The sequence below is a fragment of the Phyllobacterium sp. P30BS-XVII genome (genome assembly GCF_014138335.1).
GTDB classification, from domain to species: Bacteria; Pseudomonadota; Alphaproteobacteria; order Rhizobiales; family Rhizobiaceae; genus Phyllobacterium; species Phyllobacterium meliloti.
Genome location: NZ_JACGXO010000002.1, coordinates 284,281 through 341,834 on the forward strand (window position 1 = coordinate 284,281; position 57,554 = coordinate 341,834).

49 protein-coding genes and 1 riboswitch (2 of these 50 only partly in view) are annotated in these 57,554 nt (G+C 55.9%); of the genes, 22 read left to right on the forward strand and 27 right to left on the reverse strand.

What is annotated here, in order from left to right:
* A protein-coding gene (locus tag FHW17_RS07325) for an ATP-binding protein (RefSeq protein WP_091877986.1) crosses the window boundary here: on the reverse strand, positions 1 to 396 show its beginning. The gene continues 1,122 nt to the left of window position 1, outside the view; the window shows 396 of its 1,518 coding nt (coding positions 1–396); it begins with the start codon at positions 394 to 396; its stop codon lies off the left edge, out of view.
* A gap of 344 nt (positions 397 to 740) precedes the next feature.
* Entirely contained in the window at positions 741 to 1,628 is an 888-nt protein-coding gene (locus FHW17_RS07330; RefSeq protein WP_113097327.1) for an alpha/beta hydrolase, read from the reverse strand.
* A 122-nt stretch (positions 1,629 to 1,750) separates the two neighbouring features.
* On the opposite strand from FHW17_RS07330, the gene FHW17_RS07335 reads away from it, so the two are divergent.
* Positions 1,751 to 2,308, forward strand: a complete 558-nt coding sequence (locus FHW17_RS07335) for a CGNR zinc finger domain-containing protein (protein WP_182509509.1) — start codon at positions 1,751 to 1,753, stop codon at positions 2,306 to 2,308.
* A 4-nt stretch (positions 2,309 to 2,312) separates the two neighbouring features.
* Here FHW17_RS07335 and metE read toward each other — a convergent pair whose 3' ends face one another.
* The gene (gene metE / locus FHW17_RS07340) at positions 2,313 to 4,622 is read right to left on the reverse strand and encodes a 5-methyltetrahydropteroyltriglutamate--homocysteine S-methyltransferase (protein ID WP_182509510.1); all 2,310 of its coding nucleotides are present in this window, start codon (positions 4,620 to 4,622) and stop codon (positions 2,313 to 2,315) included.
* A gap of 104 nt (positions 4,623 to 4,726) precedes the next feature.
* Positions 4,727 to 4,946: riboswitch (cobalamin riboswitch) on the reverse strand.
* 60 nt (positions 4,947 to 5,006) lie between these two features.
* On the reverse strand, positions 5,007 to 6,311 hold the full coding sequence (locus tag FHW17_RS07345; protein WP_112525764.1) for an MFS transporter: 1,305 nt from the start codon (positions 6,309 to 6,311) through the stop codon (positions 5,007 to 5,009).
* A gap of 117 nt (positions 6,312 to 6,428) precedes the next feature.
* Here FHW17_RS07345 and FHW17_RS07350 point away from each other — a divergent pair, with 117 nt between their 5' ends.
* The gene (locus tag FHW17_RS07350) at positions 6,429 to 7,007 is read left to right on the forward strand and encodes a TetR/AcrR family transcriptional regulator (protein WP_182509511.1); all 579 of its coding nucleotides are present in this window, start codon (positions 6,429 to 6,431) and stop codon (positions 7,005 to 7,007) included.
* A 251-nt stretch (positions 7,008 to 7,258) separates the two neighbouring features.
* Here the strand turns inward: FHW17_RS07350 and uvrB are convergent, their stop codons facing one another.
* The 4 genes from uvrB to FHW17_RS07370 form a co-directional block, all read right to left on the reverse strand.
* Entirely contained in the window at positions 7,259 to 10,081 is a 2,823-nt protein-coding gene (gene uvrB / locus FHW17_RS07355; RefSeq protein WP_182509512.1) for an excinuclease ABC subunit UvrB, read from the reverse strand.
* 146 nt (positions 10,082 to 10,227) lie between these two features.
* Positions 10,228 to 10,485: a SemiSWEET transporter gene (locus FHW17_RS07360; RefSeq protein WP_091877980.1), complete on the reverse strand. Its 258-nt coding sequence runs from the start codon at positions 10,483 to 10,485 to the stop codon at positions 10,228 to 10,230.
* A 140-nt stretch (positions 10,486 to 10,625) separates the two neighbouring features.
* Complete coding sequence (locus tag FHW17_RS07365) at positions 10,626 to 11,795, reverse strand: alpha/beta fold hydrolase (RefSeq protein WP_091877979.1); 1,170 nt, start codon at positions 11,793 to 11,795, stop codon at positions 10,626 to 10,628.
* 140 nt (positions 11,796 to 11,935) lie between these two features.
* Positions 11,936 to 13,132, reverse strand: a complete 1,197-nt coding sequence (locus FHW17_RS07370; protein WP_182509513.1) for a mandelate racemase/muconate lactonizing enzyme family protein — start codon at positions 13,130 to 13,132, stop codon at positions 11,936 to 11,938.
* Positions 13,133 to 13,356: 224 nt separating this feature from the next.
* Between FHW17_RS07370 and FHW17_RS07375 the strand changes: the two genes are divergently transcribed.
* A complete protein-coding gene (locus FHW17_RS07375; RefSeq protein ID WP_112526017.1) occupies positions 13,357 to 13,701 on the forward strand; it encodes an acyl-CoA thioesterase in 345 nt (114 codons plus the stop codon).
* Here FHW17_RS07375 and FHW17_RS07380 read toward each other — a convergent pair.
* Positions 13,698 to 14,114: a VOC family protein gene (locus FHW17_RS07380; RefSeq protein WP_113097332.1), complete on the reverse strand. Its 417-nt coding sequence runs from the start codon at positions 14,112 to 14,114 to the stop codon at positions 13,698 to 13,700. The genes FHW17_RS07375 and FHW17_RS07380 overlap by 4 nt on opposite strands.
* 211 nt (positions 14,115 to 14,325) lie before the next feature.
* Here FHW17_RS07380 and FHW17_RS07385 point away from each other — a divergent pair, with 211 nt between their 5' ends.
* Positions 14,326 to 15,510 carry a low temperature requirement protein A gene (locus tag FHW17_RS07385; RefSeq protein WP_112525752.1) on the forward strand — a complete coding sequence of 395 codons (1,185 nt, stop codon included), beginning with the start codon at positions 14,326 to 14,328 and terminating at the stop codon, positions 15,508 to 15,510.
* A 6-nt stretch (positions 15,511 to 15,516) separates the two neighbouring features.
* On the opposite strand, the gene FHW17_RS07390 is transcribed toward FHW17_RS07385, so the two are convergent.
* From FHW17_RS07390 to FHW17_RS07400, 3 genes are all read right to left on the reverse strand, one after another.
* Positions 15,517 to 16,497, reverse strand: a complete 981-nt coding sequence (locus FHW17_RS07390; RefSeq protein ID WP_182509514.1) for an extensin family protein — start codon at positions 16,495 to 16,497, stop codon at positions 15,517 to 15,519.
* A gap of 113 nt (positions 16,498 to 16,610) precedes the next feature.
* Entirely contained in the window at positions 16,611 to 17,498 is an 888-nt protein-coding gene (locus FHW17_RS07395) for a DMT family transporter (protein ID WP_112525748.1), read from the reverse strand.
* Between the two features lie 93 nt (positions 17,499 to 17,591).
* Entirely contained in the window at positions 17,592 to 18,725 is a 1,134-nt protein-coding gene (locus FHW17_RS07400; protein ID WP_227987970.1) for a PQQ-dependent sugar dehydrogenase, read from the reverse strand.
* Positions 18,726 to 19,024: 299 nt separating this feature from the next.
* Between FHW17_RS07400 and greA the strand changes: the two genes are divergently transcribed.
* The 3 genes from greA to FHW17_RS07415 are packed head-to-tail and all read left to right on the forward strand — an operon-like array spanning position 19,025 to position 21,295.
* On the forward strand, positions 19,025 to 19,498 hold the full coding sequence (greA, locus tag FHW17_RS07405; protein ID WP_112526015.1) for a transcription elongation factor GreA: 474 nt from the start codon (positions 19,025 to 19,027) through the stop codon (positions 19,496 to 19,498).
* The gene (locus FHW17_RS07410) at positions 19,470 to 20,567 is read left to right on the forward strand and encodes a glycosyltransferase family 4 protein (protein ID WP_182509515.1); all 1,098 of its coding nucleotides are present in this window, start codon (positions 19,470 to 19,472) and stop codon (positions 20,565 to 20,567) included. Before greA ends, FHW17_RS07410 begins: the two co-directional genes overlap by 29 nt.
* Positions 20,567 to 21,295, forward strand: a complete 729-nt coding sequence (locus tag FHW17_RS07415; RefSeq protein ID WP_182509516.1) for a glycosyltransferase family 25 protein — start codon at positions 20,567 to 20,569, stop codon at positions 21,293 to 21,295. Before FHW17_RS07410 ends, FHW17_RS07415 begins: the two co-directional genes overlap by 1 nt.
* Before the next feature lie 9 nt (positions 21,296 to 21,304).
* Here the strand turns inward: FHW17_RS07415 and FHW17_RS07420 are convergent, their stop codons facing one another.
* The gene (locus tag FHW17_RS07420; protein WP_091877970.1) at positions 21,305 to 21,775 is read right to left on the reverse strand and encodes an Lrp/AsnC family transcriptional regulator; all 471 of its coding nucleotides are present in this window, start codon (positions 21,773 to 21,775) and stop codon (positions 21,305 to 21,307) included.
* Between the two features lie 110 nt (positions 21,776 to 21,885).
* The gene (locus FHW17_RS07425; RefSeq protein WP_113097338.1) at positions 21,886 to 23,286 is read right to left on the reverse strand and encodes a TrkH family potassium uptake protein; all 1,401 of its coding nucleotides are present in this window, start codon (positions 23,284 to 23,286) and stop codon (positions 21,886 to 21,888) included.
* A 279-nt stretch (positions 23,287 to 23,565) separates the two neighbouring features.
* Between FHW17_RS07425 and trxB the strand changes: the two genes are divergently transcribed.
* Both trxB and FHW17_RS07435 read left to right on the forward strand, forming a co-directional pair.
* Entirely contained in the window at positions 23,566 to 24,540 is a 975-nt protein-coding gene (trxB, locus tag FHW17_RS07430; protein ID WP_112525738.1) for a thioredoxin-disulfide reductase, read from the forward strand.
* A 60-nt stretch (positions 24,541 to 24,600) separates the two neighbouring features.
* A complete protein-coding gene (locus FHW17_RS07435; protein ID WP_091877967.1) occupies positions 24,601 to 25,497 on the forward strand; it encodes a LysR family transcriptional regulator in 897 nt (298 codons plus the stop codon).
* Positions 25,498 to 25,527: 30 nt separating this feature from the next.
* On the opposite strand, the gene FHW17_RS07440 is transcribed toward FHW17_RS07435, so the two are convergent.
* From FHW17_RS07440 to FHW17_RS07450, 3 genes are all read right to left on the reverse strand, one after another.
* Positions 25,528 to 25,647: a hypothetical protein gene (locus FHW17_RS07440; RefSeq protein WP_246706755.1), complete on the reverse strand. Its 120-nt coding sequence runs from the start codon at positions 25,645 to 25,647 to the stop codon at positions 25,528 to 25,530.
* A gap of 592 nt (positions 25,648 to 26,239) precedes the next feature.
* Complete coding sequence (gene msrP / locus FHW17_RS07445) at positions 26,240 to 27,220, reverse strand: protein-methionine-sulfoxide reductase catalytic subunit MsrP (RefSeq protein WP_112525736.1); 981 nt, start codon at positions 27,218 to 27,220, stop codon at positions 26,240 to 26,242.
* 143 nt (positions 27,221 to 27,363) lie between these two features.
* Positions 27,364 to 28,566 carry a pyridoxal phosphate-dependent aminotransferase gene (locus tag FHW17_RS07450; protein WP_091877964.1) on the reverse strand — a complete coding sequence of 401 codons (1,203 nt, stop codon included), beginning with the start codon at positions 28,564 to 28,566 and terminating at the stop codon, positions 27,364 to 27,366.
* A gap of 233 nt (positions 28,567 to 28,799) precedes the next feature.
* On the opposite strand from FHW17_RS07450, the gene FHW17_RS07455 reads away from it, so the two are divergent.
* Both FHW17_RS07455 and FHW17_RS07460 read left to right on the forward strand, forming a co-directional pair.
* Positions 28,800 to 29,426, forward strand: a complete 627-nt coding sequence (locus FHW17_RS07455; protein ID WP_182509518.1) for a glutathione S-transferase family protein — start codon at positions 28,800 to 28,802, stop codon at positions 29,424 to 29,426.
* Between the two features lie 422 nt (positions 29,427 to 29,848).
* Positions 29,849 to 31,045, forward strand: a complete 1,197-nt coding sequence (locus FHW17_RS07460; RefSeq protein WP_182509519.1) for an amidohydrolase — start codon at positions 29,849 to 29,851, stop codon at positions 31,043 to 31,045.
* Between the two features lie 110 nt (positions 31,046 to 31,155).
* On the opposite strand, the gene FHW17_RS07465 is transcribed toward FHW17_RS07460, so the two are convergent.
* Entirely contained in the window at positions 31,156 to 31,368 is a 213-nt protein-coding gene (locus tag FHW17_RS07465) for a cold-shock protein (RefSeq protein WP_091877960.1), read from the reverse strand.
* A 345-nt stretch (positions 31,369 to 31,713) separates the two neighbouring features.
* Between FHW17_RS07465 and FHW17_RS07470 the strand changes: the two genes are divergently transcribed.
* A complete protein-coding gene (locus FHW17_RS07470) occupies positions 31,714 to 33,498 on the forward strand; it encodes an ABC transporter ATP-binding protein/permease (protein ID WP_112525727.1) in 1,785 nt (594 codons plus the stop codon).
* A gap of 239 nt (positions 33,499 to 33,737) precedes the next feature.
* On the opposite strand, the gene FHW17_RS07475 is transcribed toward FHW17_RS07470, so the two are convergent.
* Positions 33,738 to 34,613, reverse strand: a complete 876-nt coding sequence (locus FHW17_RS07475; protein ID WP_182509520.1) for an NAD(P)H-binding protein — start codon at positions 34,611 to 34,613, stop codon at positions 33,738 to 33,740.
* A 221-nt stretch (positions 34,614 to 34,834) separates the two neighbouring features.
* Here FHW17_RS07475 and FHW17_RS07480 point away from each other — a divergent pair, with 221 nt between their 5' ends.
* Positions 34,835 to 35,182 carry a metalloregulator ArsR/SmtB family transcription factor gene (locus FHW17_RS07480; RefSeq protein ID WP_112525723.1) on the forward strand — a complete coding sequence of 116 codons (348 nt, stop codon included), beginning with the start codon at positions 34,835 to 34,837 and terminating at the stop codon, positions 35,180 to 35,182.
* Positions 35,183 to 35,212: 30 nt separating this feature from the next.
* Positions 35,213 to 35,590, forward strand: coding sequence for a DUF1801 domain-containing protein (locus FHW17_RS07485; protein ID WP_162700249.1), 378 nt, complete (start codon positions 35,213 to 35,215; stop codon positions 35,588 to 35,590).
* Positions 35,591 to 35,633: 43 nt separating this feature from the next.
* Here FHW17_RS07485 and carB read toward each other — a convergent pair whose 3' ends face one another.
* Positions 35,634 to 39,116 (reverse strand): carbamoyl-phosphate synthase large subunit, encoded by a 3,483-nt coding sequence (gene carB / locus FHW17_RS07490; protein WP_112525719.1) that lies wholly within the window; start codon positions 39,114 to 39,116, stop codon positions 35,634 to 35,636.
* 370 nt (positions 39,117 to 39,486) lie between these two features.
* Between carB and FHW17_RS07495 the strand changes: the two genes are divergently transcribed.
* On the forward strand, positions 39,487 to 40,428 hold the full coding sequence (locus FHW17_RS07495; protein ID WP_182509521.1) for a neutral zinc metallopeptidase: 942 nt from the start codon (positions 39,487 to 39,489) through the stop codon (positions 40,426 to 40,428).
* A gap of 317 nt (positions 40,429 to 40,745) precedes the next feature.
* On the opposite strand, the gene FHW17_RS07500 is transcribed toward FHW17_RS07495, so the two are convergent.
* Entirely contained in the window at positions 40,746 to 41,468 is a 723-nt protein-coding gene (locus tag FHW17_RS07500) for an aspartate/glutamate racemase family protein (protein ID WP_112525715.1), read from the reverse strand.
* Positions 41,469 to 41,614: 146 nt separating this feature from the next.
* On the opposite strand from FHW17_RS07500, the gene FHW17_RS07505 reads away from it, so the two are divergent.
* Entirely contained in the window at positions 41,615 to 42,079 is a 465-nt protein-coding gene (locus tag FHW17_RS07505) for an Lrp/AsnC family transcriptional regulator (protein ID WP_112525713.1), read from the forward strand.
* Between the two features lie 528 nt (positions 42,080 to 42,607).
* Positions 42,608 to 43,876: a TCR/Tet family MFS transporter gene (locus FHW17_RS07510; protein ID WP_182509522.1), complete on the forward strand. Its 1,269-nt coding sequence runs from the start codon at positions 42,608 to 42,610 to the stop codon at positions 43,874 to 43,876.
* On the opposite strand, the gene FHW17_RS07515 is transcribed toward FHW17_RS07510, so the two are convergent.
* Positions 43,871 to 44,425, reverse strand: a complete 555-nt coding sequence (locus FHW17_RS07515) for a TetR/AcrR family transcriptional regulator (RefSeq protein WP_182509523.1) — start codon at positions 44,423 to 44,425, stop codon at positions 43,871 to 43,873. The two genes, FHW17_RS07510 and FHW17_RS07515, sit on opposite strands and share 6 nt — an antisense overlap.
* A 3-nt stretch (positions 44,426 to 44,428) precedes the next feature.
* Complete coding sequence (locus tag FHW17_RS07520; RefSeq protein WP_113097349.1) at positions 44,429 to 44,902, reverse strand: nuclear transport factor 2 family protein; 474 nt, start codon at positions 44,900 to 44,902, stop codon at positions 44,429 to 44,431.
* A gap of 167 nt (positions 44,903 to 45,069) precedes the next feature.
* On the opposite strand from FHW17_RS07520, the gene FHW17_RS07525 reads away from it, so the two are divergent.
* Positions 45,070 to 45,990, forward strand: coding sequence for an aldo/keto reductase (locus FHW17_RS07525; RefSeq protein ID WP_182509524.1), 921 nt, complete (start codon positions 45,070 to 45,072; stop codon positions 45,988 to 45,990).
* Between the two features lie 331 nt (positions 45,991 to 46,321).
* Here FHW17_RS07525 and carA read toward each other — a convergent pair whose 3' ends face one another.
* Positions 46,322 to 47,551, reverse strand: coding sequence for a glutamine-hydrolyzing carbamoyl-phosphate synthase small subunit (gene carA, locus FHW17_RS07530; protein WP_112525701.1), 1,230 nt, complete (start codon positions 47,549 to 47,551; stop codon positions 46,322 to 46,324).
* A 295-nt stretch (positions 47,552 to 47,846) separates the two neighbouring features.
* On the opposite strand from carA, the gene FHW17_RS07535 reads away from it, so the two are divergent.
* Positions 47,847 to 48,299, forward strand: a complete 453-nt coding sequence (locus FHW17_RS07535; protein WP_112525699.1) for a GatB/YqeY domain-containing protein — start codon at positions 47,847 to 47,849, stop codon at positions 48,297 to 48,299.
* Positions 48,300 to 48,302: 3 nt separating this feature from the next.
* Here the strand turns inward: FHW17_RS07535 and FHW17_RS07540 are convergent, their stop codons facing one another.
* Entirely contained in the window at positions 48,303 to 49,487 is a 1,185-nt protein-coding gene (locus FHW17_RS07540) for an adenylate/guanylate cyclase domain-containing protein (protein ID WP_182509525.1), read from the reverse strand.
* A 198-nt stretch (positions 49,488 to 49,685) separates the two neighbouring features.
* The gene (locus tag FHW17_RS07545) at positions 49,686 to 50,903 is read right to left on the reverse strand and encodes an MFS transporter (protein ID WP_112525695.1); all 1,218 of its coding nucleotides are present in this window, start codon (positions 50,901 to 50,903) and stop codon (positions 49,686 to 49,688) included.
* A gap of 117 nt (positions 50,904 to 51,020) precedes the next feature.
* On the opposite strand from FHW17_RS07545, the gene FHW17_RS07550 reads away from it, so the two are divergent.
* Positions 51,021 to 51,638: a TetR/AcrR family transcriptional regulator gene (locus tag FHW17_RS07550; protein ID WP_182509526.1), complete on the forward strand. Its 618-nt coding sequence runs from the start codon at positions 51,021 to 51,023 to the stop codon at positions 51,636 to 51,638.
* Positions 51,639 to 52,380: 742 nt separating this feature from the next.
* On the opposite strand, the gene FHW17_RS07555 is transcribed toward FHW17_RS07550, so the two are convergent.
* On the reverse strand, positions 52,381 to 54,051 hold the full coding sequence (locus tag FHW17_RS07555) for a Na/Pi cotransporter family protein (protein WP_182509527.1): 1,671 nt from the start codon (positions 54,049 to 54,051) through the stop codon (positions 52,381 to 52,383).
* 391 nt (positions 54,052 to 54,442) lie between these two features.
* Between FHW17_RS07555 and dnaG the strand changes: the two genes are divergently transcribed.
* Positions 54,443 to 56,395, forward strand: a complete 1,953-nt coding sequence (dnaG, locus tag FHW17_RS07560) for a DNA primase (RefSeq protein ID WP_182509528.1) — start codon at positions 54,443 to 54,445, stop codon at positions 56,393 to 56,395.
* Positions 56,396 to 56,700: 305 nt separating this feature from the next.
* Positions 56,701 to 57,554, forward strand: partial view of an RNA polymerase sigma factor RpoD gene (gene rpoD / locus FHW17_RS07565; protein ID WP_112529473.1) — the beginning only. Its footprint extends 1,171 nt past the window's final position; only the first 854 of its 2,025 coding nucleotides appear in the window; it begins with the start codon at positions 56,701 to 56,703; the stop codon falls past the right edge of the window.

Consider the following 57,554-nt stretch of genomic DNA (forward strand, 5'->3'; position numbering starts at 1 on the left):
CGGATACCAATAGTCGCGTTCCGCATCGAACAGGCCGCCGAGGAAGGCGGCTGCGCAACGCATCTGCTGTTCGACATCTAGGCCTTCAAGATCGAGCACCACGGAAACCCGATGCTGGCGGATACGGGCGGCAATACGGGTGAGTTCGTTCTCGGTGCGCGCACCATCAACAACGACGTGACCATATTTATCAGCGAGCGTGACGAAATCGCCTTCCGGATCAATCACGCATTGCTGCACCCATTGGGCGCTCTGTTCGAGTAGGCGGCGCAGAAGATGGGATTTACCCGAGCCGGAGTTACCCTGCACCAAAAGGCGCGTGGCCAGAAGCTCTTCCAGATCGAGCATGGCTTTTGCGCCTGCGGGCGCCGCTCCCATGTCGATATCGACCTTCATTGCTTCTCCAGACCGGTGGTGATTCCGCGCGTGATAAACCGCGCGGAACTCCTTAGCATTCCTTTTCGCTCCTGCGCGAGCGATATGTCGCTTCCCGCTGGAAACCCACAGATGGTTTTGTGTCGCGTGGTAAGAAATGGGCTTTGCATTTGCATATAGCCCGTGGTTCGACAGGCTCACCATGAGGGAGAGGGGTGGGTTGCAGGGAGTTAAATACTGCAACCTTTGTACCGTTACATTCGCGATTAGCGTTGCATCACCCCTCTCCCTCATGGTGAGCTTGTCGAACCACGAACCACGAACCACGAACCACGAACCACGAACCACGAACTATAGCTTTGTAATCAGGCTAACGTGCGCTCAAGAAATTCCCGCATCAGAGCGGAAACTTCCTCTGCATGATCTTCCAGCAAAAAATGCCCGCCATCGAAAATATGCAGTTCAGCCTTGGGCAATTGTTCGGCAAAAGCCTTGGCCCCCGCGACGGCAAAGAATGGATCATGCTTGCCCCAGGTGATCAGCATGGGTGGCTGATGCTCACGGAAATAGGCCTGAAAATGTGGATACTGCTTGAGATTTGATTGGTAATCATAGAGCAGATCGATCTGCGCATCTGCAATGCCCGGACGATCAAGGCCATCTTGCGCATGCATCCAGGCATCGGGGTTGATTCTTGCCGGGTCTTTTGCACCGAAGAGATATTGGCCCTTTGTGTCACCTATCGTCAGGTGGCTGCGCATGGCGGCTTCAGTTTCCGTGTTGCGATTGGCCCAGAGGCGCCGGGCGGTGTTGAAGCCTTCAGACAGACCTTCCTCATGCGCCACGGCGTTCTGGACGAAAATCGCGGTTACGCGTTCCGGATGGCGTGTAGCCAAACGGAAGCCGACGGGGCCTCCAAAGTCCTGCGAGTAGATTGCATAGCGCTTCAGGCCAAGCTTCTGCGTGAACGCGTCGATGATGTCGGCCAGATGATCGAATGTATAGGCGAATTCCTTGTTTGACGGCGCATCGCTGTGGCCGGAACCCGGATAATCAGGCGCAACCACATGATAGCGGTCGGCAAGCAATGGAATGAGGTCACGGAACATATGGGACGATGTAGGGAATCCATGCAGCAGCAGCAGCGTTGGCGCATCCTTTGGCCCTGCCTCCCGGTAGAAAATATTGAGACCATCGACCTCCTGTGTGCGGTAGCTGATCACCGGGCGTGCGTGTTCGTTCGACTGTGACATCGTTCTTGCTCCTGTTGGGTGGTGCGTTGCACCGTCTAAATTATGTTTTGATGGTTACTCACATCAAGGTAACTTGTCAAATTGAATTTTGATGGTTACTTTGAGAAGCGAAAGGAAATGCGATGTCGTTCATTTTTCTGGGCAATGCCCTCTGGCTGGATTTCGTCAATACACAGATCATTGACGGTGAGCTTGTTGATCTCATCGGCGGCGGCGATGCCTTTTTGCAATGGGCAAGGGCGGCGGATATTCCGGCTGATGAACGTGCGACGCATGGCTTTGACAGGGCATTGACCGAAACACGATTGTTTCGGGAACAGCTGCGCGCGGCGGCAAACGATCTTGCGGCGGGCACCGCGCTTAATCCTGCTTTCATCGCCGATATCAACCGGCGTATGGCGGATCATCCTGTTGCGACAGTTCTGGAAAATTCAGGCAGCGGATGGGCGACCCGCGCCAGGCCAGTCACCGAAGGGCCCGAGCGCGTTCTGGCTGATATCGCCAGTGATTTTGCCCGGTTCGTTGCCACCGAAGGCACAAATGTCCGCAAATGCAGCAATGAGCGCTGCTGCATCATGTTCTATGACACCAGCAAGAACCACACCCGCCGCTGGTGCAGTATGGAGGCATGCGGCAACCGGGCAAAAGCTGCCGGTCGCCGCGCGCGTGTCGCTCAATAGCGGCTTACTGCTCTAGCCGCAAAAGCTTTGCTGCCTCGACCATGTTGACGAGGGCTGGCTTCACGTCTTCCCATTTGCGGGTTTTGAGGCCGCAATCCGGGTTGACCCAGATCTGGTCCGGGGCAAGATTTCTTTTGGCCTTACGCAGAAGACCAGCCATTTCATCGACAGGTGGAATGCGCGGTGAATGGATGTCGTAAACACCGGGTCCGATTTCGTTCGGGTAATGGTAGGTCACGAAAGCATCGAGCAATTCCATTTTCGATCGCGATGTCTCGATGGAGATCACATCCGCATCCATGGCCGCGATGGAGTCGATAATATCGTTAAACTCCGAGTAGCACATATGGGTGTGAATCTGGGTCTCGTCGCGCACGCCCGAAGCGGAGAGGCGGAAGCACTCGATGGCCCAGTCGAGATAGGCAGCCCAATCAGCTCGGCGGATCGGCAGACCTTCGCGAATGGCTGGCTCATCGATCTGGATGATCTTGATTCCAGCTTTTTCCAGATCGCTCACCTCGTCACGCAGTGCCAGCCCGATCTGGCGGCAGACCTGATCACGCGAAAGATCATCGCGCACGAAAGACCATTGCATCATGGTTACGGGACCGGTCAGCATGCCCTTCATAGGCTTGTTTGTGAGGGACTGGGCAAAGGATGACCATTCAACGGTCATGGCTTTCGGGCGGCTGACATCGCCGAAAATGATCGGCGGGCGAACGTAACGCGAGCCATAGCTTTGCACCCAGCCATGTTTGGTGAAGGCAAAGCCCGAGAGCTGTTCGCCGAAATACTGCACCATGTCGTTGCGCTCAAACTCACCATGGACAAGCACATCAATGCCGATTTCCTCCTGCCAGCGAATGGAGGTTTCGGTTTCCTTGCGCAGCAGTGCGGCATAAGCATTGGCGGTCAGCGCACCCTTGCCATGTTCCGCCCGCGCTTTGCGTACTCCATCCGTCTGGGGAAAGGAGCCGATAGTGGTTGTCGGAAAGTCGGGCAAGCCAAGCGATTTCTGCTTTTCACGCCGGGCAGGATAGGGGCTCTGACGTTGTGCCTGCTCCGTTGTCACCGCTCGCAGACGCTGTTTTACCGCTTCGTCATGAATTTTGGTCGAGGTGTGGCGTGTTTCGATAGCACGGCTGGCGGCCGCCAGTTCGTCTCGCACGCTGTCTTTGCCCGTGTTGATTGCTTTGCCAAGGATCGACAATTCTTCAAGTTTCTGGGTGGCAAAGGCCAGCCAGCTTTTGAAATCAGGGTCGATATCCGTTTCGAGTTCGAGATCGACAGGGGTGTGCAGCAGCGAACAGGATGGTGCCAGAATGAGGTGATCTGTTCCGCGCTGGGTGATCACGGGTTCGATGCGCCGGAGGATGGCTTCAAGATCCGCACGCCAGACATTGCGGCCATCGATAACACCAAGCGACAGGACAAGACCAGCCGGAGCCTGAGCCACCACCCTGTTGAGTTGCTCGGGCGCACGGCAAAGATCAAGATGCAGGCCAGCAACAGGCAGCCCCAAAGCCAGATCGAGATTGTCACCGAGGGCGCCAAAATAGGGCGTCAGCAGCAGTTTCAGCCGGGGCAGGGCGCGGGCAAAGAACGCATAGGCCACGCGGAATGCGGTCTGTGTGCTTTCATCAAGATCAAGCACCAGCGCAGGTTCATCGATCTGCACCCATTGCGCCCCATTGGCGGAAAGGCGGCGCAGAATTTCCGTGTAAACGGGCAGGAGGCCCGGCAATAGTGACAGTGGATCGAGGCGGTCATCCTTGCTCTTGGCGAGTTTGAGGAAGGTGACAGGTCCAAGAATAACCGGACGTGTATCAAAGCCCTGCTCGCTGGCTTCGCGGTACTCATCAACGGGCTTGTTGGAACCAAGGGTGAATTCCTGACCGCGCGTCAGTTCAGGCACCATGAAATGATAATTGGTATCAAACCACTTGGTCATCTCCTGCGCCGCTACGCCGTGATGGGCGCAACCTTCGTGATCTTGCGAGCCCTGACTGCCCCGCGCCATGGCGAAGTAGGTTTCAGGGGCTGCAGGACCGCCCTTCCATTCATAGTTTTGCGGGATCGCGCCAACCATGACGCTGGTATCCAGCACATGGTCATAGAGTGAGAAATCATTGCTCGGTATGTGGTTGAGGCCATGGGCCTTCTGCAAAGCCCAGTTTTCCTGACGCAGGCCCACAGCGATATCCTGCAGAGTGACGATATGGGATTTGCCTGACCAGAAATTTTCCAGCGCGAATTTCAGCTCGCGCCGTTTGCCGATCCGAGGGAAACCCAGATTGCTTATGGTGATAGACATAGTTCTTTACCCCGATTGGTTGAGGGCAAAGGCCAGGCGCACGCATGCAGGAAATACGGGCATCGCAATGCCCGCTTGCAAGCGACACACCGGACACCCCGCCCGTGGACGTTATCTATCGAGGCAGGTCTCCTGGCTCACGGGTCAGTGCTCTTGTCAGGCCTTCCCGATCCATGTGCGGATCAGTGACACGAAATTGACAACAGCTCGCCGCTTACAGTTGCGGGGGCAGCTCCGGATTAGATCTCGGGAAGAGATCGCACCGTATTCCCTCTTAGCTCTGCGCCCCGGAAGGCGCAGAGAACCACGATGAAGGCATGGTAGGCGTGTGTCCGCAGACTGTCAATAACACATAAAGGTATCTTTATATGGTTACGTCATCATTTAATGGGCGACGGCTGGTTCACCGACAACGTCGCTCTTGCTGCTTTTCTTGATGGTCAGGGCGAGCAAGGCTGCGATGAAGCAGAGAATACCGGCGGTGAAGAATGCAGGCAGGTAGCTTGCATATTCCGTCCGGGCGAAACCGCCACCATAGGCAGCCGATGCGGCTCCAAGCTGATGGCCGGCAAAGACCCAGCCGAATACCATACCGGCCTTTTCGCGGCCAAAACGATCCGTTGCCAGTTTGACGGTTGGCGGTACGGTGGCGATCCAGTCCAATCCATAGAACATGGCGAACAGCGTGAGGCCGTAGATGGAGAAGTTGCTGTAGGGCAAAAAGAGCAGCGAGGCACCGCGCAGGCCGTAGTACCAGAACAGCAACCAGCGATTATCGACCCGGTCGGACAGCCAGCCGGAACCGATTGTGCCGAAGAAATCGAAGAAGCCCATCATGGCAAGCACGCTGGCCGCTGTCACTGCGGCGAGGCCGTAATCACCGCAAAGCGCGACGAAATGTGTCTGGATCAGGCCGTTGGTGCTCGCACCGCAGATATAGAACGTGGCGAACAGGACCCAGAACGTGCTGCTGCGGGAGATTTCTTTCAGTGTGACAAGCGGCATGATGATGAGTGAGAGAAGTCCGCCCGTTATCGGAGCAGTCTTCGTGACTTCTTTTTCGCCATAGGCTGGCAAGCCCACATCGGCTGGACGGTCGCGCATCAGCAGAAATACCGCAACAGCGGCAACGGCGAGCAGGGCGCAGACCATCATGGTGGCGGCACGCCAGCCGTAATTTTCACTGATGGACGCCATGAGTGGCATGAAGGCCAACTGGCCGGTCGCCGAGCTTGCGGTCAGCATGCCAAGCACCAATCCGCGCCGTTCCGTAAACCAGCGCGTGGCGACAGTTGCGCCGAGCACCATGGCGGTCAAGCCAGTACCGAAGCCGATCACAACGCCCCATAACAGGATAAGCTGCCAAATCTGCGTCATGCCCAGCGATAGAAACGAGCCACCGGCAATAAGCGCGAGCGCCACGCAGACAACCTTGCGCACACCGAAATAGTTCATGAAAGCGGCAGCGAACGGACCCATCAGGCCGAACAGCAGCAGACGAATGGAAAAGGCCGTCGCGATCTGTTCCGTGGTCCAGCCGAACTCTTTTTCCAGCGGTACGATGAGTACGCCGGGCGCGCCAACAGCTGCCGCGGTAACGAGCATGGTGAGAAAGGTGACGGCGACAACAACCCAACCATAATGGACATTGCGTCGGGCGAGGGTCGCGGCAAGTGGTGAAGAAATCATGTTCGTTTCCCCGATGGGCGATTATAGACAATTGATTTAAATGACGGTCATCATTATTGACTATTGATGACGACCATCATATAAATTGTCAATGCAGTTTTTTTGAAGGAATGTTTCATGCGTGTCAGCAGGGATCAGGCAGCTCAGAATCGCGCCCGTATTGTACAGATCGCCGGGCAGCAGTTTCGGGAGAAGGGCTTTGATGGAATCGGCGTTGCCGATGTCATGAAAAGCGCCGGGCTTACGCATGGTGGCTTCTATGGCCATTTTGATTCAAAGGATGATCTGATTGCGGAGGCCTGCGAAGCGGCCATGGCGCTGTCAGTCCGCAAATGGATGAGCCTTTCCGAGGGCGCTCCGGATAATGCGCTTGCTGCAATCGCCAAGTCCTATTTGACCGGAGATGCGCATGGCGAGGGCAAAATGAGCAGTTGCATGATGGCGGCTCTCGCGCCGGATATTGCCCGCCGTGGTGGCCCTGTGCGCTCGCGCTTTACCGAGGGAACAAAGGCGCTGCTCGATATTCTGATCAACGCCGTGACCGGGAATACAAAAGCCAAGCAACGGGAGAAAGCCATTGCTGTTATGGCCGGACTGGTGGGAACAGTCGTTCTGTCCCACGCGGTGGACGATCCGGAATTCGCCAAAGAAATCAACAGGATTGGTGAGGCAGCCTTCGGGAGAGATACTGAATAGGGTGTGGGATATCGCCTGTTGAAGGGGATATCAATGACATCTGTGTCGATGGTTCAAAGGATTGCATAACCCTACCACGTGGTTCGACGGGCTCACCATGAGGGAGAGTGAGGGTTGCAGGGAATCAAGTTCTGCAACCGTTGCGATGTTCCGCAATGCTGGCGATTATCTTGCAACCCTCACTCTCCCTCATGGTGAGCCTGTCGAACCACGCGCGATAAGTGGTGCAACACACCCTCATAAGCCCAAAATTACCGCCCCGGACGCCCTGTTTTGCCCGGTCGGCGTTTTTTGCGCGCGTCATTGGCATCTTCATAGGAGCCGATACCGCTGCGCTCACGCCTGATAATGGCGTCGTCATTCCGGTTGGTGGCGCCGGGAAGTGCGGGCTTTTCCGGTACGGCACCACGAACAGGTTTCTCTGTCCGGCCTACGGTCATCTCATCCAGCGTGTTCTTGCGGAACTGTCCACCGCCCAGAGGCCGGGTGGAATCGCCACCCATTTCATCCAGATGCGGTTTGCGGAACAGTGGCGAGTTCGGATCGCTGTTCTCATCCGTAACCACACGGTGCATGGCTCGTCCGGCATTATGCCTGCCTTTGGTGCGGCCGGAAACCGGACTTTCCAGTTCCACCTCGCGCGCCATCGGATCGTCTGAAATGGCGAGTTCCGTTTCGCGCAGACGCTTGATTTCGTCGCGCAGTCTTGCCGCCACTTCGAAGTCGAGATCGTCGGCGGCCACACGCATCTGCTTTTCCAGATGTTCGAGGTGCGATTTGAGGTTGTTCCCCATCATCGCGCCGGAATCGGTAAAGCCGGAAATATCCGCACGAACGTGATCGCGCTCGTACACACTGTTGAGAATATCACCGATATTCTTCTTGATGCTGGCGGGTGTAATCCCGTGTTCGGTGTTATAGGCCTCCTGCTTTTCGCGGCGGCGGCTGGTTTCCGCCATGGCCCGTTCCATCGAACCGGTGATGTGATCGGCGTAAAGGACAACCTTGCCGTCGACGTTACGCGCGGCACGGCCAATGGTCTGGATCAGTGACGTTTCCGACCGCAGGAATCCTTCCTTGTCCGCATCGAGAATGGCAACGAACCCGCACTCGGGAATATCCAGACCTTCACGCAGCAGGTTGATACCAACGAGAACGTCAAATGCACCCAGTCTGAGATCGCGCAGGATCTCGATACGTTCGAGTGTATCGATATCGGAGTGCATGTAGCGCACGCGAATACCCTGTTCGTGCAGATATTCCGTCAGGTCTTCCGCCATGCGCTTGGTCAGAACGGTCACCAGCGTGCGATAACCTTTTGCCGAAGTATCGCGGATTTCACCGAGAACATCATCGACCTGTGACTTCGCCGGACGCACTTCAACAGGCGGATCAATCAGACCGGTCGGGCGAATAACCTGTTCGGCAAACACACCGCCAGCCTCTTCCATTTCCCAGTTGCTTGGGGTGGCGGAAACGGCAACGGTTTGCGGACGCATGGCGTCCCATTCCTCAAAACGCAGCGGACGGTTGTCCAGACATGAGGGCAAGCGGAAGCCATATTCGGCCAGCGTTGCCTTGCGCCTGAAGTCGCCCTTGTACATGGCGCCAATCTGCGGAACGGTCACATGGCTTTCATCGATGAAGACAAGCGCATTATCCGGAATATATTCGAAAAGCGTGGGCGGCGGCTCGCCGGGTTTGCGGCCGGTCAGATAACGCGAATAGTTCTCGATGCCAGCGCAGGAACCCGTCGCCTCAAGCATCTCGAGATCGAAGGTGCAGCGCTGTTCCAGCCGCTGCGCTTCCAGCAAACGGCCAGCTTCGTTCAACTCGACGAGACGATGCTTCAGCTCTTCCTTGATTGATTTGATGGCCTGATTGAGCGTCGGGCGCGGTGTCACATAGTGCGAATTCGCGTAAATCTTCACCTGGCTGAGATCGCCGGTCTTCTGGCCAGTCAGCGGGTCGAATTCGGTGATTGTCTCAATCTCGTCGCCAAACATGGAAATACGCCATGCCCTGTCCTCAAGGTGGGCGGGGAACAGTTCAATCGTATCGCCGCGCACCCGGAACGAACCGCGGGTGAAATCCATGTCGCGGCGCTTATATTGCTGCGCCACCAGATCGGCGAGCAGGGCGCGCTGGTCAAGCCGGTCGCCGATCTTCATTTCGAAGGTCATGGCCGTGTAGGTTTCGACCGATCCGATACCATAAATGCAGGATACGGAGGCAACGATGATCACATCATCGCGTTCCAGCAGCGAACGGGTGGCGGAGTGGCGCATCCGGTCGATCTGTTCGTTGATCGACGATTCCTTTTCGATGAATGTGTCTGAGCGCGGTACATAGGCTTCCGGCTGGTAATAATCGTAGTAGGAAACGAAATATTCGACCGCATTGTTGGGGAAGAAGGATTTGAACTCGCCGTAAAGCTGCGCCGCGAGTGTTTTATTCGGCGCAAGGATCAGCGCCGGGCGCTGGGTTTCCTCGATAACCTTGGCCATGGTGAAGGTCTTGCCCGAACCGGTGACGCCAAGCAACACCTGTGTCTTGTCTTCATCGGCAATGCCGGAGACAAGATCGCGAATAGCCGTTGGCTGATCACCTGATGGCTGGAAATCCGTTTCCATCTGAATGGCGATACCGCCTTCGGATTTGGATGGGCGGGCAGGGCGGTGCGGTTGCCACGCTGCCCCGTTCTTGAACAGCGGATTGCCGCTTTCGATCAATGCCGACAGGGCGGCGACCGTTGCTGTTGCTCCACCAGCCGGCAGACTACCCACATCCTCAAGCGCGATATCGAGCCCTGCGACCGGGTTCAACCCGGCGGCGGCGCGTGTCTTGGGATCACTCGATCCACCGATGGATGTGCCGCGCGATGTTCTGGAACTGCTGTTTTCCTTGGCAGCCGTCTTCTTCGGCTTTACCGGCTTGGACATTGCCTTAGCGGTTTCCTCGGAAATCTGTTTGGCCCAATCGCTGATCGAGCCGGAAAGCGGTGTGCCTTCCAGTTCAGACTGCGGCGCTTCGCCGAAACCATCTGCGTTATATTTGTCAGGAGATTTAACCATGGGTTGAATATGGTGGGAGTCCGGCGAAATGGAAAGAGCCAACTCTGTAAAAGTCACCCGAAGCGACAGGCTACTGACATAAGGTTGTCAGGAAGAATGTCAGGGGTGAGGCTGGAATATTCCAAGTTGCAGGCTCGAAAACCCGATCAACCGTAGCGCAGTTTCAGTCCAAGAATGGTCAGAATGAGCAGAAGCGTAGCACCGTTCGCGGCGATAACCGGCCATGAACTGATCATGACACCGTAGAACAGCCAAAGCAGAACACCAAGCGCCAAGGATACATTGGTGACCAGCGAAATACTGCCAGTCTCCCGGTACCGTACGATCTTGATGATCTGCGGAACCCAGCACAGGGTGGTGATCAAGGCAGCGAGGCTACCCACAAGCTCGATATGCTGATCCACGGAATGAACTTTCAGAAAATGAGAGAATTGATATATGAGGGGATTCTTCGAAAAAATACAGCGAAATCATGACGTAAACGGCTATCCGCGATAAAAATTTATATCGCGGATTGTTGATTACGTGTCTTTTTGCCTGCCGCCTATTGTACGGCACCCAGAAGGCGTGCTGGCAGATAGATCACAAGGGATGCAGCACCGGTTATGACAGAGGTTCCGTCAGCCAGAACGGACTGTCCGGCAGGCGTTTCGTCACCATCCAGCACTTTCTGGGACAGCTGTCCGCTCCGCACCATGTTCATCAGTGTTGGGGAGCTGGCAAACACACCATGCGAACCGCCATCCAGATCCGACGCGTCAAGGACGACAATGCCAAGTTTCTGCAACACGGCAATGCTGCTGCCATCGCCCACGCGCGGGTGCCCGCCGGTAATGCGGCCGGAGAAATTGAGCGCCGTGTCAGCGCGGGACACGAGAACGGTAAAGGGCTTGGGCAGCGTGCCTATATCGGCGACCTGGCTCTTGAACACGTCGATATCGATATCTGGTGCGGCCAGCATCACACCCGAAAAGCGTTTGAAAACATCGCGATGACCGGTTTGCGCCAGTTTTGTCAGGGCTTCCATAACCACGAACGAGCCCATGGAGTGACCGACCAGCAGGATTTTTGTCGCTTTGGTCGATGCGGCAAGTTGCAGAAGTTCAGCCAGACCATCGCGGCCATAGGTGGCGCTGTCGCGATCGTAGACATAGAGACCGAGCGAGCCTGCCGACGGCCATGAATATTGGACCGCTACAGCGGGAAGGCCATAATCATAGGCAAACTGTGCCTGACGGAAAACACTGTCGGCAAAATTGTTGTTGTAGCCATGGACGAAGACAAAGAGTTCGCGCTGGCCCGCCGGGCGCTTGGCCAATTCCGCATTGATCTTGTCAACGAAGACGCGTTTGTCACCATAGGGCTGGAAGGCGGTTGCGGCAAAATCGCGGGCCGGATTGGGCTTGCTGCTGCTCTTTTCCACTTCGCCGCTTTTGTGATTGGGCGGAATGCCCACATCAACACGGGCAAAATTGAGCGATACGGAGCGTTTCGATGAATAGGGCAGGGAGAGATTGTCCGACCGCTCGCGGCTTGTTGCAACGAAAATCGGGATGACCGCTTTCGGACCCGTTTTATCGTTCAGCACCGGTGAGGGCACGGCAGCATTGGCCTTGACGATATTCTGGGAGGTAAGGCCAAGCACGGCGCGACCACCACAGCCTGTCAGCACAAGCATGACGAGCAGAAAGGCCGACAAGCGGGAAACGTTCATGATCGCACTCCGAACTGTATTTCAGAGTTAGAACCAGTATTTAGACCGCACCGCAACCTAAAAGCATCCATTGGCGTGGAATTGCTGCGCGGATCACCGGCCAGCGTGACAATTTTCCAACAATGGGACGATCCACTTCGTCAGACGATCAGCGGGTCGCGGCCCATGTTCAGGTGCAGTTCATGGCCGTCATAGGCGTGGGCTTCGGCCACAGCTTCATTCAGTTCCACCCCGAGGCCCGGCGATGTTGGCGGAATGATGTAGCCTTCCTCCCATTGAATCGGCTTTTTGAGAATTTCCGCATGAAAGCCGCCGAAAGCCTGAATACATTCGAGAATGAGGAAATTGGGGCTGCAGGTGGAAAGCTGGATATTGGCAGCGCCGACAATTGGCCCGCAATAGAGATGCGGCGCGATCTGCGCATGGAACGTCTCGGCCATGCCAGCAATTTTCTTGGCTTCGAGAATGCCGCCAACGCGCCCCAGATTCATTTGCAGTATATTGGCGGCACGGTTTACCAGCAGGCGCTGAAACTCGTATTTCGTCGTCAGACGTTCGCCCGCCGCAACGGGAATGGAGGTATGTTGCTGCACATAGGCCATGTTTTCAGGCATATCTGGCGGAACAGGTTCTTCCAGCCAGAGCGGGTCATAGGGCTCGAGCCGCTTTGCCAGTCTTACGGCACTGGTGGGCGTCATCTGGCCGTGCGTACCGAAGAGGAGGTCAGCTTTTGAGCCAACGGCTTCGCGCACAAGACGAACGAATTTTTCGCCAAGGTCGAGCTGTTCGAGCGAAAGCTGGCGCGGGTCGAAAGAGGTATAGGGCGCGACCGGATCGAATTTCACCGCCGTATAGCCTTCAGCCACATATTCGGCAGCGCGCTCCGCCGAGGCTTCGGCATTCCAGTATATTGCCGATGTCTCGCCCAGTTCGGGCTTCGGGTAAAGGTAGGTGTAGCTGCGCAGCCGCCCATGCACCCGTCCGCCCAGGAGTTCATAGACGGGCTTGCCCGCTTCCTTGCCGATAATGTCCCAGCAGGCCATTTCGAGTGCCGAAACGGCGCCCATGATGGTCACGTCAGGGCGCTGGGTGAACCCGCCGGAATAGGCGCGGCGAAAGAATCGCTCAATATGATGCGGGTCTTCGCCAATCAGCCAGCGCTCGGCCACATCCTCGATCACCTTGCGCATGACTTGCGGGCTGACGGTCGAATTATAGGCTTCGCCATAACCGACAATGCCTGAATCAGTGGTGAGTTTGACAAAGAGGAACCATGTGCCACCGAACGAGGGCGGCGGATTGCCGACGACAAAGGTTTTTACATCGGTGATTTTCATGGCCTGCTCCAGTCGTTCAGTGTCATTGCGACCCTAAGCGAGTGGGCGGTGATGTCAAAAACCGTGCAGCGACCCGGCATGTCGGCTTTCTGACAGTTCTTGCACACAAGGTCTTTCCATTGCCTCTATTGCACTGCATCATCAATTAAGATGATTTGTTACGGAGACCGGAATTGACTGAAGAAACCAAGCCAATCGGCGAATTGACCCTGCGTACGCTCGCCATGCCAGCGGATGCCAATGCAGCTGGCGATATTTTTGGCGGCTGGGTTATGGCGCAGATGGATTTGTCCTGCGGTATCCGCGCAGCAGAGCGGGCACGCGGGCGTGTGGTAACGGCGGCTGTCAAGGAAATGGCTTTTGCCAAGCCGGTCAAGATCGGCGACACGCTGTGTGTTTACACCCATATCGAACGCGTCGGGCGCACATCCATCACCCTGAAGGTGGAGGCATGGGCACAGCGTTATCTCTCCGATCTGATGGAGCGCGTTACCCATGCGGATTTCGTGATGGTGGCACTTGATACATCAGGCAACCCGACACCGGTGCCGCCTGAGACAAAGGCCTAGCCGCCAATCATATATTTGTCCCAGAAATTGGCTTGCGGATCGATCTGCTCGACAATATCGATCCAAAGTCCCGACGGATCGTGAAAGCCAAAACGGCGCTGGCCGAAAGGTTCGTCGGTGAGTGGATATTCGACCTGCAATCCGCTTGCCGTGACTTTCTCGAATGCCGCTGCGGCGTCTTCCACCTGCAATTCAAAACACATGCCCTTGCCGCCAAAACTTTCCGGGCCGGGCGGTGCTGATGGATGATCCGGCGTCATGAAGGCGATGGAAGCCGTGTGATCTTCGCCTGAAAGCCAGCAGAACCATGTGCTGTCAAATCCGCTGGTGAAGCCGAGATGCCGTATCCAGAAATCGCGGCAGGCCTCTTTTCTGTCGGTGACAATGATCGGGTAGCGATCGGTAAAGCGCATGGTAAGCCTTTCCTGACGGTTGGGATTTACCAGCATTAAAGGCAGCTGATCAGCCAATGACAAGGGTGTTTTGTCAGGAGTGTTTATGCAGCTTCATTCGAATGTGGTGGCGGGTCGAGATAAACTGGCTGTGGGTTAACGCCCTAAAAAGCTTGGAATAAAACGCCGTATCAGGCACCATTTGCGCGGATGGGATATTTGAGGGCGGCAAATGACATTATCTGGGGCAATCCGGAACTATTCGCGTAAGCGCGGTGAAGGCGATAGTGCAAAGGTCGATTTCGTCGAACTGTTCTTCGACCTCGTTTTTGTGTTCGCGATCACCCAGATTTCGCATTTTCTGCTGCATGATCTCAGCCTTAAGGGGCTCGGCGAAAGCACGCTGCTGCTGGCGGCGGTCTGGTGGGTATGGGTCTATACGGCATGGGTGACGAACTGGCTCGATCCGACAACGCCGCCTGTCCGGGTCATGCTCTTCGTGCTGATGCTGGCGGGGCTGGTACTATCCACCTCGATACCCACGGCTTTTGCAGGGCGGGGACTGGTTTTTGCCGTGGCGTTTGTCACGATGCAGCTTGGCCGTTCACTTTTCATGATGTGGGCGATGCGGCACCACAATCGCTCCAATTATCTCAACTTTGTCCGTATCTCGATCTGGCTTTGCATATCAGGCATATTCTGGATCACAGGTGGTCTGGCCGAGCCGGAAAACCGGGTATATTTCTGGCTTATTGCCCTGCTGATCGAGATTGCGGGACCGGCGATGGGTTTTCGCACGCCGGGTCTTGGTGCATCATCCACGACAGACTGGGATGTGGACGGCGACCACATGGCCGAGCGGGCGGCGCTGTTCATCATCATTGCGCTGGGCGAATCCATCCTTGTTTCCGGCGCGACGTTCGCCGAGCAGGAATGGACCTTCATTTCGTTTTCCGCATTTCTGACCACCTTTGTGGCGTCAGTTGCCATGTGGCTGATCTATTTCAATGTCGGGCAGTTGCGGGCGCACCATAAAATCGCTTCGACGGATGATCCGGGCCGCATCGCCCGCGTTGCCTATACCTATATTCATGTGCTGCTGGTGGCGGGCATTATCGTTGTCGCTGTTTCGGATGAGCTGATACTGGCACATCCGACCGGCCATTCTGCACCCGCTGTCCTATGGACATCCATCGGCGGAACGGCGCTCTATCTGATCGGTAATCTGCTGTTCAAGGGCTATGTTGAGGGCAGGCCGCCTCTGTCGCACATTGCTGGACTTGTACTGTGCGCTGTTCTGGCGTTTGCAGGCGGTGAGCTTTCGCCGCTGGTGCTGGGCGCTGCGACCAGTCTGATCCTCATCGTCGTGACAATCTGGGAATATATCGGCCGGGTTCAAGAACCGGCCCATCATTAGGGCGGACTATCGGCAGGCGCGATGGCCATTTCGCCTTTGCATCAGGTCGAAGTGGAAATGGTCCTTGTGGAAAATGTCGTAGCCGGGTCCAAGCACCGTGGTGAAATAATCGCAGGCGTCGGAGCGAACATTGTTGAGCAATCCACGCTGGCGGAATGCGAAGAATCCCGGCTTCTGCACCTTGACGTCAGTGCCGTTGTTCAGGGTAATTTTTGCAATATCCAGCGCATTGCCCTTTGAATGTTCAGACATATTGGCACCGCGTCGGTTGCTCATGGTGCGGCAGGAATAGCTCGACGCCTGATGAATCGTATTGACGCCGGAGAGATAGCGCAGCCGGGTGGAGGGCGACAGATCACCCTTGACCCAGCGGGCGAAGGCCAGCGTCATTTGGCAATTTAAGGTTGCGCTCGGTTTCAACCGGATTTGCCCGCTGGCAAAGCCGCTGACGTTGAGCGGATTGTCGATGCGGCACACACCACCATCATTGATGGGCGCGCGCTCCTGAAAAACCACGCCAAGCTGCTTGAGCTGTGTTCGGCAGGCAACTTCGCTTGCGGGCATGCCATAACGGCTTTCATTGCGGGAAATAGGATCGCGGAGGTTGCCGCCCGCATAGCCATAATTCTGTTCATTGCTTGCCACCGCGTGATTTTCTTCCGTCATAACGGGCTGTTCGGCTGCAAGGTTCTGCTCGGCAGGAGGGCTTTCCTCGTTTGCCGCGGGCTGATCTACCTCATTGTTTGCAATGCGGCTCTCTTCACCAGCCAGAGAATTATTGCCAATGGACGTATCGGTGGTTGTGTTAGCGGGCGGAGCCTCGGCGATATAAGTGTCGCTTTCTGTTGTGCTGGAGCCATGGCCGACATTGGCTTGCGGGCGCCTGACATCGCCCATGCCGCAGGCGCTGAGCGCGGTTGCTGTACACAGGACAAAGACGGTCGAAAGGCGCCGCAAGGGCACGGCGGACGACAACGCAAAACTCATGTCACCACATCCTTTTCGCCTGAAACCAAGCGTCGATGCGATAAAATAAAGCCAAAATGTAAAGGAAAGGTCAGCGCTCGGATTAACCTATGTGGTGATTCCGAGGCGCTTTTTTACGCTGCATCCGTACGGTTACGGAGTGCCGGTACGAGTTCGACCGTTATCATGGCGATGAATATCAGCGCACAACCGATCATGCCATGGAATGTCAGGCGCTCGCCAAGCAAAATCGCGCCGAAGAGCGCCGCAAACAGGGCTTCGGAGGAAAGCATGATCGCCGCTTGTGGCGCACTGGTATAGCGCTGTCCCACTGCCTGCAGGGTAAAGGCAATGCCGCAGGAGAACACGCCGCCAAAAAGAATGGCGGGCCATGACAACATGATGGATGGCAGGTTGAACGGCTCGGTGAACAGGCCAATCGTGATGCCGAACACAGCGCAGGTAAGAAACTGCACGAGTGAAAGCATGAAGGGCCGGCCGTTTTCATGGGCAAGACGGTTGATAAAGATGATCTGGAGCGCCCAGAAGGCAGCACACAGGATTGTCAGCCAGTCACCGGTCGTCAGATTGCCAAGCTGCCCGCCCGACAGCAGATAAATGCCGCCAAGTGCTGTCAGGGCGCATGGCCATACAATAGGGCTCGGCCAATTCCAGAACAGCATGACGCCGAAAATAGGCACCATCACCACGTAAAGGCCGGTCAGAAAGCCCGAATTGGTGACAGTTGTGGTGGCAAGGCCGATTTGCTGCAGAACGGACCCGACTGATAGAAACAGTCCGATAAAGATGAACCCCCCATAGTCTTTGAGGGCAAGACGCTGTTTGGCTTGCCGTGCTTCGTGGATTGCCAGCGGCGCGACCGTGAGGCTTGCAAGTCCGAAGCGCAATCCGATGAATAGAAAGGCGCCGACATTGCCGACGGCGCTGGCCTGCGCAACAAATCCGAGGCCCCAGATGGCGCCTGCGAAAAGCAGCAACAGATTGGCACGGCCTTGCGTCATGATGAACCCACAGAATATGTGCGGTCATCCCAAGGATTTGAGCCCGCGCCTTGCTCTACCGGTTGTCGTGGGCGACTTCAAGAGCACTCACCACTAGGTGCGGGTCAGACGGATGATCTTGCCATTGGCCTCATCTGTCAGCAGGTAGACCGAGCCATCCGGCGCCACCCTGACATCGCGAATGCGCCCGAACGCACCGTCGAACATCCGCTCCTCGCCGGTAAATGCACCTTTATCGTCCCTGTCCAAACGTGATAGCAGCTCGAATTTGAGTGATCCGACCAGAAGGTCGCCTTGCCATTCCGGGAACATTGACCCCTGATAGATTGCCAATCCTGACGGAGCGATGGACGGGTCCCAGTAGTAAAGCGGCTGTTCATATCCCGCGGCGCTGGTGCCCCTGCCAATCTTGGCCCCGGAATAATGTTTGCCATAGGAAATGACAGGCCAGCCGTAGTTCCTTCCGGGCTTTGGCTGGTTGACTTCGTCACCGCCCATTGCGCCATGTTCGACAGTCAGCAGTGATTTTGTCAGCGGGTCCCACGCGGCACCTTGCGGATTGCGATGTCCTTTGGACCAGATTTCCGGAAGTCCTTTCTTGCCATCGGCAAATGGATTGTCGGAGGGAATACTGCCATCTGCATTGATGCGAAGGACCGACCCCGCCTGATCCCTGAAATCCTGCGCACGATCCTGCTCGCCGCGCTCGCCCATGGTCACGAACAGTTTGCCGTCGGGCGCAATGACAATCCGTGAGCCGAAATGCTGGCCTTTTGTCGTCTTTTTATGCATCGCCACGAGCACTTTGACGTTTTCAAGCCTGTTGCTGTTTTCGCCGCGTATGAGCTTGGCGCTTGCCAGCGCCGTACCAGCGCCGCCTTTGCCGGGTTCGGAAAAAGTGAAGTAAATCGTATTGCTCGTGGAAAAGTCCGGCGCCAGCACCACGTCGAGCAGACCGCCTTGACCGGCGACGGCAACCTCCGGAACATTGGCAACAGGTGCCGAAGCCTTGCCATCCCTGATGATGCGCATATTGCCGGTGCGTTCCGTCACGAGCAGTGCTCCATCCGGGAGAAATGCAAGACTCCAGGGATGCTCCAACCGTTCGGCAATGGTTTGCGCTGTCACATTCACCTTTTCAGTTTTGAGGTCCGCCGCCTGGAGCGGCAGGGTGGTGCAAAGCAAAACCGTAAAACCGGTTGCCAATATGCTCATTCGGTTCAGCATCGCGTCCTCCCTCGTTTTGGGCCCGGTTCAGATCAATCGCAGTGTGGAGTATTGCTGCTCTGCGGTCCTTTCACACTGAATCACACTCGAGTGACCAGTGCAGCAATGCGGTCGTGCGAAACTATCGGCGTCCAATCCGCGACATTTTCTACTTTCTTCGTGAAATCGCCGGAAAGAATGCTATATTAAACGACTGATGACTGAACGGTTCCGAAGTCTTGAGCTTCGGTGACCGTTTTCTTTTTGTGTCGCGCGGCCCTGGCGGGGCGCATTTGACACTGACTGCGAAAGGAGAGGGCATGGAAAAGGTCCCGATGACTCAAGGCGGATTTGACAAGCTCAAGGAAGAGTTGCGCTGGCGCCAGCAAGAAGAGCGGCCCCGTATCATTCTGGCAATTTCGGAAGCGCGCGCCCATGGCGACCTTTCGGAAAATGCCGAGTATCATGCCGCCAAGGAAGCCCAGAGCCACAATGAAGGCCGCGTCAGCGAGCTTGAAGGCTATATCGGGCATGCCGAGATCATCGATATCTCGAAACTGTCAGGCGACAAGATCAAGTTTGGTGCCACCGTGCAGCTGATCGACGAAGATACGGAAGACAAGAAGATCTACCAGATCGTCGGCGATCAGGAAGCTGATCCGAAAGCCGGACGCATTTCCATTTCCTCGCCCATTGCCCGTGCCCTGATCGGCAAGAGCGAAGGCGACACGATCGAGGTCAATGCACCGGGCGGTGCCCGTTCCTATGAAATCGTCGGATTCAAGTTCGCCTGATATCGTGCAGGAACCTCTTGATAAGGTTGAGGTGATCGCCCCGAATTTCAAGCGCAAGCTTTCCGGGGTCACCTCGACTATCGTGCAGCTTATTCCGCTGCAAAGGGCAAACGGTCTTGATATCGTTGCCATGGGACCGGGTCTTCCCGACAACCTGCCAAAGATCGGGTGGCGTTCGCTGCCCGGACTTTGGTTCAAACCAAAGACCCGACCTTTCCGAATCTGGCATGCGCGTCGCAACAATGAAATGATTGCGGGCATCTTCCTGCGCCATGTGCTGCGCATGAAGCTGCGTCTGCTGTTTACCTCCGCCGCGCAGCGCGATCACAAGCCCTTCACGAAATGGCTGATCCGGCGGATGAATGCTGTCATTGCCACCAGCGCCAAGTCGGGCAGTTTTCTCAAAGTATCGCATACGGTGATCATGCACGGCGTGGACACCGAGATGTTCCATCCGCCGGTGACGAATGAAGACACGTTCACGGCTTCTGGCCTGCCGGGGAAATATCTCGTTGGCTGTTCCGGGCGTATCCGGCATTCCAAGGGGACTGATCTCTTCGTTGATGCGATGATCAATCTTTTGCCGCGCTACCCTGAGTGGACAGCCGTCATGACCGGGCGCACAACCGCCGAGCATAAGGGCTTCGAACAGGCCCTGCGCGAGAAGATCGCCAAAGCCGGATTGCAGGATCGCCTGATTTTTCTCGGCGAAGTGCCTGATGTAAAGCTCTGGTACCGCCGCATGACGCTCTATGTTGCGCCTTCCCGCAATGAAGGCTTTGGCCTGACGCCGCTTGAAGCCATGGCCTCGCAAACGGCAGTTGTCACCAGTGATGCGGGTGCCTACGCGGAAATGGTGGATCGCGCTTCGGGCATGGTGGTTCCGGCAGGGGATGGCCCGGCGCTGGAACAGGCAATTGAGCGCTATCTGGCTGATCCGCATAAATGCGAAGAGGCGGGAAAATCAGGTCTTGAGCATGTCAGGGAGAATTTTCCCTTGCAGAACGAGGCAGCGAAAATCCTCACCGTGTATGAGCGGCTGTTTGGCAGCAATAGCAGGGCCGGGTGATGAAAGTTTCGGCTTTCATCATCCATCTGAAGCGCGCCGAAAAGCGCGGTGAACATGTCCAAGCGCTGATGCAGCGCCTGCCGATCGCATCAGAGATTATCGATGCTGTTGACGCGCAACAGCTTGGAAAAAGTGATATTGCGGCGGTTTACAGCAGGAAATCGCTGCATTTTCCTGCTTATCCCTTCGATTTGCGTATCACCGAGATTGCCTGTTTCCTCTCGCACCGAAAGGCGTGGCAAGCGATTGTCGACGATAATCTTGATGCCGGTCTGGTCATTGAGGATGATGTCGATATCGACGCGGGTTTCGCAGAACAGTTGAAACTGGCTGTCGAGACAATCAAGCCTGCGGACTACATCCGCTTTCCGCGCTGGCCGCGGGGTGAGGTGAGCGGTGAGATTGCCCGAAGCGGTGATATGTCCATCATGCAGCCTAAACTGCCGGGTTTGGGCATGCAGATGCAGCTGATTGGCCGCGATGCGGCGATTGCCCTGCTTGCGGCGACGGAAGTGTTCGACCGGCCCGTGGATACCACGCTGCAAATGCGCTGGCTGCATCCGGTCAGGATGCTTTCGGCCCGGCCCATCACCATTCGCGAGATTGATTTCAATCTTGGCGGCACGGTTGTTCAGGGCAAGAAGACGCTCTCGGACAAGCTGAAGCGTGAGGTGCTCCGGCCCTATTACCGGGTTCTCCTGTTTCTCTATTCGAAAATTCGCGGTTAGAGGATCGTTCTAGAGCACCATTAGCGGTTCGTTCTTGACCGAACGGATTGTCAGCGATGTACGCACCGAATCCACATTGGGCGTTGCCGTCAGGTCTTCGATAACGAAATTCTGGAAGATGCTGATATCGCTGGCCACGCAATGCAGCAGGAAGTCGGATTCCCCTGATACCATCCATGCGCGGCGCACAATCGTCCAGCCTTTGGTCTTTTCAGCAAAACTTTTCAGGTCGGCATCGGACTGCCGGTGCAGGCGGATCATGCAGAATGCCACAATATCCTGACCGAGGATGGAACCATTCAGGATGGCTCTATAGCCCTGAATAATCCCGCTTTCCTCCAGCTTGCGCACACGGCGCAGACAGGGCGGCGCTGATATGCCGACGCGTTCGGCAAGCTCCACATTGGTGATGCGGCCATTATCCTGAAGCTGTTTCAGAATTTTCCAGTCGATCTCGTCCAAGTCCGCCTTCAAAGGCATGGTCTGATTGTATCCCTGTCAAAAAGGCGCTTAATAGCGAGCACCATAGGCGATTCCTGTCGCTGTGTAATGCATCCGCATCCAGTTACAAACAGGTTCATAGCATGGACCTATCTGCTCCAGAAGCGGCGTGTAAACAGAATAACGATGGTGATAATCTCAAGGCGTCCAGCCAGCATCAGATAGCTGAGAACCATAAGAGAAGGATCGCCAAGCGTCGAAAAATTGCCAACGGGACCGATTGTATCGCCAAAACCGGGGCCTACATTGGAAAGCGCCGTGAGGGCGCCGGTGATTGATGTGCCCAGATCATTGCCGAGCATGGCAAGGGCCGTGGCGCCGATAACCAGTGATGCCATATAGAGAAAAATGAACAGCAGCGCCGATTGGGCGACTTCCTGACTGATTTCCGAGCGGCCATAACGCATTTTGACAATAGCATTGGGCATGATCAGCCGCGTCAGGCTGGCGGAGGCGAGCTGCCAGAGAATGATCAGGCGATTGAGCTTGATGCCGCCCGAGGTTGACCCGGCGCAGCCGCCGATAAAGGTGACGATGAAGAAGATGCCGAGCGCTTCCGATCCCCAGCGCGTGTAATCCTCGGTGGCAAAACCCGTGGTGGAAATGACGGATACAAGGTTGAAGGACGCGGCAATTAGCGCGTCACCAAAGCCGATACCGGTTTCCAGCGTCAGGCCCACGGCCAGAAAGAAGCTCAGGCCGATCACGATGATGAAGAACAGTGTCACCTGCGGATCGGCAAGTGAGGTCAGGCGCTGCGGCATCACGGCTTTGATGTAGAGCACAAAGGGCAGGGCGCCGAGCACCATGAACACGGTGGCAATAACGAGGATTGCCCGGTTGTGGGCATAAAAACCGAGCGATGAGTCATGGGTAGAAAAGCCGGCAGTCGCAACCGTCGTCATGCCGTGATTAACCGCATCGAACATGCCCATGCCGGCGGCGAAATAGAGAATGGTACACAGCACCGTCATGCTGACATAGGCGATGATAATACCCGTGGCGATCTGATGGATACGCGGCAGGATTTTTTCCGATTTGTCCGAGGATTCCATGTGCAGCAGCTGAATGCCGCCGACGCGCAGCGATGGCAGGAGCAAGAGCCCCAAGCCGACGAAACCGAAACCACCGAACCAGCACAGCAGCGAGCGCCACAGCAGAATGCCGCGCGGCATTGCATCCAATCCTGTCAGCACCGTTGCGCCGGTCGAGGTAATGCCCGACATGGATTCGAAAAAGGCCTTGGCAAAACTGATCGGCAATGTGGAAAAATACAGCGGCAACGATCCGAGCAAAGCTGCAGTCAGCCAGACAGCAACGATCAAAAGAAAGCCAAGGCGCGGGGTGAAGCGTATTTCGGGGTTGTTTGTGGCAAGTGCAATCAGACCACAGAGAACGCCGGTGAAAATGGCCGATTGAACAAAAGCAATCCAGTCCCGGTTGCCGATATGCAGATCAACAGCTGCCGGAATCAGCATGGCAGCGGCCATGACCAAGCCAAATCGCGCGCAAATATTGATGATGGTGCGAAAAATGAGCGGACCTCAAGCTGGCGACATGGACATGAGAATGTTTCATAACCGGTTCTGACAGGTGTCACAATGCGCCAGAAATAGCAAAACACCACGTACAAGCTGTGGCTAACCCGGCTATATCAAGCTCAGACCTTGCAACGGAGGGGGCTGACCCACTACCTTATGGCATTGGAAATGATGAAAACTCTGCTCCGAACCCTTTCTGGCTGAACATCTGTTGTTATAGGTCTTGATATGTCACAGCGCCACGTGCCCGTCCTCATTATCGGTTCCGGTCCTGCCGGTTATACCGCAGCTATCTATGCGGCTCGCGCCAATCTGAAACCTGTGATCGTCGCCGGTCTGCAGCAGGGCGGTCAGCTGATGATCACCACGGATGTGGAAAACTATCCGGGCTATGCCGATCCGGTGCAGGGCCCATGGATGATGGACCAGATGCGCATTCAGGCGGAGCATGTCGGCGCAGAGATCATTCACGACATCATTACGGAAGTGGACATTTCCGTTCGCCCGTTCCGCCTCGTCGGTGATGGCGGCACGCAGTACACCTGCGATGCGCTGATTATCGCAACGGGCGCACAGGCAAAATGGCTGGGTATTCCCACCGAACAGACATTCATGGGCTTTGGCGTTTCGGCTTGCGCCACCTGCGATGGGTTCTTCTATCGCAACAAGGATGTGGTTGTGGTTGGCGGCGGCAATACGGCCGTTGAAGAAGCGCTTTATCTCGCCAATCTGGCAAAGTCCGTCACGGTCGTGCATCGTCGCGATCATTTCCGTGCGGAAAAAATTCTGCAGGATCGTTTGTTTGCTCGCGAAAATGTCAAAGTCGTCTGGGACAACGTCATTGACGAGATTACGGGTACTGAGGCAAAGCCGCCTATGGCAGCATCGGTTTCCGGCGTTCGCCTGAAGAATATCAAAACGGGCGAGACGACGGACCTTGCAACGCATGGTGTGTTTGTTGCCATCGGGCATGCGCCTGCGGTTGAACTGTTCAAGGGGAAACTCAAGCATAAGCCGAATGGCTATCTGTGGACTGCGGCGGATTCGACGGCTACCGATGTTCCCGGCGTTTTTGCTGCCGGTGATGTCACCGACGATATTTATCGTCAGGCTGTGACGGCGGCCGGAATGGGCTGCATGGCGGCGCTTGAGGCTGAACGTTGGCTGACGGCACAGGAACCGGTGCGTCAGGCTGCCGAATAGGGGCTGAAATAATGGAGCCGGTTTCGATGTGCGAAACCGGAACGGGGGAGAGACTGCGCCATGTCGCTTGACTGGGACAAGTTGCGAATATTTCATGCTGCGGCGGAAGCGGGGTCATTCACCCACGCTGCCGAGACGCTGCATCTGTCGCAATCAGCCATTTCCCGTCAGGTGAGCGCTCTGGAGCAGGATGTCGGTGTTCCCCTGTTTCACCGGCACGCGCGCGGCCTTATCCTGACCGAGCAGGGCGAGGTGCTTTACCGCACGGCACATGAAGTGCTGATGAAACTGGAAAACGTCCGCTCGCGCCTCACCGAAAGCAAGGACCGGCCATCGGGCAAGCTGCGCGTGACAACGACAGTTGGTCTCGGCTCCGGCTGGCTGATCGAGCGTGTGCAGGAATTCATCGAACTCTACCCGGAAGTGCAATTGCAGTTGCTGCTCGACAATGAAGAGCTTGACCTGACCATGCGCCATGCGGATTGTGCGATCCGCCTGCGCCAGCCGCAACAGCCTGACCTGATCCAGCGCCGGCTGTTCACGGTGCATATGCACGTCTATGCCTCGCCGGGCTATATTGCCAAATATGGCAAGATCGAAAACATCGACGAGATCGACTCCCATCGCATTGTCAGCTTTGGCGAACCCGCACCGTCATACCTGACCAATCTCAACTGGCTTGAGGTGATCGGCCGCTCCGACGGCAATCTGCGGCCCGCTGTGCTGCAGATCAACAACCTCCTGTCGATCAAGCGCGCCATCCAGAAAGGCGTCGGTCTTGGGGTGCTGCCTGATTATATGGTCGAGAAGGATTCGACCCTCGTGCGCCTGTTGCCGGAGATGGAAATGCCATCCTTCGATACGTTCTTCTGCTACCCCGAGGGAATCAAGAACGCCGCCAAATTGCACGTTTTCAGAGATTTCCTTTTCTCAAAGGCGCGCACCTGGTCGTACTGATCCGATATTCCGCAAACAGTATTCTTCTGGTTACGGGAGAGAATACCAAGTCGAACGCCCGCCGCCATGACGTGCCAGCATTCCTTTTGTCACCAGCGATGTAAAAGTGACTTTAAGGGTGTTGGGGCTAGCGCCAGTTTCGCGCACCATGTCGCGCGACGTCACCCGGCCGTGGTCACGGGCATGATCAAGGATTTTTAACGCCAATTCTGGGAGGACAGATAGCGCACTTTTCTCGCGCTCGACTTATACCTGATTGGTCAATCGGCTCATGCTTCGATTGTTTGAAAGTCTTTACCCGATTAGATGCCGGATTATACCTGAATAGACTTTGATAAACCGTCTTCTCGATATTGATGGTATGTTGCTTTTGAGCATGAACACATCGCTACCAAGTGCCATTTCGTGCAGAAACTTTGGCGGTTTTTCAAAAAATTATCTTTTGAAAACAAGTTGGGTTGGAGCATAAGGTTGCTCATTTAAGGGGTAAATGCCTGCAATCATTTCAAAAATGCCGATAAATTGTCGATATGCATTTCGTGCATGGGTGCAATGCACAATTAGGGGATTGAAAGAAACGGTTAATAGGCCCATATCCACATCACTTGCCGATGCGTCTCCTCCTCCCATTGCGCATCCGCAAGTGTTCCCCTCTGGAGGTTTTGCCAGAAATGGTATCCTTCAAAACTTAAGGCCGGGCAATTGTCCGGCCTCTTTTCTTTCCGGGGTCTGTTTTCAAAAATCAGCGATAGAGCGTTTCGGCTTCCAGTCCCGTGTAGAGCGATGCGACCTGATCGCCATAGCCATTGAACAGCAGCGTCGGCACGCTTTCGCCCGTGTGCAGCACGCGCTCATGCGCCTGACTCCAGCGTGGATGCGCAACCGCCGGATTGACGTTGGCCCAGAAGCCATATTCGTTCGATGCCAGCTCTTCCCAGAAACTCACCGGTTGCTTATCCGTGAAAGTGATCTTGCGGATCGATTTGATCGACTTGAAGCCATATTTCCACGGCAAAGCTAGCCGGATCGGGGCGCCGAACTGATTGAGCAGCGGTTTGCCATAGGCGCCTGTGACCATGAAAGCGAGGTCATTGGCGGCTTCCGCCATGGTAACGCCCTCCACATAGGGCCATGTGTAGAGAAAGCCGTTCTGGCCGCTGGCCATGGATGGATCATTGAAGGTCTCGAACCTGAGATATTTGGCTGAAGCGAGCGGTTTTGCCAGTTCAACCAGTTTGGACAGGGAAAAGCCGGTCCATGGAATGGTCATCGACCATGCTTCGACACACCGATGCCGGTAAAGGCGCTCTTCCAGCGGGATTTTTGCTTCAAGGTCAGCGAAGTCAATCGTAAAAGGCTTTTCCACCATGCCGTCGATTTCAATCGCCCATGGATTGGTAATCAGGCTTTGCGCTTCCGCATAAACGCCCTTGTCGGAACCGAATTCATAAAAATTATTGTATTTCGCGTTGATCTCTTCCGGTGTCAGACTGCGATCAAGCTTGTAGGCGTCGTTGCGTTTGGCCGGATAAAGCGCCGGGTTGCCAGCGGGTTTGCGGTCGCCTTCCGCGCGCGCCATCTTCGGCGAAGCTGCGAGAGCCACGGTTGCCAACGCACCAAGCCCCCACGCCTGAAGAATTGCCCGCCGGTTCATGAATGCAGCTTCCGGGGTTGCCAGAGTTTCGGCTATGGCCCAGACGGGCTTGCGGTGGATTGCGACCATGACTGTTCTTTCATTCCTGCGGGGGTTGCCCGTCAAAATATGCCATTTCCCGATAATGATGCTTCACACAAAGCTGTGAAGCCAACATGCCAAAGAAAAAGGGGCCATGGAGGCCCCTCATCATGTCGAACAGGATTGCCAGATCAGCGCAGGCTGGCGCAGAAGCGCTGGATGCGCTTGCCGGCTTCCTCAAGCTTGGCATCCGATGTGGCATAGGAAATGCGCAGGTTCGGTCCAAGGCCAAAGGCCGAGCCATGTACGGCGGCAACAGCCTCGCTCGACAGCAGTTCACTGACGAAATCCTCATCGGTTTCAATCACTTTGCCCGATGGGGCCGTCTTGCCGATGGCTGCCGCGCAGGATGGATAGACATAGAACGCGCCTTCCGGCTTCGGGCATTCCAGTAGCGGCGCCTGATTGAGCATCGAAACGATCAGATCGCGGCGACCTTCAAAGGCTTTCTTGAAGATGGGCAGATGTTCCTGCGTTCCGTCGAGTGCCTCGACAGCGGCCCATTGCGAGATCGCGCTGGTGCCCGATGTCTGCTGGCCCTGCACCATATCCATGGCGTTGATCAGCGCCTGCGGACCCGCGGCATAGCCGATGCGCCAGCCGGTCATGGCATAGGCCTTGGATACGCCGTTCATGGTCAGCGTGCGGTCATAAAGGCTTGGCTCGACCTGCGCCGGGGTAACGAATTTGAAGTCGCCATAGGTCAGGTGTTCATACATGTCGTCGGTCAGAACCCAGACATGCGGATGACGCACGAGAACATCAGTGATCTTCTTCAGTTCATCCCAGCTGTAGGCAGCGCCCGAAGGGTTGGATGGTGAGTTCAGAATGACCCATTTGGTCTTTGGTGTGATCGCCCGTTCCAGATCTTCCGGCTGCAGCTTGAATTCATTCTTCTGCAGGGCTGAAACGATAACCGGGGTGCCACCGCACAGCGCAACCATTTCCGGGTAGCTGACCCAGTAAGGCGCAACGCAGATCACTTCATCGCCGGGGTTCAGCGTGGCGAGCAGTGCGTTATAAATGACATGCTTGCCGCCGGTTGAAACAATGGTCTGGCTCGGCTTGTATTCCAGTTCGTTCTCGCGCTTGAACTTGCGGGCAATGGCTTCACGCAGCGGCACAATGCCGGATACCGGTGTGTACTTGGTTTCGCCGCGACGGATGGCGGCAATGGCGGCTTCCTTGATATTTTCAGGCGTATCAAAATCCGGCTCGCCCACGGAGAGCGAAATCACATCCCGGCCCTCGGCTTTCAGATCACGTGCTTTCTGGGTGATCGCAATCGTTGCGGAAACCTTCACACGGGAAAGGGCGTCGGCGAGGAATGCCATGGTATCGTTCTCCTGAGGTGTTTGATAATTGGAAGCCGGTTTGCGCGTCTGCTATGTCGCAATGGCCGGGGAATCGCAAGCAAAAGCATACATTGAAGGCTTCACATCGCGCTGTTTCTATGCAGGGTGTGACATGAAACGTTCAAAGCATCACGTATGTTTGCAAGATGCTTCACATAAACAGATATGTCAGGACACCAGCGGCTACGGTCGGCCGCCACAGGAGACCAATCATGCCTATACTTTATTCGCAGATGACTTCCGGAAATTGCTACAAGCCGCGCCTGTTGATGGCGAAGCTTGGTCTGCCGTTTGAGCATGTGGCTATTTCGTCCATAGACGGGTCGACGCGGCAACCTGCATTCACCGCCAAGAACCCCAATGGCAAGGTGCCGCTGCTTGAGCTTGATGATGGCCGGTTTCTGGCGGAGTCGAATGCGATCCTGCTTTATCTGGCTGAGGGAACCCGCTTCATCCCGAAAGATTCCTATGCGCGCGCCCTGATGTATCAATGGCTGTTCTTCGAACAATATACGCATGAGCCCAACATTGCTGTCCGGCGGGCTTTGCTTATCTATCCTGAGCGCGCGAAAGACGCGACGCCGGAGCGGCTGGCGGCAACGCTGGAGGGCGGAAACAAGGCACTGCTGGTCATGGAGCAGCAATTGCAGAAGACGCCCTATTTTGCCGGCGATACCATCAGCATCGCCGATATCGCGCTTTATGCCTATACCCATGAGGCAAGCCTGGGCGGCTATGACCTATCGGCCTATCCGTCGGTGGCCAAATGGCTGAGCCGTGTGGCAGGCGATGAGGGGCATGTGCCAATCAGCTGGTTGCCTGAGGCTTCAGGCGACTGATTTGATTTCGCCGTCTGCTCCGGTCATCCCGGGCAGGCGCGAGGCAAGCGCATCGATCAGCACACGCAGGCGCGCGGGCATAAGCGAGCTTTTTATGCTCCTTCGGGATTATTGACAGCCCGATCGGTTCGGGTACCATTCCGTTTATTTAAAGCAGATTTTTATTGTGTCTTATTTTAAAAAGAAGGTTGATTGCCATGAAACTGTTTGGGCCTGGAAGGCCGTTATCACCGCGGAAATTTGTAGCTGAAGCTGTTGATGATGTGCTTGAACGTCGTCAATTTCTCAAGGCGGTGTGCGCCTGTTGCGGAATATTTGCGCTGGGAGTTCCTCCACTTCTGGCGGCGTCTGGTATCGAACCCGGCCCGGTGCGGAAAATTCACGGTCTCTTTGATGCCGAGGCACATAATATCGAACAGCGAATGATTGCTTGGCGGCGCGATATTCATGAAAATCCGGAGTTGGGCAATCAAGAGGTCCGAACATCTGGCCTTGTAGCCAAGCATCTCAAGGAACTTGGCTATGAAGTTCGTGAGAAAGTAGCGACCACCGGCATTGTCGCCGTTTTGAAAGGCGAGGCAGGTGCTGGACCGGTTATCGCGTTGCGCGCCGATATGGATGCGCTCCCCGTGGAAGAAAAATCCGATATACCGTTTGCGTCAAAGGCCCGCGCGGTTTGGGATGGCGATGACGTGCCGGTGATGCATGCCTGTGGTCATGATTGTCACGTTGCCATTCTGATGGCCACCGCTGAGATTCTTGCGAATAACAAGGCCAATCTGAGAGGAACCGTCAAGCTGCTGTTCCAGCCTGCCGAAGAGAAGCTTCCGAAAGGGGAAATCGGCGGTGCCAAAAAGATGCTGGAGGAAGGTGCCTTCTCCGATCCAAAGCCCGATGTGATTTTCGGTCTGCACGTCGTCAGTGGTCTTGCTGCTGGAACAATCGGTTATCGTCCGGGACCCACCAGCGCCGGTTCCGATGCTTTCCGGCTGACAGTCAAAGGAAGACAGACCCATGGCTCAGCTCCATGGAGCGGCGTTGATCCTATCGTCATTGCATCTGAAATCGTCTCGTCCATGCAAACACTGATCAGCCGCGAAACCAATATTGTGAGCGAGCCTGCCGTTTTGAGCGTCGGTACATTCAAAGCTGGTACACGCTACAATATTATTCCAGCCAAGGCAGAGCTGACGGGCACGCTGCGGACGTCGACCGAGAGGCAACGGCAGCAGATGATGGATCGCTTTCATGACTTGTCGACCTTCGTCGCCAAGGGAATGGGTGGTGAAGCGGAGATCATCTGGGAGGCGAATGGTTATCCGCCCGTCATCAATAATGAAAATCTAACTATGCAAATGGCTCCGACGCTTGCCCGCGTTGCCGGAACCGAAAATACGAAGTTGACTGAACGCGGGACAGGGGGTGAAGATTTTTCCTACTTCTCGCAGGTGGTGCCGGGGCTTTTCTTCAGGGTAGGGGTCACGGCGAAGGGACAGAATCCCAAAGAAGCGCCAGCTAATCATTCCGATTTGTTTTTGGTTGATGAGAGTGGTCTCATCGTTGGTCTGCGGGCTATGCTGCAGCTGGTGGCCGACTATTCGGGAAGCGATGTGGTGTAAGCACCTTTTGATTTGTACTCTGTTGCTCTAAAAATGCAAAAAGGCGGGATTAAAATCCCGCCTTTTCAAATGTATGCGCTGGAAAATCCGGAGATTTTCGCTTGCGGCGATTAGCCAGCAACGCTGAGGTTGTCTGCGGACGACTTGCCCGAACGACGATCCTGTACGATTTCGTAGTTGATCTTCTGGCCGTCATTGAGGCCGCGCAAACCTGCACGCTCAACAGCAGAGATGTGTACGAAAACGTCTGCACCGCCGGTGTCAGGCTGGATGAAACCAAAGCCTTTAGTGCTGTTGAACCATTTCACTGTTCCCGTAGCCATGGGAAATTCCTTTCAGAGATATAAAACAGGCAACATACAGCTATGCTGCCCAGGGAATCGAACCTATGCAATGGAGTTCATCAGGAAGCGCAACGGGTTGCGCGGGTCGCAAAGTCACTCGACCGATAAATCGATGCGGGATACATAAGACAGAATCGGAGCAGAAACAAGCCGGATTCAAATCCGCTCATTGTTGGGGTCATACTTCCGCCCTTGATTAAGCGAAATTCAGCCTTACTTGCGCTGGGGAAATCCAGCACGTTATCCCGTGCAATTTAACCTTGCTGGCAACCTTTAATGGTAGAGTGGATGTGGCGAATCATGGTCGTCCACGGGGGCTAACTCATGGCGGAAGAGAAACAGAGCAAGACGTCCGCCATCGCTGTTGCCGGCGAAGTGCAGGTGGGACTTCTTTCTCAGCTTCGCGTTATCCTCGACGTATATTGGATCTCACCCGTCCGCAATCGCCTCATATTGCTGCTGCTGACCCTGTTCGCCATCATCATCGTTACATCTGCCGGTCAGGTTCGCCTCGTCCAATGGAACGGGCGCTTTCTTGATGCGCTTTCCCATCGGGATTTTCCGGCATTTCTGAGCGAATTGCTGGTGTTTCTGGGTATTGCAAGTGTTCTTCTGGTCCTTGCAGTGGCGCAAGCCTGGTTCAATCAGATGACGCGCATGAAACTGCGCGAGGGGCTGACCCGCGATCTGATCGGCGAGTGGCTGGTTCCCCGCCGCGCTTTCAAGCTTTCCAATTCCGGGCCGATCGGCGTCAACCCCGACCAGCGTCTGCATGAGGATGCGCGCCATCTGGCTGAAATGTCGACGGACCTTGGTCTTGGCCTGCTGCAGGCGTCCATTCTGGTGGCAAGCTTCATTGGCGTGCTCTGGGGGCTCTCCAGCGGCTTTGTCTTCAACGTTTATGGCTACAGTTTTTCCATTCCCGGCTACATGGTTTGGGCGGCGATCCTCTATGCTGGTTCAGCGTCGGCGATCAGCTGGTTCGTCGGGCGCAAGCTGATCAAGCTCAATGCTGACCGGTATCAGCGCGAGTCTGACCTGCGTTTTTCGCTGATGCGCGTCAATGAGCATATTGATGCCATTTCGCTCTATCGGGGCGAGCAGGACGAAAAGGTGAGGCTGGGTCTTGATGTCGACAGCCTGATGGGGGCGATCCGCAAACTGGTTTCCGCGTGGACGCAACTTGTGTGGGTCACGTCAGGCTATGGCTGGTTCACCAATGTCGCGCCCTATCTGGTGGCCGCACCTGTCTATTTCACCGGCAACTTGTCCTTTGGCGGCATGATCATCGCTGTTGGTTCATTCAACCAGCTTCAGGCCTCGCTCAAATGGTTTGTCGATAATTTCGGGGCGATTGCCGACTGGCGCGCCACGCTTTTGCGCGTCACGTCATTCCGTCAGGCGGTGCAGTCGATGGATACGCTCAACAGCGTTGAGCAGCGGATCAAATTCTCGGAGTCGGATAGCAATCAGCTGGTTTTCGATGGATTGAAGATTACTGCGCCGCTGGCAACCGTGCGCCTGAAAGAGAAGAAGGCCGTGGTGAAAGAGGGTGAGCGCGTGCTCATCACCAGCGAGCCCGGCATTGACAGGACATTGCTTTTCCGCGCGATTGCCGGTCTGTGGCCATGGGGTGCAGGCAACATCGCCCTGCCGAAGGACACCTCAATTCTTTATATGCCGCGCTCGCCCTATTTCCCGCCGGGCAGTCTGCGGGAGGTGATGTCCTATCCGCTCGGCAAAGATGCTTTTGCTGACACGGAGCTTGTCTCTGCCCTGCATGAGCTTGGTCTTGATCGTCTGGAAACCATGCTGGATTTCCGCACGCGCTGGGATCGTGAGCTGAGCGACGACGAGCAGCAGTCTCTGGCCTTCGCCCGGCTGATGCTGCACAAGCCGCAATGGGTTGTTATTGACGAATCTCTTGATGCCATGGAAGCCGAAGCGCATGACCGCGTTCTGGGCGTGCTGCGCGACAAGCTTGCCAAGTCAACCGTGGTGCATATCGGGCGCGAGGACAAAACCAACCATGTGTTCTCCAAAGTGCTGCATTTTATCAGCGATCCCAGCGGTCACGGTATGGAAGAAGAGGGCTTGAGCGGGGTTTAGGGCCGTGGTTCACGTGTCCTTCGATACGCCATAGGTCTGCATGTCTATTGTTCGTGGTTCGACAGGCTCACCATGAGGGAGATGGTGAGGTTGCAGGGTGTTTTATTCTGCAATCTTTACGATTAGCGTTGCATCACCCATCTCCCTCATGGTGAGCCTGTCGAACCACGAACCACGAACCACGAACCACGAACCACGAACCACATCCCCCCCATTACAAAGCACACCCTCTGCCCAACTCACATAAACAGCGGAGCATGCTCTCTCACCCAATGGGTAAAACTTAGGGGCGGGCGGCCAATCACCTGCTGTACGCTCTTTGTCACCGCACGGCCTTCCACAGGCGGGTTGCTGTTCCATGCCACCACGTAATCAATGACATCCTCGTCAATGCCGAGTTCGCGCATGGACTGCCTTGTATGCTCCTCGCTGACCTCGACATATGTGATCGGCTTGCCCGTGGCGGCGCTGATCGCCCGGATTTTATCCGGTATGGTCAGGACTTCCGAACCTGTGAGCTTGAGCGTTTTGCGTGAATGCCCGCCGTCACTCAGGATTTTTGCGGCAACGGCAGCGACATCCGCTTCGTGGATCAGGGTTTTGGCCATACGGCCATAGGGCTCACGCACCACATTGGCGGATTTGATGCTCTTGATCCAGCCGAGTGTGTTGGACATGAGATCAACAGGCTGCAAAATCGTCCAGTCCACATCGCTTGCCATAACAGCCTTTTCAACGCTGCCAGTGCGGCCATCGCTGAGCACACTGATGCGCTGCACACCCTCCCAACGCGCCAGTTGCACGATGTCGTCACCGTTTTCGAGTGGCGTGTAATCATCGCCGCCGATGGTGATGAGATGAAGACCCGCAACCCCGGCGAGCGCCCGTTCGAATGTTTCAGGCCTTGTCAGATCGCCTTCGACCACCTCAACGTAGCGGGGTAGATTGGCACGCTTCGCATCACGGGTCAGCGCCCGGACAAGATAGCCATTTTCCAATAGCCTATTGACGATGTGCCGGCCAACATTGCCCGTTGCGCCTGTCACAAGAAATCGTTTTGCCTGAAACAGCCGGAGAAACTGTGCGTCTGTTAGTCTTTCAATGTCGGTCAACATGATTGCTCCTGAATAGGTCGATTCCGCTAGGAGTAGGGGTTATAAAACCTCGACTTAAGTTGAGGTCAATTGGTCTGTTGAATGTCATTTTGTCCAAGCCCGGATAAGTCTGGTTTCCTGTCCGTGATGCCGCTAGCATGGGCGTGTCGAATCTTGACAATCCCATAGGGTTTGCATTATTAAACTATTTGGTTATTTAACCCAAGGGTAATGTAATAAATATGACGCCTGACCGTCTCAGTGGCATATTGTCTGCTCTCGCCGATCCAACGCGGCGGGCTATTCTGGCGCGACTGTCCGAAGGCGAAACATCTGTGACTGAACTGGCCGAGCCATTCAACATGAGCATGCCAGCGGTTTCAAAACATCTGAAGGTGCTGGAGAAGGCGGGCCTGATCGCGCGCGGGCGGGAAGCCCAATGGCGGCCCTGCCGTCTGGAGGCTGGACCTTTGCGTGAAGTATCCGACTGGCTCGAACATTACCGGCGGTTCTGGGATCAGAGCCTCGACCGGCTTGAAGACTATCTGCAGACCTTGCAGAAGGGTGATCCCAACGGGACACGGAACTAACCAAATTTCCAAAACATGAGGGGAGTGAACATGGCCAAGACGGTTGACGACTATATTGCGGGCCTTGGCGGCTGGCAGGCGGAAGCTGTTGTCGCGCTACGCCGGGATATATTGAGTGTGGATGGTGTGACGGAGACCTTCAAATGGGGCCATCCCGTCTATGAGTCCAATGGTCCGGTATGTCTGTTCAAAGCGCACAAGTCGCATGTGGCGTTTGCGCTATGGCGGGGTGCGGAAATGAAGTCGCTTGAACCGAAACTGGAAGAGAGCGGCAGCTTTTTGATGGCATCGCTGAAGCTTCAGGGGCCGGGCGAAATAAAGACGGCTGTGGTCCACAAGCTTGTCACGGCGGGCGTTGCGCTCAATGCGGAAAAAGGCGATCCGACAAAGGAAGCCAAGCGCGTCTGACAATAATATCCGGTCACGGCGTAGGCCGTGACCGGATCATATCTTAGAAATAATCCTGCAGCGGCCGCACTTCGAGCGAACCGGCTTTCAGCGCTGCAATGGCTTCCGCCACCGCATCGGCACCCGACAGCGTGGTGTAATAGGGCACCTTCTGCATCAATGTGGCGCGGCGCAGCGATTTGGAGTCCGAGATCGCCTTTGCGCTATCGGTGGTGTTGAACACCAGCTGCACCTGCCGGTTGCGAATGGCGTCCTCAACATGCGGACGGCCTTCCTGAACCTTGTTGATCTTCTGGGCTGCTACACCGTTTTCCGCAAGGAAGCGGGCCGTACCGCCTGTTGCCAGAACCTTGAAGCCCAATTCCGAAAGCCGCTTGACTGGGGCCAGAATGCGCTGCTTGTCCTCATCACGCACCGATACGAACAATGTGCCGTCGCGCGGAAGGTCAACACCGGCACCAAGCTGCGCCTTGGCAAAGGCGAGGGCGTAATCATAGTCGAGGCCCATGACTTCACCGGTCGAGCGCATTTCCGGTCCGAGCAGAATGTCGACACCGGGGAAGCGGGCAAACGGGAAGACCGCTTCCTTGACGGCAATGTGTTTGCGCGCCGTGCCTGAGGGCTTGCCGCCGTAATTGCCAAGTGCCTCATCCAGTGTTTCACCGGCCATGATGCGCGCGGCGATCTTGGCGATCGGCTTGCCAATGGTCTTGGCAACGAAGGGCACTGTGCGCGAGGCACGCGGATTAACCTCAAGCACATAGATCGTGCCATCCTTGATAGCGTACTGAACGTTCATCAGGCCGACAACATTCAGCGACTTCGCCAGTGCAGCGGTTTCCGCTTCGAGCTGCTCAACGATTTCGGCGGAGAGCGAATGTACAGGCAGTGAGCAGGCACTGTCGCCGGAGTGAATACCGGCTTCCTCGATATGTTCCATGATGCCCGATACCCATGTGTTCTTGCCATCACACAGGCAATCCACATCGACTTCGATGGCTTCGCTCAAGTAGCGGTCAAACAGCAGCGGGTTCTTGCCGAGCAGCGTGTTGATCTGGCCCGTCTTGTCGTTCGGATATTTTTGCTTGATGTCTTCAGGCACGAGTTCGGGCACCGTGTCGAGCAGATAGCTCTGCAAAGCGCGCTCATCATGGATAATCTGCATGGCACGGCCGCCCAGCACATAGGACGGACGGACAACCAGCGGGAAGCCGAGTTCACCGGCAATGGTGCGCGCCTGTTCGACGGAGTAAGCAATGCCGTTCTTCGGCTGGGTCAGATCAAGCTTGATGAGCAGTTTCTGAAAGCGGTCGCGGTCTTCGGCAAGGTCAATCGCATCGGGCGAGGTCCCGAGGATCGGAATACCCGCCTTTTCAAGTGCATCGGCGAGCTTGAGCGGTGTCTGGCCGCCGAACTGGACGATGACGCCGTGCAATGTCCCGGCTGTCTGTTCCGTGCGCAGGATTTCCAGCACATCTTCCGCCGTCAGTGGCTCGAAATAGAGCCGGTCCGATGTGTCATAATCCGTTGAAACCGTTTCCGGGTTGCAGTTGATCATGATGGCTTCATAGCCCGCATCGCGCAGCGCAAAGGCGGCATGGCAGCAGCAATAATCGAACTCAATGCCTTGCCCGATCCGGTTGGGACCGCCACCGAGGATGACCACCTTCTTGCGGTCCGAAACCTGCGCTTCGGAAGCAACCGCTCCGGCGAACGGCACTTCATAGGTCGAATACATATAGGCGGTTGGTGAGGCAAATTCGGCGGCGCAGGTGTCAATGCGCTTGAAGACCGGATGTACACCCAGCTTCCTGCGTAGCTTGAACACGTCGTTGGCGTCGATCTTGGCAAGGCTGCCGAGACGGGCATCGGAAAAGCCCATGCCCTTCAGCATACGCAGGTTCTGGGCATCCTGCGGCAGGCCGTGCTCGCGCACACGCTCTTCGGTGGCGATAATTTCGGCCATCTGCTCAAGGAACCATGGATCGATCTTGCAACCCTCATGGACTTCCTCGACGGAAAGGCCAAGGCGCAGCGCCTGAGCAACCATGCGCAGACGGTCGGGCGTTGGCGTGCCAATGGCAGCGCGAATGGCATTGTTGTCACTGCCTTCGCCAAGGCCGGGAATGGCGATTTCATCGAGGCCGGTCAGGCCGGTTTCAAGGCCGCGCAGCGCCTTTTGCAGCGATTCCTTGAAGGTACGGCCAATGGCCATGACTTCACCAACGGATTTCATAGCCGTTGTCAGTGTGGGTTCGGCGCCGGGGAACTTTTCAAAGGCGAAGCGCGGGATCTTGGTGACGACATAATCGATGGAGGGTTCGAATGATGCCGGGGTTGCGCCGCCGGTGATATCGTTCTCAAGCTCATCCAGCGTGTAACCAACAGCAAGCTTGGCCGCGATCTTGGCAATCGGGAAGCCGGTTGCCTTGGAAGCCAGCGCCGAAGAGCGCGAGACGCGTGGGTTCATTTCAATGACGATCAGACGGCCATTCTCAGGGTTCACCGCGAACTGCACGTTCGAACCGCCGGTTTCCACGCCAATCTCACGCAGCACCGCAATCGAGGCGTTGCGCATGATCTGATATTCCTTGTCCGTCAGGGTCAAGGCTGGTGCAACGGTGATCGAGTCGCCCGTATGCACACCCATCGGGTCGATATTCTCGATGGAGCAGATGATGATGCAATTGTCCGCCTTGTCGCGGACGACTTCCATTTCATATTCTTTCCAGCCAAGCACGGATTCTTCAATCAGCACTTCCGTGGTTGGCGATGCATCAAGGCCGCTGCCGATGATCTCGTAAAATTCAGAGCGGTTATAGGCAATGCCGCCGCCGGTGCCGCCCATGGTGAAGGACGGGCGGATGATGGCGGGCAGGCCGACATGATCAAGCGCCGCACCGGCCATCCCCAAGGCATGGGAGACATAGCGCTGCTTGCGGTCGCCTTCGCCGAGCTGCCATTCGGTTTCCAGCTTGTCGAGCGCCGCATCCAGTTCCGGGCCAGAATATTTGGCTTTGACGATCTCGCGCTGTTCCTTATGCAGGCGGCGGTCGAGATCTTTCACCTCGGTTGCATTGGCCAGCATGGATTTGGGTGTTTCCAGCCCGATCTTGGCCATGGCCTCGCGGAAAAGCGCGCGGTCTTCGGCCTTGTCGATGGCTTCCGCATTGGCGCCGATCATTTCGACATTGTAGCGTTCAAGCACACCCATGCGGCGCAGCGACAGGGCGGTGTTCAGCGCAGTCTGTCCGCCCATGGTGGGTAGCAGAGCGTCGGGGCGTTCCTTGGCGATGATCTTGGCGACCACCTCAGGGGTGATCGGCTCTATATAGGTCGCATCGGCCAGCTCCGGATCGGTCATGATCGTGGCCGGGTTGGAGTTGACGAGGATGACGCGGTAGCCTTCCTCTTTCAGCGCTTTACAGGCCTGTGTGCCTGAATAGTCGAATTCACATGCCTGACCGATGATGATCGGTCCTGCGCCGATGATCAGAATAGATTTGATGTCGGTGCGTTTTGGCATGGCTTCTTCCTATCAACAGCGTATCTGCGCAAAAAACCGCACGGACTTGACCGTACGGGCAGACACAAAATTCCTAATGCGAGGCTAAGGCTGCCTTATAGGCAAAGCGATCGCGTTGCGTAACCCCAAAAACGCACAATTCCATGCTTTTTCGCCGCAGTTTTATCAGGATATTGCGCCTGATGGCCTCTTGTCTCGCTAAGGTCATGGAATGTCTGCTTGAACCTGCATTATTCAGTCACGAAAATTGATTATGAACTGATTGCAGCCAGCAGTTGAAAATAGCATCGTGCATGGAACAAATATGGGACTATACTGTTGACGTGCAGCATATCGGCCTGTGGGCTGAGGGTTCATCTGGAGGTTGGTAATGCGCTGGCAAGGCGGTAGACAAAGTGACAATGTTGAGGACCGCCGCACCGAGGGTGACGATGGCGGTATCCCCGGAGGAACGGGCGGTGGTGGATTTCGCTTCCCGAGCGGCGGCGGCATGCAGTCGGTTCGTGGCGGCGGTATCTCCGGCATCCTTATTCTCGCGGCGATTTTCCTGTTCCTGAAATTCTGCACGAATATTGATCCAATGCAGATTCTGGTGAATGGCGGGCTGGACCAGCTGGCGCCGGGACAGAGCCAGACCGAGCCATCGCCGGCTTCCCGCCCCACCGCGCAGGCAAATGACCAGATGACCCAGTTCGTCAAAACTGTTCTGGCGGAGACCGAGGATGTCTGGAGCGGCATTTTCCAGGCTGAAGGCAAGCAGTATCCCCCGCCCACCATGGTTCTGTTCAATGGACAGGTTCGTTCTGCCTGCGGTTTTGCCAGTGCGGCCTCCGGACCATTCTATTGCCCTGGTGATCGCAAGCTCTATATCGATCTGAGCTTTTATGACGAGCTGGACAAGAAATTCGGTGCATCCGGCGATTTCGCTCAAGCCTATGTGCTGGCCCATGAAGTCGGCCATCACGTCCAGAACCTCATTGGTGTTCTGCCGAAGTTCAACCAGATGCGCCAGAACATGAGCGAGGCCGATGCCAATGCCATGTCTGTACGAGTTGAACTTCAGGCCGATTGCTTTGCCGGTATCTGGGGACATTTCACCCAGCAGAAGGGCATTCTCGAAGCGGGTGATCTGGAAGAAGCGCTCAATGCCGCCAAGCAGATCGGTGATGACACCCTGCAGCGGAAAATTCAGGGCTATGTCGTTCCTGAAAGCTTCAACCACGGCACCTCTGCCCAGCGCAGTGCGTGGTTCAAGCGCGGCTTTGACAGCGGTAAACTCGACAGCTGCGATACATTCAGCGGCGGTATCTGAGATCGCTCACTCACACAAACAAAAGGCGGCAGAGATGCCGCCTTTTTCTTATTGAAGCACTTCATCTTGATCATCCACTTCTCCGTCATCCCCGGGCTTGACCCGAGGACCCACCATTGGAAAAATTACAATTCCAAAACAGAGATATACCAACTAGCCGACCGAGATTACGAAACCCGGTTTGTGCTTTTTGCCTTGGGTCCTCGGGTCAAGCCCGAGGATGACGGGTGGGGTGGGGGAGATGAAATGTGCTCCCTTACAATCACCCCTCTCCCTCATGGTTGTTATGTCGAACCACGCACTGTCAGCATGCAGGATTAAACAGCGTTCTGCTTGTTTGCCACACCCTCTTCCAGCGCCATGGAAACGGCAGCATCGGAATGGATCGTTGTGGAATCAAACACTGGCAGGGCCACATTGTTGTCTGTGATGGACAGGCAAATCTCGGTACAGCCGAGAATGACGCAATCGGCTCCGGCTTCCTTGCCGCGGAGGATGATTTTTTCCAGTGCCTGACGGGACTCCGGCTTGACGATACCGCAGCAGAGTTCATCAAAAATCACCGAGTGAATTTTCGCGCGATCGATCTCATTGGGCACCATAACGTCAATGCCGAATTCATCGCGCATGTAATCGGCGTAGAAACCGTGCTCCATTGAGTAGCGGGTTGCCAGAAGCAGCGGGCGCTTCTTGCCATTGGCAGCCAGCACGCGGCCAGTCTCGCGGCGAATATCGATCAGCGGAATGGTGACGGACTGCGCCACTTCAGCAGCCACAAGGTGCATGGTGTTGGTGCAGATGAGCACGCAATCGGCGCCAGCAGCTTCAAGGCGCTTGGCCGCATCGGATAGGAGTGCCGCGGCATCATCCCAGCGGTCGCTCTTTTGCAGGGCGACGACTTCGGAGAAATCCAGCGATTGCATGGCGACCTTGGCGGAAGCAAGGCCACCCAACCTGATACGGACGGCTTCGTTGATCTGCCGGTAATAAACCGCAGTGCTTTCCCAGCTCATTCCGCCAATCAGGCCAATCGTGCGCATTCTTATTCTCCCATTAAAGTCATTAGAGGAATAATAGTTCGGATAGCGCGCGAAAGGTTCGCGAAGTTTGCGAATAAAATCTGTCATGTCGCAAAAAATAAGCGTATCTTTAGTAGTGCACGCTTAAAATTTGCTTGGGAATTGACATGCTCGATGATCGTGACCGCAAAATCCTTGATTTGCTGCAAGAAGATTCGTCCATAGGGGTATCCGATATGGCTGATCGCGTCAGCCTTTCCATCTCGGCATGCTCCCGCCGCATCCAACGTCTGGAGGAAGAGGGCTATATTGCCCGAAGAGTCGTTCTTCTCGACCGGCCCGTTATGGGCCTGCCAACGACAATGTTCGTTATTGTGCGCACCGCGCGGCACTCAGCCGATTGGCTGGAACAGTTCCGCGCTGCCATCATCGATATCCCTGAAATTGTCGAGGTACACCGGATGACCGGCACCATTGATTATATCCTGAAGCTGGTCCTGCCGCGCGTCGAAGCCTATGACGGGATTTACAAAACACTGGTGGAAAAGGTCGAGTTCTTTGACATATCCGCCTCGGTTTCCATGGAGACGCTGAAAGCAACCACGGCTTTGCCAACCCATTATGCGCGGTAGGGTTGATGGGGTGGTTTTGCCTGTGCATCGGTTGTTGTGGAGTGGTGCGTGGTTCGTGGTTCGACATAACAACCATGAGGGAGAGGGGTGATGAAAGGGAGCTATATTCTGCAATCTTTATGATCTGCAACGTTGGCGACTAGCGTTGCATCCTCGCTCTCCCTCATGGTTGTTATGTCGAACCACGAACCCCGGATTACGAACAACGCAGCGGTGGCGCTCACCCCCCTCTGTCCTGTCGGACATCTCCCCCACAAGGGGGGAGATCACATTGACATGAACGCTTTCCCACAAGCGGAAAAGTTTCAGATTGTGCAAAGGCAGTAGTGAAGGCTGATCTCACCCCTTGTGGGGGAGATGCCCGACAGGGCAGAGGGGGGTGACGGTCGCATCGCACAATCAACTTCAATCATCCCCCTCAAACGGCACCACCTTTCAACAATGTTCACGTATTGTTTCGCTTGTCCAAATCGTTTAAGACCATTTTCCGGGTCTATTTTGCTCCGCAATGCCAGTTGAGGGTTTCCGATGATTGATCCCGTTCTTGCCAAGCGTGGGCTGACACTTGTCTTTGTCATGCTTCTTCTTGATGTCATTGGCATTGCGATCATCGTTCCTGTCATGCCTGCCTATCTGGAAGAATTGACGGGGTCTGATGTCAGCCATGCGGCGATTGATGGCGGGTGGTTGCTGTTTGTTTATGCGGCGATGCAATTTGTCTTTGCGCCGCTGATCGGCAATCTGAGCGACCGGTATGGCCGTCGTCCGGTACTGCTGGCCTCGGTGTTCACCTTCGCCATCGACAATCTGATCTGCGCGCTGGCGACAAGTTTCGGCATACTCTTTATCGGACGTGTGCTGGCGGGTATCAGCGGCGCGAGCTTTTCCACAGCGTCCGCCTATATTGCCGATGTCAGCACGGACGAGAATCGCGCCAAGAATTTTGGCCTGCTCGGCATTGCGTTCGGTGTGGGTTTTATTCTCGGCCCGATCATTGGCGGTCTGCTGGGCGAATTTGGTCCGCGCGTCCCCTTCTATGGTGCGGCGCTGATCGCGTTCCTCAATTTCATCGTCGCCTATTTCTTCCTGCCGGAAACGCTTGATGCGAAAAACCGCCGGACGTTCGACTGGAAACGTGCCAACCCGCTCGGCGCCTTGAAGCAGATGCGCGGTCATAAGGGCATTCTGTGGATCGGGCTTGTTTTCTTCATGCTGACGCTTGGCCATATGGCCTATCCGTCCGTCTGGTCATTTGTCAGCGATTACCGCTACGGCTGGAACCAGCGGGATATTGGCCTGTCGCTGGGCGTCTTCGGCATGGGCGGTGCGCTGGTTATGGTGTTCATCCTGCCGCGGGTTGTGGCGCGGTTTGGTGAATGGCGAACGGCGGTGATCGGGCTGGTTTTCACGGCGCTGGGTTTCTTCGGTTATGCCGCCGCATGGCAGGGCTGGATGGTCTATGCGGTCATCGTGGCGACGTGCCTTGAAAGCATTGCTGATCCAGCCATGCGCAGTATTGCTTCCGCCAAGGTTCCGCCGTCCGAGCAGGGCGAATTGCAGGGTGCGATGACCAGCATGTTCAGCATCACCAATGTGATCGGCCCGCTGATTTTCACCCAGATATTTGCGATTTTCACAGCGCCGACGGCAGTTTTTGCCTTTGGCGGTGCGCCTTATGTGCTTGGCGGAATTTTTGTTGTCATCGCCGTGGCGGTCTTTGTGCTGCGCGTGGAGAAGCCCGCCTTAACACATGAACCGCTGGAACCGGGTGCCTTGGTGTCCGGTGAAGCTTCATAGCAAGCGCTTCTCGATCCTGATCATCGCGCGCTCGAATATGCCTGGATCATTGAGCGCGCGGGCGAGAACCAATGCGCCCTGAATATTGGCAACCGCGTCCTCGGCAAGATCGACGGCCTGATCCTGTTGATGACCGGCCTTTTGCAGTGCCGTGGCAAGGGAGCTTTTCCAAACAGCGAAATAATCAAGAATAGCGCTGGCAAAACGGTCGCGGACATTGTCGAGGGCGAAAGCGCCGACAATGCAGACGCGGCGCCCCGACTGGAAATAATCCGACACGGCCCGGCACATGGCGCTGATTGCTGCCTGCGGATCATCCGATTGGCGCAGCGGGCGATAGATGCACTCTTCAAACCACGCATCAATGTGCTGCAACACGGCCGTTGCCATCTCGTCCTTGCCGCCGGGAAAGAAGTGATAGAGGCTGCCGCGGCCAAGACCGGTCTTTTCGCCAATCACCGAGAGGCTTGCGCCTTCAAAACCATATTCACGGAAGGTTTCAGCAAGGGCGGGAATGACATCGGCGCGCTCGGCAATGGTTCGTGCCATGTCTCAGAGGCCCAATTCGCTCAATCCGGGATGATCCGCCGGGCGCGGGCCGGACCGGTCCCAAAAGAATTTCCGCTCGGATTCCTTGATTGGCAGATCGTTGATGCAGGCAAAACGCGTTTGCATCAGGCCGTTTGCATCGAACTCCCAGTTTTCATTGCCATAGGCGCGAAACCAGTTGCCGGAATCATCGTGATATTCATAGGCAAATCGCACGGCGATGCGATTGTCGGCGAAGGCCCAAAGCTCCTTGATCAGGCGATAATCCAGTTCACGGTTCCATTTGCGCGCAAGAAATGCGGCGATGGCCTCGCGGCCCTGCACGAATTCGGCGCGGTTGCGCCAATAGCTATCGGCTGTATAGGCCAGCGCCACCCGTTCCGGATTGCGGGTATTCCAGCCATCTTCCGCCGCACGGACTTTCTGGGTGGCGGTTTCGCGGGTGAAGGGCGGAAGCGGTGGACGCTGTTCGGACATGGTGTGCTCCTGTCAATCGAATTGTACTGATTGGTAAAGTCTGTGTTGATTGGTACATTCGACATTTGCGACTGTCAATGGCTGTTGAGAATTTGAATCCGCCACCTATTTGATTGGTTGCCGCTTTGCGCTATGCAACCTGTCCCACCAGCCGAAAGAGGTATCCCATGTCCGACGCAAAACGTATTTCACTCAATTCTGAAGGTCTGTCGCTGTCCCGGCTGGTACTGGGCGCATGGCGGCTGCTGGATCAGGGTGCAAAGCCGACAGCGGCAGAGGTGGCGCGGCTGATTGACGAGGCCGTTGATCTCGGACTGACCAGCATTGATCATGCGGATATTTATGGCAATTACGGTGTTGAGGCGGCTTTCGGTGCGGGACTTGCCGGTTGGAGTGGCAAGCGCCAGTCGATCGAGCTGATTACCAAATGCGATATCATGCTGACATCATCAGAGCGTCCGCAAAACCGGGTGAAACATTACGATACCAGCGCGGCGCATATCAAAGCGTCGGTGGATCGTTCGTTGCAGAACCTCAAGACCGATTACATCGATGTGCTGCTGTTGCATCGTCCCGATCCGCTGATGGATGCGGATGAAACCGCAGCCGGATTGCAGGACGTTGTGAAGGCGGGAAAAGTGCGCGCCGTGGGCGTGTCGAACTTCACGCCGTCGCAGATGGATCTGTTGACCTCGCGCCTGCCATTCCCGCTTGTCACCAACCAGATCGAAATGTCGGTAACTTACACGGCGCCGCTGACCGATGGCAGTCTCGATCATGCCCAGCGGCTGCGCTATTCGCCAATGATCTGGTCGCCGCTGGGTGGCGGCAGCCTGTTCACCGGAACAGGCGAGCAGGAACAGCGGGTGCGTGCCGCGCTGAAAGCGGTTGGTGATGAGATTGGTGTCGATGACATCTCGGCGATTGCCATCGCCTGGCTTCTGCGCCATCCGGCGCGGCTTATTCCGGTGCTTGGCAGCCTGAAACGCGATCGTCTGGCAAAGATGGTGTCAGCACTCGATATCAAACTCGAGCGCCAGCAGTGGTTCGCCATTGTGAAAGCCAGCACCGGTGAGGACGTGGCTTAATTCTGTATTCGTGTGGCTGATGGGTTGGGGGCGTGGTTCGTGGTTCGACAAGCTCACCATGAGGGAGAGTGTGGATGCAAAAGCTAATCACTGCGTTTGCAGACTATAGCTCCCGACATCTCAACCCACTCCGTCATCACCTCAACCCTCTCCGTCATCCTCGGGCTTGACCCGAGGATGACGGAGAGGGGTAGGTTGAAGGCTACCAAGTTCTGCAATCTTTGCGAATAGCGTTGCATCCCCCATGTCCCTCATGGTGAGCTTGTCGAACCACGAACCACGAACCACGAACCCGCTCAGTAGGAAAAACCTAAGCGGTTTAGCTCCGCGATCAGGCAGCCTGATCGCGTTCGGGCAGGGGTTCCAGACCCTGACGGGCGCGGATCAGATTGGCGAACCGGCGGAACAGGTAGTGCGAGTCCTGCGGGCCGGGCGATGCCTCAGGGTGATGCTGCACCGAGAAGATCGATTTGCCAGTTACGCGCAGGCCGCAATTGCTGCCGTCAAACAGCGATACGTGGGTTTCCTCGACCCCATCGGGCAATGAATCCGCATCCACGGCAAAACCGTGGTTCATTGAAACGATTTCCACCTTGCCCGTTGTGTCGTCCCGCACCGGATGGTTGGCACCGTGATGGCCCTGATGCATTTTCTTGGTGTCACCGCCGAGCGCCAGCGCCAGCATCTGATGACCAAGGCAGATGCCGAAAACGGGAATATCCGTCTTGATCAGTTCCTGAATAGCCGGAACCGCATATTTGCCCGTTGCAGCGGGATCGCCGGGACCGTTTGACAGGAAAATGCCGTCGGGCTTGTGCGCGAGAACATCGTCAGCCGTTGCCGTTGCCGGAACGATTGTGACCTTGGCACCAAGCCCGGCAATGAGGCGCAGGATATTGCGCTTGATGCCGTAATCAATGGCGACCACATGGAAATCAGGCGTTGTCTGCTGGTCAAAACCTTCGTTCCACACCCATGGCTTTTCGGTCCATACGGAGCTTTGGCCTGATGTAACATCCTTGGCGAGATCAAGATCGAGAAGGCCATGCCAGGCGGCGGCGCGTTTGGTCAGGGCCGGGATGTCGAACTTGCCTTCCGGGTCATGGGCGATAACGCCGTTGGGCATGCCTTTTTCGCGGATGAGAACGGTGAGGGCGCGGGTATCAACACCGGCAAGCGCAATCACGCCGCGCGCCTTCAACCAATGGTCGAGGTGCTCGGCGGCGCGGTAGCTTGATGGTGCCGTGATGTCAGCCTTGAAAATAGCGCCGACGGCACCGGCGCGGTTGGCCGGGTTCAGGTCTTCAATGTCTTCCTTATTGGTGCCGACATTGCCGATATGCGGGAAGGTGAAGGTGACGATCTGGCCCGCATAGGAGGGGTCGGTGAGGATTTCCTCATACCCGGTCAGCGCGGTGTTGAAGCAGACTTCCGCCTCGCAGGCGCCGGTTGCACCCAGACCCTTGCCCTCAATGACTGTTCCATCGGCCAGAACCAGAACCGCTGTCGGCTTGAATTCTGTCCAGGCTGCAGTTTTTGCCCCTGCGTCTGTGGTTGTCATGCGGCACTCCTGAATATGGGCCTGAATGTGGACTGGCGTCGTCGTTATTGATTGGGCATTGAAAAATGCCCTTCGGTATTCCATATGACATGGCTGAACGCGGTGGTCGATTGACCTTACCACCGCAGCAACAACCCAAAATGTCTGGCTAGGTCACGGACCTTAAAGAAAACCGCGCTTCCGGTCAATTGCGACACGAAAACTCTTCGTGGATTTCGGTGCTAACCCCACCTGCCACGATGATTGATTTCGTTCGGACCCACCGGTAGTGTGCGCGGAAAAAGGAGAATATGCTATGCTGCGCGATACTATCGCCGGGGCACTGACATCAGCCGTCAAGGCACAGGACAAGCGCCGTGTTTCAACGCTGCGCCTGATCATGGCCGCTATTCAGGATCGGGATATTCTCAATCGTGGATCGGGCAAGGACCCGGTTACTTCAGATGAAATCACCGCGATTCTCGCCAAGATGATCAAGCAGCGCGAAGAATCCGCGAGGCTTTACGAGGAAGGCAACCGCCTTGAACTGGCTGAGCAGGAGCGCAGCGAGATCGAGATCATCAGCGGTTTTCTGCCCAGGCAGCTTGGCGAAGATGATATCCGTCAGGCCTGCACACAGGTCATTGATGAAATCGGTGCAGGCGGCTTGCGCGATATGGGCAAGTGCATGAATGCGCTGAAGGAAAAATATGCAGGGCAGATGGACTTCACCAAGGCCAGTGGCATTGTGAAGGAAATCCTGCAGTGATTTCTAGGGTTTGACAGTATGCGGGTTGCCGAATCCGACAACGTCGACAGGACTGTCAAACCCTCTCAACGCATGATTGCCAAATGAACTACCTTGTATATTGGCTTTGTCCGCAAGGTTGGCGGTCATGAGCAATTCCGCCCCGACCTCTTTGGCGAGGGCTTGCAGGCGGGCAGCCCGGTTAACAGGCGAGCCGATGATCGTAAACGAGAATCGGCCAGCCGAACCGATATTGCCATGCACGACTTTCCCCAAGTCGATCCCGATACGGGCGCGCAATGAGGGTTTGTTGTTTCGTGATGGATCATTATTCAGCACGTCCAACGCTTTCAATCCTTCCAGGGCAGAGATTACCGCCGTGGCACACAATGCGCCCTCATTGGCGGGATCGGTGATCGGGAAAAACATCACAACACCATCGCCAACATAGCCCGACACCTGCCCACCGGCGCGCGACAGAGGCCTTGTCACCGTTTCGAAGAAAAGATTGAGATTGCTGATGAGCGATTGGGCATCCAGCATCTCCGTCATATGGGTAAACTCGACCAAATCACAGAAAAGCACGATGGCACTGATTTGCTCGACTTCACCAAGACCCACGCGCCCGTCGAGCATGGCAGTCGCAGCATTGCTGCCAAGATAGGTCTGGAGCAGCGTGCGGGCAGCGGCGGCGTTTAATCGGGCGCCCAACGCCAGTGCAAAAACGGGCGTCACGAGATGCAGCAGGTCAATATCAGAAGCTTTAAAGCCACCGGGCTCCTGCGTGATGAAAAAGCTCATCACATCATCAAAAAAACCAATCGTGACATCAGGCTCAAGATGGTTCGCGAAGGCAATGGCGTCTGTTCCTCTGCCTTGCAGCACCAATGCAAATCTATCGCTTTCGGCGTTGAGCCGGAGAACCGTTATTTCCTCTTCCAGCATATAAGGGAAAACATTGACAGAAAGGTCAGTCTTTGCGGCATTGGCCGTATGGCTGTGCCATCGCACCCGGTGTAGTTCCACTTCAGGATCAACAACATCGCACGCAATCTCAATGGTTGAGATGTTCACTCCGGCCTTTAATAAATGAGTGCCCAAAACCGCTGTAATCTCGATATCCGTCATTCCGCTAAGCGATGCTTTGACGAGATCCTGACTAATCTGCAGAAATAATGTGGCGAGATAGTCGGTTTCGTTCGGCTTCATTTTCTCTATCCTGCTCTGCGGCGCATGCGAATTTTGATTCAGAATTGCCAGCAATCTTAATGCATCCAGTTCCAAAAATACCACCTTCAACAGAACCCGCCGGTTTGCGTTTGTTCAAATAAAAAGAGCATCGCGGTGTGCGATGCTCTTTATGTTTGTACGGCAGATGCAGATTATGGAAACGAGCAGAAGCCGTTTTCAGCAGGGCACTGAAACGGTCGCTTCAAGGTTGGTAGCGGGTGTCGCCCGTGCGTTCCGGTACACCATCATTGCAATTATCAGGGCGATGACACCAGCGGCGATGGAAACGCAGAAGCCGTAGCGCGCGCCGTAGGCATCAATGACAAGCCCGGATACTGACGAACCCAATGCCATCCCAATGCCGATACCCGTCATCGCCCAGGTTATGCCTTCGGTGAGTTTTGACGGTGGGACAAGCCGTTCGATCAGGCCCATCGAGATAATGATGGTCGGCGATACGGCTGCACCGGCAAGGAACAATATCACGGCAAGCGCAGGAATATTGGTGACGAAGAGCAGCGGCAGCGTGGTCAGCATTGCCAGAGTGATGGCATACAGAAATTGCGCCTGTAGAGACTGTTTGAATTTGAGCGTGCCGAAGACCAGACCAACAATCAGCGAGCCAGCGGCATAGCTGGCCAGAACAATGCTGGCCGCTGCCTTTTGCCCGTGTTCTTCGGCAAAGGCGATGGCTGTCACTTCTGCGGTGCCAAATATGGCGCCGATGGCGATCAAGGTCAGCACGATCCATTGCAGGGGACGAAGGCGGATAACCGAAGTGCCTTTGCTTTTATCCTGGGCATGCACAGGCGGTTCCGTTGATCTTTGAGCGACGAACAGAAGAGCGCCAACTGCCAGAAACAGTGTTGCCGCCAGTGGACCGGCTTCCGGGAAAAGCGCAACGCTCAGTCCGATCGAGATGATCGGTCCCAGCATGTAGATGATTTCATCGACAACTGATTCCAGCGCAAAGGCGGTGTGGAGCTTGGGCGTGTCGCGATAAATCTCTGTCCAGCGCGCCCGGACCATGGCCGATATGCTTGGCATGAAACCGGCCAGTATGGCGAAAAGAAACAGCACCCAATTGGCGGCACCATAACGCGCCGACAACATCAGTGCAGACAGTGCAAGAATGGTGATGATTGTAACTGGGGGAAGAACGCGCCGCTGCCCATACCGATCAATGAACCGTGAGACCTGCGGGGCAATCAGCGCATTGGAAAGGGCGAACGCAGCCGATACAGCGCCCGCCAGCCAATAGGCGCCGTGGGTTTGCGAAAGCATTGTAACGATGCCGAGGGTTATCATGGCAACGGGCAGGCGCGCGATCAATCCGGATGCGGAGAAGGCGAAACTTCCGGGGGCCCTGAAAATATCCCGATAAGCATTGGTCATGGCGAACATTCCTTATAAGCGAAGACTCGCATTTACATACGTGGCGTATGTTTATTAGATAGTTGCATACGCAGCGTATGTCAATTAATATACGTTGTGTATGTGAAGGGAATTTGTATGGCTCATAAACCTCGCGCCGAAATGATTGCAGAAACGCGCGCCAAGCTGGTCGCTGCGGCAAGAGCAGCTTTTGGCGCGGTGGGTTATGCCGATGCTTCCATGGACGATTTTACATCAGCTGTCGGTCTGACACGCGGCGCTCTCTATCACCATTTCGGTGACAAAAAGGGACTGCTTGAAGCGGTTATTGCCGAGATCGACGCGGAGATGGATACGCGCCTGCTCGAAGTCTCCGGTAAATCAGCAAGCAAATGGCAGGGATTTGTCGATGAGTGTACTGCCTATCTGGAGATGGCGCTGGAGCCGGAAATCCAGCGCATCGTCCTGCGCGATGGCCCTTCTGTGCTTGGTGATCCGGCAATCTGGCCCAACCAGAACAAATGCATCCGTTCCATGTCGGCCAGTCTTGAGGGTCTGCATGCGGATGGAATTATCAAACCGGGTGATCCGGAGGCGCTGGCACGCCTGTTGAATGGTGCTCTGCTGCACGCCGCCTCGTGGATTGCCAATTCGTCCGAACCGGAAGCCACCTCACGCCGGGCTGTGGAGGCGATCAAGGAACTGCTGAACAGCTTGCTTGCAGATGAGCCTCGGACAATGCGGCAGCCGAGGTAGGATGCTGCATTGCCGATTGTGCGTGGTTCGTGGTTCGCCCTTCGACAGGCTCAGGATGAGGGAGAGGGATGGGTTGCAGGGAGTGAGTTCTGTAATGGTGTGAAGTGCAATGTTGACGATTAGCGTTGCATCCACCTAACTCCCTCATGGTTGTTATGTCGAACCACGGAAGATGGTGATTGCATCTCCAACATTGCAGTTGCAGAACATACCTCCCCCATCACCACGCCCGCTTTTGCGTCTGGCTATTGATGAGGTGGGAAAGACGGGCGATCCAAAGGGGAACGCGGAAGTCTTGGTATTGGTAGTGTAATCAGTGCGTTCCCCGGAGATTTTCCTGTTTGAACCAAGAAAATAACCGGATCACCCGTCCCGATGACTGGTTTTACCCTTGTGAGATAAAACCGCTTCCCCTGCGGGTTGGGGTCTCCCCGCAGGTGAAATCACCGATCCTTTCCTGACTTCAGAAAGTTTTCCGGAGCATTCCCGCCGGAAAGGACACCATCAGAATAAGCGATGTGAGATGGTGTTGGATAAGTTGGCACAGTTTTTTAAAAATGAGTGGTTGCAGAACCATAGCCGCGCCCTTCGACAAGCTCAGGATGAGGGAGAGGGAGGGCTGCAAAGATAATCGCCGACATTTCAGATCACAGATGTTGCAGCGCGTCCCCAATACAAAGCTGCACCAAGCATCATCTTACCTTCCCTACTTCGGGGGCGGGCAAGATGCTGCATGCAATACTCAATTATTCAGCGCGCGCAGGCGGGTAGTGTTGAGCAGGCCCTGTTCTTCCAGTACCGGATAGGCCATGGCGGCGAGAAGTGAGTTGATCTGCTTCAGGTCGCGGATGGTGTCCAAGTGGATCGAGCTGGTTTCCAGACTGCGCAGCGTGCCCTCGCGCAACCTGCTGAAATGGCGCTGGCTGCTCTGCTTTTCCAGATCGCGCAGGTGGTCCTTTTCCAGAACCAGCTGGTGCGCCATTTCGCTGTCACGCGAAACAAGCACGTTGAACGCCATACGCGCATTGGTCAGCACTTTGGCGTGGAAGTTGCTGAGTTCCAGCCAGCCCTCATCGGTGAATTTGAGGTTGCGGTCCATCTTCTTCTGCACCAGCGCCAGCATGTTGCGCACGATGATATCGCCGACCTGTTCAAGCTTGACGCAGGCGCCGAGCAGTTCCTGCGCGCGGCTAACCTCCTGCGGGGAGAGCGAGCGGGTTGTCAGTTTGGCAAGATAAAGCTTGATGGCCGCATGCTTGCGGTCAACCTTGTCATCAAGCCCGGATAGTTCGTTGATGCGGGGCTGCTCGGGGTTTTCGTAAAGACCGATGACCCGCTGCAGCATGATTTCCACAGTTTCGCAGACGCGCACCGTCTCGCGGGTGGCATTGGCAAGTGCAAGATTAGGCATATCCAGCACGCTTTCATCCAATGCGCTCATTTCCGCCTGTTCCAGCGATGGAGCCTGTGGTGCAGGGGCGTTGAGTGCCACAATCGCCTTGGTGGCTTTCAGGACAAGACCCGACAGCGGTACACCGGCAAGCAGAATGATCACATTGAAGAGGATATGGGCGTGGATAATCTGGTCGGTTGGAGCCGAGCCGAGGAAAGCCACGGATGGTTTGAAGGTGAGATAGGCGATCAAAATGATCAGCGAACCGGCGCCGCGCATCAGAAGATTGCCCATGGGCACAATACGCGCCTGCGGTGCGGCGTTGCGGGTGAGCAGCGGCGCAATGAAGGACGAGCCGAGATTGACGCCGAACACCATGACCACGCCCAGTTCCGGCTCGATCAAGCCGCGCGAGGCGAAGGTGACGAGCAGCAGGATGGCGGCGATGCTCGAATGAAACAGCCATGTCATCAGCGCGGCCAGCATGAAGGCGGTGATCGGGTCAGTGTTGAGATAGCTGACGATAACCGGCAGGAGATCGCTGTTGCGCAAGGGTTCTGTGGCCTGACCGGTCATCTCAAGCGAAAGCACAAGCAGGCCGATGCCCACGAGAATGCGGCCGATCTGGCGCCAGTCGCCGCGCTGGGTCGACATGAAAATGACTGTACCGGCGAGAAGACAGACGGGAACCAGCAGTGTCAGATCAAAACTGAGGATGAGAACCACAAGCGCCGAACCCACCTCGGCACCGCGCACGGCCATAAGGCCGGAAATGCCGCTGACAATGCCAGAGCCCACGAAGGAACCAACAAGCAGACTGACCGCCGTCGAACTCTGCAGGGCGATGGAAAGCATCGTTCCCCAAAGGACAGCGAGAACCGGATTGTGCAGGACGCCGCGCAGGCTTTGGCGCATGCGCTCACCATAGGCGCGCTCGACGCCGGTGCGAACCATGCGGGTCGCCCACAATAAAAGAGCCACTGCACCAGCAAGATGCAATAAAACTGTCGAACCGTTCACTTGAGCCAATCCTGACTAGGTGGAAAAATGCGGTAGACAACCAGACGAATTCTAGTTGCTAATTATTAAGATAACATATCATTCCAAAAGGGGAAAAAATATGTTCCGGCTAAGAAGAATTGTGTCGTTTTTGGCAAAGTGTAACAGTTTTATGACAGTTTTTTGATGAATCGGAAATAATGAGCCGGCTTTTATAAGGCGAGCCGATATGTTGATAAGGCGGGCTGATATTTAAATCAGAATCGGTGTGATGAGCAGGGGATGATTGTCTTGCAGGTCTTTCACCGCCACACGATATAATGCAATATGGATTTGGTTCTGCAGGTCGCTGTCAGAGCCATCAAAACAGTGCGGTTTTTAGAACCGCCAGATTGAGCGAACGAAGAACAGCATGCGATTTCCACCATCCTTTCTCGACGAGATCAGGGAGCGTGTACCGATTTCCAGTGTGATCGGCACGCGGGTGTCATTCGACCGGAAAAAAACCAACGCGCCGAAGGGTGATTTCTGGGCATGCTGTCCGTTCCATGGTGAGAAGTCGCCGAGTTTCCATTGTGAGGACCGCAAGGGCCGCTACCATTGCTTCGGTTGCGGAGTGACGGGCGATCATTTCAAGTTCCTGACGGAGCTTGAAGGCCTGAGTTTTCCGGAAGCCGTGCAACGTGTGGCTGATATGGCGGGTGTCCCCATGCCGGCGCGCGATGCCGAAATGGAAATACGCGAGGCCAAACGCGCAACACTCTATGACGTCATGGATATGGCGACGAAATTCTTCGAGGAGCAGTTGCAGTCGGCGGCAGGTGCCAAGGCGCGCGCCTATCTGCGTGATCGCGGGCTTTCGGCCACCACACAACATGCCTATCGTCTGGGCTATTCACCTGAGAGCCGTAATGCGCTGAAGGAACATCTGGCGCTGAAAGGCGCAACCCGGGAGCAGATCGAGGCTTGCGGTCTGGTGGTCTATGGCGACGACAAGCCGGTTTCCTATGACCGGTTTCGGGATCGCATCATGTTTCCGATCGAGGATTTGCGCGGGCGGGTCATTGCCTTTGGCGGCCGGGCGCTGACGCCCAATGCGCCAGCCAAATATCTGAACTCCAACGAAACCGAGCTTTTCCACAAGGGCAAGGTGCTGTTCAACGCATTGCGCGCCCGCAGATTTGCCCAGCCGCAGGCGGGGCAGGCGGCCAAATCAGTCATTGCCGTTGAAGGCTATATGGATGTCATCGCGCTGGCGCAGGCAGGTTTTGGCCAAGCCGTTGCACCGCTGGGCACTGCGCTGACGGAAGACCAGCTTGATCTCCTCTGGCGCATGTCACCGGAGCCGGTCCTGTGTTTTGATGGCGATCAGGCGGGGATCAAGGCCGCTTACCGCGCCATTGATCTTGCGATGCCTGCCCTGAAGCCGGGCCGGTCGCTGCGCTTTGCCGTGCTGCCCGAGGGCAAGGACCCGGATGATCTGGTCAAAGCGTCGGGGCCGCAGGCATTTCAGGCAGTGCTCGACGATGCCCGCCCGCTCGCCGACATGCTGTGGGCACGCGAGACCAGCGGCGGCGTGTTTGATACGCCCGAACGGCGGGCTGAACTGGAATCCCGGCTCAAGCAGATGACGGCGCTGATTGTCGATGAAAATGTGCGCCGCCATTATGCGCAGGATGTGCGCGAGCGTATCCAGCAGTTCTTCGGATCAAACCAGCGCAACAACAATAATCGCCGTGATGGCGAGCAGCGCGGCAATGGGCAGAACGGTTATGGCCAGCGGGGCAGGGGCGCGGCATCGGGACGGCTGGCGGTTTCCGACAGTCTGGCCCGCTCGGTGCTGGTCAAGACAACATCAGCCGCCCCGCCTTTGCGCGAGACCGCTATATTGATGACACTGTTCAATCATCCCCGGTTGATCGAAGAGGATTTTGAAACGGTTGTGCGGCTGGAATTCAGCCACCCGGATCTGAAGCGTTTTCATTCGGCCATGCTGAATGCGCTGGCCGAGCACCATGTGGTGGATGGCGCTGAAATGCGCAAAGCCATGACCGAGGCCGGACATGGCACGCTGATTGAGGCGCTGGAAGCGCTTGCCCGGCGGGCGCGCATGTGGACGGCGACCGCAGAAGCCGCTGAAGAGGATGCGCTGGAAGCATTACGGCAGGCGGTTCACTTGCATCAGCGCGCAAGCACACTACATAAAGAGCTGAAAGTAGCTGAAACCGCGTTGGCCACCGATACAACCGACGAAAACCTGAACCGGCTGCTCGATATTCAGAACGATATCCGTAACGCGCAAGCTACGGAAGCACTGATCGAGGGCTTCGGAATACCCTCCGGACGCTCCGGAAAGGGTTTTTGACGGAATTGATTCGCTTTTTTGCCCCGAATCAGTTGAGTCGGGGTTGACGTGGGTGAATAATGACGGAATCAGATTGCGCGGAATTGAAAATATTGCGTTGATGTTTGTAGGTTTGGCTGAAAAACCTGTAAATACGGCAAATATACAATGTGCTCGCCATCGGAATAACAAGGTTAATCCGGCATTAACGGGATTTCGGCTAGTCGATCATTTACTACCTTGACGCTGTAGGGGAACCGGTGCGCCACCGCACTCGTTAGTTCCCATGCATGAACAAAGCGAAACGTCGCTTGGAGACATAGAATATGGCAACGAAAGCAAAGGAAAACGAAGAAGTAGAAGTCGAGCGCGAAGGCGCGCCGGACGGACCGCTTCTCGACCTTTCCGATGACGCTGTCAAGAAGATGATCAAGCTCGCCAAGAAGCGCGGCTATGTGACGATGGACGAGCTTAATGCCGTTCTTCCGTCCGAAGAGGTCACTTCCGAACAGATTGAAGACACGATGGCTATGCTCAGTGATATGGGCATCAATGTTGTCGAGGATGACGAACAGGACGCGGACGCCGAAGAGGCTGACAATAGCGACGACGAGAGCGATGCACGCGAACTCGCCGATGCAACCGGCACAGCCGTCGCACCAACCGTCACCAAGAAAGAACCGACCGACCGTACCGACGACCCTGTTCGCATGTATCTGCGCGAGATGGGCACCGTCGAGCTTCTGTCGCGCGAAGGCGAGATCGCCATCGCCAAGCGGATCGAGGCCGGGCGCGAGACGATGATCTCAGGGCTGTGCGAAAGCCCGCTGACCTTTCAGGCCATCATCATCTGGCGCGATGCCTTGAATGACTCGCAGATTCTTTTGCGCGAAATCATCGATCTTGAAACCACCTATGCGGGCCCTGAAGCCAAGCAGGCGCCGGTGATCGAGCGCGTCGAGGAAGAAAAGCCTGCCGCTGGCAATGACCGCTCGCGCAGCCGCCGCGACGATGATGACATTACCAATGTCGGTGGTGATACGCCCGTTGAAGACGATGATGATGAGGACGATGAAGCCAATCTGTCGCTTGCCGCGATGGAAGCTGAACTGCGTCCGCAGGTCATGGAAACGCTCGACGTTATCGCCGATACCTATAAGAAGCTGCGCAAGCTGCAGGA

Coding starts and splice junctions, on each gene's coding strand:
- FHW17_RS07470 (WP_112525727.1), top strand. CDS start 31,714: ATGGCGGAAGAGAAACAGAGCAAGACGTCCGCCATCGCTGTTGCCGGC.
- carB (WP_112525719.1), bottom strand. CDS start 39,116: ATGCCAAAACGCACCGACATCAAATCTATTCTGATCATCGGCGCAGGA.
- FHW17_RS07440 (WP_246706755.1), bottom strand. CDS start 25,647: ATGGTGCGCGAAACTGGCGCTAGCCCCAACACCCTTAAAGTCACTTTT.
- FHW17_RS07480 (WP_112525723.1), top strand. CDS start 34,835: ATGACGCCTGACCGTCTCAGTGGCATATTGTCTGCTCTCGCCGATCCA.
- FHW17_RS07335 (WP_182509509.1), top strand. CDS start 1,751: ATGTCGTTCATTTTTCTGGGCAATGCCCTCTGGCTGGATTTCGTCAAT.
- FHW17_RS07345 (WP_112525764.1), bottom strand. CDS start 6,311: ATGATTTCTTCACCACTTGCCGCGACCCTCGCCCGACGCAATGTCCAT.
- FHW17_RS07460 (WP_182509519.1), top strand. CDS start 29,849: ATGATTGCTTGGCGGCGCGATATTCATGAAAATCCGGAGTTGGGCAAT.
- FHW17_RS07365 (WP_091877979.1), bottom strand. CDS start 11,795: ATGAACGTTTCCCGCTTGTCGGCCTTTCTGCTCGTCATGCTTGTGCTG.
- carA (WP_112525701.1), bottom strand. CDS start 47,551: ATGACAACCACAGACGCAGGGGCAAAAACTGCAGCCTGGACAGAATTC.
- FHW17_RS07495 (WP_182509521.1), top strand. CDS start 39,487: ATGCGCTGGCAAGGCGGTAGACAAAGTGACAATGTTGAGGACCGCCGC.
- FHW17_RS07505 (WP_112525713.1), top strand. CDS start 41,615: ATGCTCGATGATCGTGACCGCAAAATCCTTGATTTGCTGCAAGAAGAT.
- FHW17_RS07510 (WP_182509522.1), top strand. CDS start 42,608: ATGATTGATCCCGTTCTTGCCAAGCGTGGGCTGACACTTGTCTTTGTC.
- FHW17_RS07350 (WP_182509511.1), top strand. CDS start 6,429: ATGCGTGTCAGCAGGGATCAGGCAGCTCAGAATCGCGCCCGTATTGTA.
- dnaG (WP_182509528.1), top strand. CDS start 54,443: ATGCGATTTCCACCATCCTTTCTCGACGAGATCAGGGAGCGTGTACCG.
- msrP (WP_112525736.1), bottom strand. CDS start 27,220: ATGGTCGCAATCCACCGCAAGCCCGTCTGGGCCATAGCCGAAACTCTG.
- FHW17_RS07550 (WP_182509526.1), top strand. CDS start 51,021: ATGGCTCATAAACCTCGCGCCGAAATGATTGCAGAAACGCGCGCCAAG.
- FHW17_RS07525 (WP_182509524.1), top strand. CDS start 45,070: ATGTCCGACGCAAAACGTATTTCACTCAATTCTGAAGGTCTGTCGCTG.
- FHW17_RS07435 (WP_091877967.1), top strand. CDS start 24,601: ATGTCGCTTGACTGGGACAAGTTGCGAATATTTCATGCTGCGGCGGAA.
- FHW17_RS07450 (WP_091877964.1), bottom strand. CDS start 28,566: ATGGCATTCCTCGCCGACGCCCTTTCCCGTGTGAAGGTTTCCGCAACG.
- FHW17_RS07540 (WP_182509525.1), bottom strand. CDS start 49,487: ATGAAGCCGAACGAAACCGACTATCTCGCCACATTATTTCTGCAGATT.
- FHW17_RS07475 (WP_182509520.1), bottom strand. CDS start 34,613: ATGTTGACCGACATTGAAAGACTAACAGACGCACAGTTTCTCCGGCTG.
- FHW17_RS07400 (WP_227987970.1), bottom strand. CDS start 18,725: ATGCTGAACCGAATGAGCATATTGGCAACCGGTTTTACGGTTTTGCTT.
- FHW17_RS07415 (WP_182509516.1), top strand. CDS start 20,567: ATGAAAGTTTCGGCTTTCATCATCCATCTGAAGCGCGCCGAAAAGCGC.
- FHW17_RS07420 (WP_091877970.1), bottom strand. CDS start 21,775: ATGCCTTTGAAGGCGGACTTGGACGAGATCGACTGGAAAATTCTGAAA.
- FHW17_RS07520 (WP_113097349.1), bottom strand. CDS start 44,902: ATGTCCGAACAGCGTCCACCGCTTCCGCCCTTCACCCGCGAAACCGCC.
- FHW17_RS07370 (WP_182509513.1), bottom strand. CDS start 13,132: ATGAAAATCACCGATGTAAAAACCTTTGTCGTCGGCAATCCGCCGCCC.
- trxB (WP_112525738.1), top strand. CDS start 23,566: ATGTCACAGCGCCACGTGCCCGTCCTCATTATCGGTTCCGGTCCTGCC.
- FHW17_RS07375 (WP_112526017.1), top strand. CDS start 13,357: ATGCCAGCGGATGCCAATGCAGCTGGCGATATTTTTGGCGGCTGGGTT.
- FHW17_RS07390 (WP_182509514.1), bottom strand. CDS start 16,497: ATGAGTTTTGCGTTGTCGTCCGCCGTGCCCTTGCGGCGCCTTTCGACC.
- FHW17_RS07465 (WP_091877960.1), bottom strand. CDS start 31,368: ATGGCTACGGGAACAGTGAAATGGTTCAACAGCACTAAAGGCTTTGGT.
- FHW17_RS07535 (WP_112525699.1), top strand. CDS start 47,847: ATGCTGCGCGATACTATCGCCGGGGCACTGACATCAGCCGTCAAGGCA.
- FHW17_RS07410 (WP_182509515.1), top strand. CDS start 19,470: ATGAAATCGTCGGATTCAAGTTCGCCTGATATCGTGCAGGAACCTCTT.
- FHW17_RS07425 (WP_113097338.1), bottom strand. CDS start 23,286: ATGGCCGCTGCCATGCTGATTCCGGCAGCTGTTGATCTGCATATCGGC.
- uvrB (WP_182509512.1), bottom strand. CDS start 10,081: ATGGTTAAATCTCCTGACAAATATAACGCAGATGGTTTCGGCGAAGCG.
- greA (WP_112526015.1), top strand. CDS start 19,025: ATGGAAAAGGTCCCGATGACTCAAGGCGGATTTGACAAGCTCAAGGAA.
- FHW17_RS07380 (WP_113097332.1), bottom strand. CDS start 14,114: ATGCGCTTTACCGATCGCTACCCGATCATTGTCACCGACAGAAAAGAG.
- FHW17_RS07545 (WP_112525695.1), bottom strand. CDS start 50,903: ATGACCAATGCTTATCGGGATATTTTCAGGGCCCCCGGAAGTTTCGCC.
- FHW17_RS07395 (WP_112525748.1), bottom strand. CDS start 17,498: ATGACGCAAGGCCGTGCCAATCTGTTGCTGCTTTTCGCAGGCGCCATC.
- FHW17_RS07330 (WP_113097327.1), bottom strand. CDS start 1,628: ATGTCACAGTCGAACGAACACGCACGCCCGGTGATCAGCTACCGCACA.
- FHW17_RS07515 (WP_182509523.1), bottom strand. CDS start 44,425: ATGGCACGAACCATTGCCGAGCGCGCCGATGTCATTCCCGCCCTTGCT.
- FHW17_RS07455 (WP_182509518.1), top strand. CDS start 28,800: ATGCCTATACTTTATTCGCAGATGACTTCCGGAAATTGCTACAAGCCG.
- FHW17_RS07500 (WP_112525715.1), bottom strand. CDS start 41,468: ATGCGCACGATTGGCCTGATTGGCGGAATGAGCTGGGAAAGCACTGCG.
- FHW17_RS07385 (WP_112525752.1), top strand. CDS start 14,326: ATGACATTATCTGGGGCAATCCGGAACTATTCGCGTAAGCGCGGTGAA.
- metE (WP_182509510.1), bottom strand. CDS start 4,622: ATGTCTATCACCATAAGCAATCTGGGTTTCCCTCGGATCGGCAAACGG.
- FHW17_RS07485 (WP_162700249.1), top strand. CDS start 35,213: ATGGCCAAGACGGTTGACGACTATATTGCGGGCCTTGGCGGCTGGCAG.